Annotated in this window: 36 protein-coding genes (1 of these 36 running past the window's edge); 17 read left to right on the top strand and 19 right to left on the bottom strand. The window is 48.4% G+C overall.

Annotated elements, in window-relative coordinates; all coding sequences use genetic code 11:
- Positions 1–278: 278 nt before the first annotated feature.
- Genes E0L35_RS17580 through E0L35_RS17570 form a run of 3 tightly spaced genes read right to left on the bottom strand, consistent with a single transcriptional unit; the run spans position 279 to position 3,779 of the window.
- Positions 279–1,742: an AMP-binding protein gene (locus E0L35_RS17580; protein ID WP_171051186.1), complete on the bottom strand. Its 1,464-nt coding sequence runs from the start codon at positions 1,740–1,742 to the stop codon at positions 279–281.
- 1 nt (position 1,743) lies between these two features.
- On the bottom strand, positions 1,744–2,916 hold the full coding sequence (locus E0L35_RS17575; protein WP_138800994.1) for an MFS transporter: 1,173 nt from the start codon (positions 2,914–2,916) through the stop codon (positions 1,744–1,746).
- A 2-nt stretch (positions 2,917–2,918) separates the two neighbouring features.
- Positions 2,919–3,779 (bottom strand): polysaccharide deacetylase family protein, encoded by an 861-nt coding sequence (locus E0L35_RS17570; RefSeq protein ID WP_138800993.1) that lies wholly within the window; start codon positions 3,777–3,779, stop codon positions 2,919–2,921.
- A gap of 689 nt (positions 3,780–4,468) precedes the next feature.
- Here E0L35_RS17570 and E0L35_RS17565 point away from each other — a divergent pair.
- A complete protein-coding gene (locus tag E0L35_RS17565) occupies positions 4,469–6,127 on the top strand; it encodes a hypothetical protein (protein WP_138800992.1) in 1,659 nt (552 codons plus the stop codon).
- A 449-nt stretch (positions 6,128–6,576) separates the two neighbouring features.
- Here E0L35_RS17565 and E0L35_RS17555 read toward each other — a convergent pair whose 3' ends face one another.
- Entirely contained in the window at positions 6,577–7,527 is a 951-nt protein-coding gene (locus E0L35_RS17555) for a DUF808 domain-containing protein (RefSeq protein WP_138800990.1), read from the bottom strand.
- A gap of 1,168 nt (positions 7,528–8,695) precedes the next feature.
- Between E0L35_RS17555 and E0L35_RS17540 the strand changes: the two genes are divergently transcribed.
- The 6 genes from E0L35_RS17540 (at position 8,696) to E0L35_RS17515 (ending at position 13,711) form a co-directional block, all read left to right on the top strand.
- On the top strand, positions 8,696–9,358 hold the full coding sequence (locus E0L35_RS17540) for an AfsA-related hotdog domain-containing protein (protein WP_138800988.1): 663 nt from the start codon (positions 8,696–8,698) through the stop codon (positions 9,356–9,358).
- Positions 9,351–9,578, top strand: coding sequence for a phosphopantetheine-binding protein (locus tag E0L35_RS17535; RefSeq protein ID WP_171051185.1), 228 nt, complete (start codon positions 9,351–9,353; stop codon positions 9,576–9,578). The genes E0L35_RS17540 and E0L35_RS17535 overlap by 8 nt, the downstream gene beginning before the upstream one ends.
- Positions 9,568–10,791 carry a beta-ketoacyl-[acyl-carrier-protein] synthase family protein gene (locus E0L35_RS17530; protein ID WP_138800986.1) on the top strand — a complete coding sequence of 408 codons (1,224 nt, stop codon included), beginning with the start codon at positions 9,568–9,570 and terminating at the stop codon, positions 10,789–10,791. The genes E0L35_RS17535 and E0L35_RS17530 overlap by 11 nt, the downstream gene beginning before the upstream one ends.
- Positions 10,792–10,794: 3 nt before the next feature.
- Positions 10,795–11,487, top strand: a complete 693-nt coding sequence (locus tag E0L35_RS17525) for an HAD family hydrolase (protein WP_138800985.1) — start codon at positions 10,795–10,797, stop codon at positions 11,485–11,487.
- On the top strand, positions 11,484–12,629 hold the full coding sequence (locus E0L35_RS17520; RefSeq protein ID WP_138800984.1) for an MFS transporter: 1,146 nt from the start codon (positions 11,484–11,486) through the stop codon (positions 12,627–12,629). Before E0L35_RS17525 ends, E0L35_RS17520 begins: the two co-directional genes overlap by 4 nt.
- A gap of 446 nt (positions 12,630–13,075) precedes the next feature.
- Positions 13,076–13,711: a LuxR family transcriptional regulator gene (locus E0L35_RS17515; protein WP_138800983.1), complete on the top strand. Its 636-nt coding sequence runs from the start codon at positions 13,076–13,078 to the stop codon at positions 13,709–13,711.
- 27 nt (positions 13,712–13,738) lie between these two features.
- Here E0L35_RS17515 and E0L35_RS26880 read toward each other — a convergent pair whose 3' ends face one another.
- The 6 genes from E0L35_RS26880 to E0L35_RS17490 all read right to left on the bottom strand — a co-directional run bounded on the left by E0L35_RS26880 (position 13,739) and on the right by E0L35_RS17490 (position 22,247).
- On the bottom strand, positions 13,739–13,915 hold the full coding sequence (locus E0L35_RS26880; RefSeq protein ID WP_283241544.1) for a DUF808 family protein: 177 nt from the start codon (positions 13,913–13,915) through the stop codon (positions 13,739–13,741).
- 28 nt (positions 13,916–13,943) lie between these two features.
- Positions 13,944–14,330 carry a DUF808 family protein gene (locus E0L35_RS17510; RefSeq protein ID WP_283241543.1) on the bottom strand — a complete coding sequence of 129 codons (387 nt, stop codon included), beginning with the start codon at positions 14,328–14,330 and terminating at the stop codon, positions 13,944–13,946.
- Between the two features lie 190 nt (positions 14,331–14,520).
- Positions 14,521–15,408 (bottom strand): GIY-YIG nuclease family protein, encoded by an 888-nt coding sequence (locus E0L35_RS17505; RefSeq protein ID WP_138800982.1) that lies wholly within the window; start codon positions 15,406–15,408, stop codon positions 14,521–14,523.
- Positions 15,409–15,477: 69 nt separating this feature from the next.
- Positions 15,478–18,531, bottom strand: coding sequence for a DEAD/DEAH box helicase family protein (locus E0L35_RS17500; RefSeq protein WP_138800981.1), 3,054 nt, complete (start codon positions 18,529–18,531; stop codon positions 15,478–15,480).
- 9 nt (positions 18,532–18,540) lie between these two features.
- A complete protein-coding gene (locus tag E0L35_RS17495) occupies positions 18,541–19,851 on the bottom strand; it encodes a restriction endonuclease subunit S (protein WP_138800980.1) in 1,311 nt (436 codons plus the stop codon).
- On the bottom strand, positions 19,848–22,247 hold the full coding sequence (locus tag E0L35_RS17490; protein ID WP_138800979.1) for a class I SAM-dependent DNA methyltransferase: 2,400 nt from the start codon (positions 22,245–22,247) through the stop codon (positions 19,848–19,850). The genes E0L35_RS17495 and E0L35_RS17490 overlap by 4 nt, the downstream gene beginning before the upstream one ends.
- A gap of 294 nt (positions 22,248–22,541) precedes the next feature.
- Here E0L35_RS17490 and E0L35_RS26310 point away from each other — a divergent pair, with 294 nt between their 5' ends.
- The gene (locus E0L35_RS26310) at positions 22,542–22,706 is read left to right on the top strand and encodes a hypothetical protein (protein WP_171051183.1); all 165 of its coding nucleotides are present in this window, start codon (positions 22,542–22,544) and stop codon (positions 22,704–22,706) included.
- 16 nt (positions 22,707–22,722) lie between these two features.
- On the opposite strand, the gene E0L35_RS17485 is transcribed toward E0L35_RS26310, so the two are convergent.
- The 5 genes from E0L35_RS17485 to guaB all read right to left on the bottom strand — a co-directional run bounded on the left by E0L35_RS17485 (position 22,723) and on the right by guaB (position 28,895).
- Positions 22,723–23,334 (bottom strand): Fic family protein, encoded by a 612-nt coding sequence (locus E0L35_RS17485; protein ID WP_138800978.1) that lies wholly within the window; start codon positions 23,332–23,334, stop codon positions 22,723–22,725.
- Between the two features lie 185 nt (positions 23,335–23,519).
- Positions 23,520–24,986 (bottom strand): class I SAM-dependent DNA methyltransferase, encoded by a 1,467-nt coding sequence (locus E0L35_RS17480; protein WP_138800977.1) that lies wholly within the window; start codon positions 24,984–24,986, stop codon positions 23,520–23,522.
- A complete protein-coding gene (locus E0L35_RS17475; RefSeq protein ID WP_171051182.1) occupies positions 24,979–25,578 on the bottom strand; it encodes a restriction endonuclease subunit S in 600 nt (199 codons plus the stop codon). The genes E0L35_RS17480 and E0L35_RS17475 overlap by 8 nt, the downstream gene beginning before the upstream one ends.
- A 162-nt stretch (positions 25,579–25,740) precedes the next feature.
- Positions 25,741–27,318 (bottom strand): glutamine-hydrolyzing GMP synthase, encoded by a 1,578-nt coding sequence (guaA, locus tag E0L35_RS17470; RefSeq protein ID WP_138800975.1) that lies wholly within the window; start codon positions 27,316–27,318, stop codon positions 25,741–25,743.
- 107 nt (positions 27,319–27,425) lie between these two features.
- Positions 27,426–28,895, bottom strand: coding sequence for an IMP dehydrogenase (gene guaB, locus E0L35_RS17465; protein WP_022519926.1), 1,470 nt, complete (start codon positions 28,893–28,895; stop codon positions 27,426–27,428).
- 212 nt (positions 28,896–29,107) lie between these two features.
- Here guaB and E0L35_RS17460 point away from each other — a divergent pair, with 212 nt between their 5' ends.
- Positions 29,108–30,838 (top strand): hypothetical protein, encoded by a 1,731-nt coding sequence (locus E0L35_RS17460; protein WP_138800974.1) that lies wholly within the window; start codon positions 29,108–29,110, stop codon positions 30,836–30,838.
- Between the two features lie 69 nt (positions 30,839–30,907).
- On the opposite strand, the gene E0L35_RS17455 is transcribed toward E0L35_RS17460, so the two are convergent.
- Positions 30,908–31,825 (bottom strand): LysR family transcriptional regulator, encoded by a 918-nt coding sequence (locus E0L35_RS17455; RefSeq protein WP_138800973.1) that lies wholly within the window; start codon positions 31,823–31,825, stop codon positions 30,908–30,910.
- Between the two features lie 95 nt (positions 31,826–31,920).
- On the opposite strand from E0L35_RS17455, the gene E0L35_RS17450 reads away from it, so the two are divergent.
- From E0L35_RS17450 to pepE, 4 genes are read left to right on the top strand one after another with little or no spacing between them, the layout of a single operon-like run.
- Complete coding sequence (locus E0L35_RS17450) at positions 31,921–32,862, top strand: DUF1177 domain-containing protein (protein WP_138800972.1); 942 nt, start codon at positions 31,921–31,923, stop codon at positions 32,860–32,862.
- Positions 32,859–33,548 (top strand): AroM family protein, encoded by a 690-nt coding sequence (locus tag E0L35_RS17445; RefSeq protein WP_138800971.1) that lies wholly within the window; start codon positions 32,859–32,861, stop codon positions 33,546–33,548. Before E0L35_RS17450 ends, E0L35_RS17445 begins: the two co-directional genes overlap by 4 nt.
- Positions 33,549–33,597: 49 nt before the next feature.
- On the top strand, positions 33,598–35,223 hold the full coding sequence (locus tag E0L35_RS17440) for an OPT/YSL family transporter (RefSeq protein WP_171051181.1): 1,626 nt from the start codon (positions 33,598–33,600) through the stop codon (positions 35,221–35,223).
- A gap of 51 nt (positions 35,224–35,274) precedes the next feature.
- Positions 35,275–35,997 (top strand): dipeptidase PepE, encoded by a 723-nt coding sequence (pepE, locus tag E0L35_RS17435; protein WP_138800970.1) that lies wholly within the window; start codon positions 35,275–35,277, stop codon positions 35,995–35,997.
- 150 nt (positions 35,998–36,147) lie between these two features.
- Here pepE and E0L35_RS17430 read toward each other — a convergent pair whose 3' ends face one another.
- The 3 genes from E0L35_RS17430 to E0L35_RS17420 form a co-directional block, all read right to left on the bottom strand.
- Complete coding sequence (locus E0L35_RS17430) at positions 36,148–36,963, bottom strand: HNH endonuclease (protein ID WP_138800969.1); 816 nt, start codon at positions 36,961–36,963, stop codon at positions 36,148–36,150.
- A 48-nt stretch (positions 36,964–37,011) separates the two neighbouring features.
- Complete coding sequence (locus E0L35_RS17425; RefSeq protein ID WP_138800968.1) at positions 37,012–37,536, bottom strand: opioid growth factor receptor-related protein; 525 nt, start codon at positions 37,534–37,536, stop codon at positions 37,012–37,014.
- A 162-nt stretch (positions 37,537–37,698) separates the two neighbouring features.
- On the bottom strand, positions 37,699–38,475 hold the full coding sequence (locus E0L35_RS17420; RefSeq protein WP_138800967.1) for a DeoR/GlpR family DNA-binding transcription regulator: 777 nt from the start codon (positions 38,473–38,475) through the stop codon (positions 37,699–37,701).
- A gap of 111 nt (positions 38,476–38,586) precedes the next feature.
- On the opposite strand from E0L35_RS17420, the gene E0L35_RS17415 reads away from it, so the two are divergent.
- From E0L35_RS17415 to E0L35_RS17400, 4 genes are all read left to right on the top strand, one after another.
- Entirely contained in the window at positions 38,587–39,234 is a 648-nt protein-coding gene (locus E0L35_RS17415; protein WP_138800966.1) for a DNA-processing protein DprA, read from the top strand.
- 68 nt (positions 39,235–39,302) lie between these two features.
- Positions 39,303–40,094, top strand: coding sequence for an ABC transporter permease subunit (locus E0L35_RS17410; RefSeq protein ID WP_138800965.1), 792 nt, complete (start codon positions 39,303–39,305; stop codon positions 40,092–40,094).
- The gene (locus E0L35_RS17405; protein ID WP_138800964.1) at positions 40,091–41,119 is read left to right on the top strand and encodes an ABC transporter ATP-binding protein; all 1,029 of its coding nucleotides are present in this window, start codon (positions 40,091–40,093) and stop codon (positions 41,117–41,119) included. The genes E0L35_RS17410 and E0L35_RS17405 overlap by 4 nt, the downstream gene beginning before the upstream one ends.
- 9 nt (positions 41,120–41,128) lie before the next feature.
- Positions 41,129–42,174, top strand: partial view of an extracellular solute-binding protein gene (locus tag E0L35_RS17400; RefSeq protein ID WP_138800963.1) — the 5' portion only. Its footprint extends 19 nt past the window's final position; 1,046 of the gene's 1,065 nt are visible here — the first part of the coding sequence; it begins with the start codon at positions 41,129–41,131; the stop codon falls past the right edge of the window.

The following is a 42,174-nucleotide window of genomic DNA, read 5'->3' as shown; positions in this document are numbered from 1 at the left end:
CCTTTCCCGCTCAATGAGCGGGAAAGGAGCAAAAATACACAAAGAAAGGGAGAAGAGTGTCTGAATTTTCGATTTTTTGTCGGCTCAAGTAAGCGTTGATGAATATCGGCAGTTATTCAGACCTTCCCTAGGTCACCCGTCAAGTGATGGTGCCTATCGTTTATTTCATTAATTGTTGATCTTCCTATTGTAAAAACCTCCCAACCCTCTTTTAAGAGAACATCTCTTAAAGAAGCCCCAAGTCCGTAAGTTGCTCCAGTAATTAGAACCTTCTTCATTTATGTACCCTCAAAATATTTTGACATTTCAGATCGTTTTACTTTCCCACTAGTTGTAACTAGAAACATTTTATTTTCTACACTGATGATTTTACGGATAGTAACGCCTGCCTCCTCTTTAATCTTATTTACAATCTCTTTATCAACAACGTTATGCCTTTCTCCTTCTACAACGATCCCAATATCATTAGAGCCTTTAGAACTATTAAAAATAGGTACGCAGGCTGTTCTTAGCCCGTAAAAATTATTAATCATCTCTTCAATTATATGTGGGTATATTTTTTCTGCTTTAGCAATAATAACTTCTTTCTCTCTACCGCAGATATAAAGCTCTCCACTTTTCATGAAAGCTAGATCGCCAGTTTTAAACCAACCGTTTTCTCTATCGTATGATTCATGGTTACTATTTTCATTCAAGTAGTAACGCTCTCCATTAAGCAAATCTTTACTCTTAAAGTAAAGCTCACCTACTCCAAACATATCTTTGTTAGTGATTTTAACATCTAGACCATTAAGCAAAGATCCACAAGAAACAAAATTATCATGCCTATTACTGTAATACCATTGTGAATTACTTACTATAGTAGATAGCTCAGCCATTCCAAAAGAAGAAAATAACGATTGAGGGTTTAATGCATGCCGCTTCCCAGATTTAACCATATGCTTCATAGCTTCATGTGTTACTTGCTCACCAGCATTTAGATAAATATTTAAAGAGCTTAAATCAAAATCATAATTACTTCTTTCCAAAAATTTTGATAGCATTTTAACTCCAAAATTTGGAGACCATGTTCTTTTTACTTTATAGTACTCAATAGCCTTACATATTACTTCTGGATGTTTTAAAGCATGAGAAGTTTCTACAATTACTTGATCATTTCCTAAAGCGATATCGTAGATGTGCATTGTAACTATAGGTACAACATGATCAAGCCTTAGCCAGTTAAGAGATACACCTTGGATATCGATTCCAAGCTTAGAAAAATAATCTTTGTTTATTGCTATATTACTTTCTATGCTACTCCAATACATTTTAATTGCTTTAGGAGTCCCCGTGCTTCCAGAACTGAGCTGAATGAAATCGAAATCTAAATTTTTGTGCTGATATAAATCAGACTTAGAGTCTTTCAAGACAAAACTACCATTCAATAGTATTATATAATAATTAGACTTACAGCTTTTAATAGCAGATAAGAATTTTGTTGATGGACTGCTCAATAATTCATCCTCATATTGCACCAAAACAGGAACTCCTCCAGCAAGAATTGTTCCCCAAAATGCAACTAATTGACTAAATATATCACTTATATATATGCAACATACCTCGCCTTCTAAAATACTAAATTTTTGAGAAAACTCCTTTGCCATCTCAAGCAAAGTCCCATTACTAAATACCTTTTTATCATTTTTATCTATAACAATTATTATTTTTTCTCTTTTTACTGACTCAATAACTTTTTTCATATTACAGTACATATTCAGACCTCTTTTTTACTAAATATATAATAATCAACAATGCCAACAGAGAGCATAAAATCTGTATAACTAAGTATTCATCTAACATACTTATTCCTAACTTTGTATTGGCTACAATTAAAACAAGCGCCCCTTGAAAAACAGACAATAAAGAGCTTGCCACGCCAGAAAACTTTGCCACTTCCGATATGGCAAGAAGTGACGCATTAATATAAACTAACCCTGCACCAAGCATATACAGACTCATAGTGAAAAATATTACTATTGAAGTGTTTATTGGTATGGATTTATACCCAAAGCCTAAAACACTTGATAATAAACATATCAAAACCCCTGAATGTATTATTTTAATTATGTTTTTATTAGTTACTATCTTTTTTGATAACTGAGCCCCTATAAAAAATCCGAATATAGTAAAAGTAACAATACTTCCAGCCACAACTGGTGTTTCCAGCAATTCTTTTTGCAGTATTGTTTGCGATCTACTAATAAAGACTATTTCTCCAGAATAGATCAAGCCAGAAACAACAGTTAACCCTAAAAATGTCTTATTTTTAATTATTAAGAAATACTGACACCGTGTTTTATAGTTAGCTTCAAGCCTATCTTTCCTTTCTGTAAATAAAAACTCCCTCCTATTTACTAACAACAATAAAATCACCACCAATGCAATAAGAGAGAGTAAGTATGGTGCAGAATTAACACCAAAATAAACGTATATGAATGCTCCTATCACAGGTGATACTGCAGGTATTAAAGCATTATACGAATACAACTTAGATCCTGTCATCAAATACTGTTTACCCCTAAAAAAATCTTTCAGCAAAGCCCTTACTAAAACTGTAGAAGAACCCACGCCCACTCCCTGTATAGCTCTACCTAGTAGAAAAACATTTCCTGAGCAAGGAGATATTGTCAAAATTGATCCCAAAAGGAATATAGTCAAACCTAAAATAATTAATTTAAACTTACTGAGCCTTGAAAAAAGAAAACCAACAAACACTTGAGAAATAAAAATCCCGCATAAAAAATACAGCGTATAATTAGCTTCGTCTATTTCATTGAAATGCAAAAGTTCAGATATTTCAGGTAAAGAAGGTAGACTTAACCCTAAGCTAAGCTGAGCTATTGCTATTATTAAAAAAAACAGAAACGTAATCATAATTATTTTTTATAGCCTATTTCATTTATCAGCGACCTAGGCACTTGGGGATAACTCGACAAATCTTCTTCATGTATAAATGCTGTTTTCATTAGATGGTTTCGTCCTTTTTTACTAACAATTAAAGGAGAAATCATATAACAAGGATCTTGCATTGAATCTTGTACATTTACTATATTTACACCTTCATTCTTTATTTCATCAATCAAATCATTGAAAAAAATAGCTGTTGCTATTCCCGCATGTAACAACATAACATGGTTAATATTTCTTTTATAATATTTCAAGGATATCTCTTTAGCTGAATTGATTTTACATAATGCTGTTTTTATATAAAGTTCTTTCAACTTATCAATGTTAGAATATTTATTATTTTTGATACACCATGCAACTGGCTCATTCCAGAGAAAGTCAAGAAAATCAACTGAGATAGGACAAACTTTGTACCCATTACTATCCAAGTAATTTTTAATATAAACTAACTTCTCGTAACTATCCCCTTCAAGTAAATATGGATACCGAAAAAAATTTGTGTTGTTTTTTTTATCCACTATTAATTCTTGATTTTTTCTTATATCACAAACAAATTCTTGCGCACTTACCTCTCTTAAATCTAAGTGTGAATACGTATGATTCCCCAGCATGCCTCCTTGTGATACCCATTCGTCCACTACCTCCTCATGGTTTTTTTCTCCTTCTTTTAATTTACCCATATTCACGAATCCCACCATAGATGGCAAATCATGCTTTTTTGTGGCACTAAGTATAAAATCAACTATATCTTTTCTAGATATTTCTCCAGCGACTGAACCATGAACAGGAATATCATCAAATGTTATCGACATATTATAATTTTTATCCATATATCCCCCTTATTTAAGAGTGACTTAATTGTGGATTAAAAATCATTGACTACATGATAATTGCACCTAATTATTCCAAACAAATATCTCCCTAAATTGTCGAGCTGACAACCTGTCCTTTAGGACAGCCTCACAGTACAAGCACAGAGACCTCAGCTTCTGATATTATTTGCTTAATACTTATCTAAAAAATGAAGGAGAAAGTTATACGATTCTATTTAGATAGACGTCACTGTTCGCATCCGAAAGAAGTTCGAATGCCGCACGATGGCAATGAGCCTGACCGCGAATTAATTTCACCGCTAAAAAAACTTCTGGCTTAAATAAGTGTTTAATTCAATTACGTAAGTGTAGCCAAGAGATAGGCCAACTTTCCCAAGGGTAAGAGTCGGCCTTGAGCAGAAGGAATAAAGTGAGCTGACGATTTAAGACGTGGAGAGTAAGGAGCGGCTCCTTCGCCGCTCGGTGGATAAATTACCGCTATAGCCCGTGAATAGTGACTGACTGGGCTTCTGATATTTTTCAGTCAGCCCTCCATCACAGAGATAGGTTTTCTGTACCCTATCTGAGTGGCACTTTGGCTTGAATGTTGAAAGCACTTTTGTCAACTAATAATTATTAGCAATCATGCAAGTTAAATTTTGAACAATAAGCAGAGCATACCATCCATGGAAGCCCCAGAACGCAAAATGCTTAAAACTACCAGCCATAGACTCACATCATTTCTTGGTAGCGCCACCCAGAACCTCGAGCAAAAAATACGGGTGACTGAGCAAGTAATCCGCGAAATTGATAGCTTGACCTTACGTAAAGAGGCTCAAGAGCGCGAAGACAATCTCAAGCCTACTTATTCTCAAATGAAAATATGCAGAAAGCACTTCCTGAACGCCAAACGCAAGGATAGATTAGGTTGGCTTTTCAACCCAGCACGCACTTTTCACACTTGGCGCGAATGGAAGCATGCTCAAGAGGAGCATGCCTTAGCGGCCAGCAAGTTCGATGCTCCAACAAACCGAGTGCTGCGAGCTGCTGCTATTGATGCGCATAATCATAAGGTAGAAGTAGAACGCAGCAGGCGACCCGAACAGAGTGCGGCACTAAAGTCCTATCGCTCCCAATATAAAGCTCTCACTGATTTTCAAAAGGCCGCCGCATCAACGATAGCAGCCGCGGGCGGCGAAGGTTGGCTAGCTGGTGATTTTGCTGGGCATTTCGAAAAGATTACTGCATTGATACAAAAGGGCCACATCACAGATGCTACGAGACTGCTCCCAAAGCTCGTCTTCCAAGCGCGCCCCTCAAAGGATAGATACGCAGGTTGGCAGCAAGAAGCAGAAGACATACTTAATGCAGCATATCGTAGCCATAATGGCTTACTCGTCACAGGTGGCTTCAGCGACATTGCTAGGGCATCAGCCAAGCTCGCCATTACTAGTATGTGTAGCGCTTCCGCCGAGAAAATAGCTTCCTGCTCCCACCCTGCAGACCAGTGGCAATTGCTCCCTTTACAGGCTACATCGCCTCTGAACTTCAACATCGATGTGCTCTGGACTATTTACTGGGCTATGTTGCAGTGTGAGCAGCAGATGGCGGGGGTAACTGCACATGAGGACATGCTGAATGGGCGCTTCAGTGCCAATGTTGAAAACTGGCTTACGAGATGGGCTGCCAAGAGGATTCAGGCTTTCGGCTACCCATCATCTTACTCTTACTTGGGAACTCTTCAGCTAGCTAACACACGCGAAGAAGCCCGTACTGGCGCCGATATCGGTGTAATCATTACATTAAATGTGGGTGGATTGAGATGTCGAAAAGCAGTGCTCTTGCAAGCTAAGCGAGCGAAACAGGGTATTGCCAATATAGGTAGCACTAAGGGCCAGCTTCCTAAGCTTTCCAAACTTCCACGCGCTGGCTACTACTTGTTCTATCACGAGTCTCCGACTACACCGTTTTGTCCAGTACCAACTGTTAGTTCAGCGGAGCTTCTGCAGCAACGTGTACTTGATATGCAAAAATCACCTGAAGCCCACTACCTTCGGCTTGATGTTCGGACGTGCGGCTGGGACTGGGCTAGTTTTGTGAGTTTTGGCTTATGCAACGCGCAGTCTGACATAGGGGAGACATTCGATACGTTCGATGAAGCATTGAGCATTCTGGGCAGTGGCTCAACCGGTCATCTCCCCCAATATGTTTATGTGGTCGCTATTGAGAACGAACCCTATGTGCTTGAATTAAAAAAAATGCTACGGGAGCACTACCACAGCATGCCGGATAAGGAACGCCAGAAAACGATCAGCAAACGCCAGCGCAAACAGCGTAACTACGATGGGCCAGAGTTAGGTATGTAGCCTTAAATACAGTAGCAATGCCAAGTGATGACCACTAATTCAGAAATATTTCAGGTTCGGAATTCGAGATAGGGAGTTTGGCAGCAACAGATAACCTCACCTTCACAGCAACCGGGACTAGCACACTGAGATCTTCAGAAGCTGTCACTGCTCGCGCATATAGTCATGAGTAAATATCATTCCATCTGCGCGAGGGAGAGATCATTTAAACTCCACGAAGCCATCGGTCATATCTCTGTCGGCATCTCTAGTTCCACATTCATGTAGATAAAGCGTGAACGGTGGTGCTGTTGGTGCTGTTGGTGCTGTTGGTGCTGTTGGTGCTGTTGGTGCTGTTGGTGCTGTTGGTGCTGTTGGTGCTGTTGGCGCTGTTTGTGCGTTAGGGTCTTGACTGCACACAGATGCATCAATGTTCAGCAGGGAAAAATCATCAGCGTCTCAGCTAAAAATTATTCAGCATGCGCCTTCTTAGTGGGCATAAGGTGCAACACACCCACCACCACCGAGCCCACCAAAAAGCCAATCACAGCAGAACACAGCGTATTGAAGCTCCAGCCTAGCAAGCCGCCCAAAGCACCGGTTGCCTCGGCAATACCATGTTCGACATGGTGTACCCACTCATAGGGCGCGTTGAACCAACCCGTTCCATCAGCACCAAGATTGGCCATCAGGATATGCCCACCCACCCAGAGCATGGCGATGGTGCCCACCACAGAGATAGTCGCTAGCACCTTAGGCATGGCTGTCACCAGACCACGGCCCAGTGTCTGCATGCCCGAACTATCCCGCTGAGCGAGCCTTAGGCCGATATCATCCATCCTGACCAACAGCGCCACTACGCCATACACCAGAAGTGTGATGACAAACGCGACCACCACTAGGCTCGCCAGCTGTGACAAGAATCCTTGATGGGAGACCGTGGCAAGCGCAATCACCATGATTTCAGCGGACAGAATGAGGTCGGTTCGAATGGCACCACTCACGATCTTTTTCTCGGCTTCCGGCCCCTTTTCTACCGCTGGCTTGTCATCCTCATGCTTGCCGGAAAGCTTGTGCCAGACCTTCTCCGCGCCCTCAAAGGCCAGATAGGTGCCACCCACCATCAGGATGACCGGCAATAGCGCGGGCAAAAAGTGATTCAGCAGCAGCGCCACCGGCAGGATAAAAATCAGCTTATTGCGGATCGACCCCAGCGCGATCTGCTTCACAATCGCCAGTTCACGCTCCGCTGTCACCCCCTGCAAATATTGCGGCGTCACCGCTGTATCATCGACCACCACCCCGGCCGCCTTCGCCGTCGCACGCCCAGCGGCGGCACTCACATCGTCCAGTGATGCTGCGGTCAACTTCGCCAATGCGGCAATATCGTCCAGTAATCCTATCAAGCCGCCTATGGCCATGGATTTCCTCCGTGAATAACAGTTGCAGATAGTAAAGCACATAGCGGGTAGGACGGATGGCCTCTTTTGTCCACAGAACAGTGTTGTTTCAGTCTCCCTCTCAATTAACTGCCACCCGCTGAGTATGCTCAAAAGCGGCATCAGGTGGAGGATTGTATTGAGCCTTAGGGAAGCACGGTAAGCACATATTAAATACTCGCTAAGCGCTCATCCTGAATGGCTTTCAAGGTTTTACCGCTAGCTCCTTTCCAAGCCAGCCGACCATTGGCGCTGCCGACTACCAATATGCCAGCTGCTGTTGTGGGGGATAAAAAAGAAAGTCCTGAGTGAATACCAGTTTTCCATCTAGCGTCGCGAGCACGCCTCACTCTTTGAGCAGTTGGGACTGTTCGCTCATGTAGTCGTGTATAGAGTGCCTCTCCAGCGCGGGCCAGGGAACCTCTTAATACTTCAAAGCCATCGGCAACCTCTCAGCCGCCGGTGCCTTCAGTTTCTGCTCGTTTAGGTTAAAAATTAAATGCGTTTACCACTGCCTAACTCTACCCCATCCAACAACAGGCGGCACAACTACGCATTCTGCGTATCGATCCGTCAAGGCGATAAACAAGCGATTGGCCATAATACTGCTGCACTGGCGTAACAACGCTGGCACGAGATTTGGTCTCAGTGCTGCCAAGCACGCTCATAATACTTAAGCAAATGATTATAAAAAAACACGCAAAAAAATATTGCAATTGCCTGGTTTTAAATGTCTTTAAGCATAAGAAATTTATGTAAAGGCACTTAGCATATCAAAGGACCGCACTGTCACTTCTGACAGGTTACGTATAGAAGTTAATAAATTATCCTCAAATCAAGCATTCAGATATACAGATAAAGCCAGCTTCAGGCCAGGAGGCAATATGGAAACTGATAACACGACAGTGATATCAATGACCCACAAGGCTAATCCGCAAGCTGTTTACATCAATAAAATTTAATCAACAACAGCGTCAAGCATTTCTGCCTTGATATCTCCCCTGAACGACCAAGAACATTTTTCAGAAATATGTAGCAGCAAAAAATACATCAACCCCATGTATCTTATTGAGTGTGCGAGACAATTAGAAACACTTGCTTCGCACAAGATATTAAAAATAAATAGCAATACACGATTCATATTAAAGTCATGGCGACTAGAGCTTTATCAAGAAAAGCCCAAAACCATACCCTTATTGCAAGCGTAAGGATATTAGACACACATCTCTCACATACAAAAAAATTTATTGTAAATTTTAGATCTAGCGAAAGAATAATAGGTAAGGTTAGCATCATTGTATGTCACATAAGCGCCAGAGCGTATAAAACAATAAGAGGGGAAAATATTTCAAAATCAGTCAAATATGGCGGATTTGAGTTGCACATAGCATATGGCCTGCCTCAGGTGGAACCATACGAAGTAGGATGTAAATATCCAAAAGACGTTTGCATCAGAAATATAAGAAAAACAGGTCACAAAAGAGTTGCAAATATAGTAATACCATCCCAAAACCGCATACTCAATGACCACAAACAGGATCATATAACTGGATATAACCTTACGGAGTCAGCTAAACAATTCTGTTTCTATTGCACTATCAAAGAATCAAAGAAAAAAATAGAAAATCTTTACATCAAAAGAATTTTTGCAAAATTTTACAAATATGCAGAAAACAACCAAGAACTACTAGTCAGACTGATTCGGAAAGACTCTAGCAATGATACTACACGCTGCATTATAGAGATATTACAAGAAGACATAAGGCTATCCCTTTTCTTTATCTATATCAATGAGGTTGAATGCAATGAATGAGATAAAATCAATTTTGATCAATATGTTTGAAATGGAAGAAGACTCCATTTCAGAAAATAAAACTTTGGAGGAACTAGGTTTAGATTCCATTTCTATCGTGGAGTTACAGTCAGGTCTAGAAGCAACTCTAGGACTTCCAAGCGATTCGTTATCTTTGATGTCAGAAATGACATTAGCGGATATTGAAAATTCTATAGAGAGGCTAAAAAATGACAAATAAAGTTGTGGTAACGGGAATGGGAGTATTGTGCTCTGCAGGGGCAACTGTTAGTCAGTTTTGGGATAATATTGTCCAAAATAAAGTCTTGACGCAATATGATCATAGACTAGAGAACGCACCAGTTAAATATTCCTACCCCTTAAGTAATTGGAATCCAAAACCCAGATTTAACCAAGCAGCCTCTACACGGGTCGACCCATTTATACAGTACGCTGTTTATGCTGCCAAAGAGGCCTTAGACGATGCGAATATTCAACCAGGCTATAATTTTCCTTCAAATAGGATTGGAATTATCGTCGGAAATTCGCTTGCTGGAATCAGCACATTAGAGAAGATTATTAACAATGAAGCAGAAGTCGGCCCGGCAAGTGTTAGCGCATCATACATTCTGTCAACAATGACAAACATGGCAAGCGCTAACATCTCCGTTCACTTAGGTATCACTGGCCCTTCATATTTTTTAAGCACAGCGTGTGCCTCCGGCGCGGATGCGATAGGTCGTGGTAAAAGAATGATAGAAAGCGGCGAATGCGACACTGTAATCGTAGGAGGATCGGAGGCACCCATTACAAAGAACGTAGTGACTGCATTCGCCAAGTTGGGAGCTCTTTCTCGTAATAACATAGGAGAAGGAAGTATAAGACCATTTGACAAAGAAAGGAATGGCTTTGTTATATCTGAAGGCGCTGGATTCCTTGTTTTAGAACGCGAAAGCCAAGCTCAGAAAAGAAAAGCAAATATACATGCAAGATTACTCGGTTATGGCTCCTCGTCTGATGCTTATCACATGACCACACCTACACCCAGCGGTAAAGGTCTTACACAAGCAGTAGAAAAGGCACTTTCCGACGCAAATATAGAGCCAACTGAGATTGGATATATTAATGCTCATGGAACAGCTACCAGTCTGAATGATCGTTTAGAAAGTAAAGTATATGAAAACATATTTGGGTTAACAGCTCCTGTTGCCTCCACAAAAGGCGTAACAGGACATCCACTCGCCGCTTCAGGAGCAATTGAAGCAATAGCATCGATTCAAGCACTAAAGACAGATACGATTCCTGGCACAGCCGGTCTCCATATCATTGACGATGATATAAAGATAAACATTAATAGAGAAACTACTAAATCTTCAAACTCATTGCCAGTAATGAGTTCATCAATTGGTTTTGGTGGGCAAAATGCAGTACTTATATTTGGACAAGAGGAATAGATCATGCTTAAGAATATAAAATATATTGCGATCGATACAGATGGCGTATTATTAAACGACACATATAGCCCTGTTATAAAGAAGTTCGTAGAAAAATATGGAGTAGAATATACCTCTTCGATCGAACGTTCTGTCTGGGGTTCTCCTCAGATTACTGCTGGTCACAACCTTTCATTAGCATGTAAGTTACCACACCCAGGTGAAAAGGTAATTAGTGATTTCTTTAAGCTTCGTGAAGAGTATCTAGAAGAACACCCAGTTGAGATTATGCCTAAAATAGAAGTTCCTTTAAAGGTATTTAACAAACTTGGCATGAAAGTCATATCGTATGGTGGAAGGAATCGCGAATATAGTTTTGACCGATTTTTATCAAAATATAAAAATCTCTTCGACTCAGAAACCCCCTATATTGATATTAATGCTAAACGACCTGGCATGTTACAAATTATAGAAGAAGTTCTTTGTTGCAATCCAAGTGAGGTTATTTTCATTGATGACATTAATCGTGTTGCAGAAACTTGTAAATCTATTGGTTCAGGATTTATCGGTGTACCTGCATCAATGAATCATAACTATCAACTTATGGAGATGCAACGCACTGGCGTCAAGCATATGGTCAAATATTTTTCAGATATAGATGAAGATCATATCTTTTCCATCGATAAAATGTTAACTGGAGGTACGCTTTGGTCATGACAAAAGACAAATTAACTATTATTGCAATTCCCATTATTTGTGGCCTCACGGCCGCAAATATGTATTACATCCAGCCTTTATTTTTAAAGATATCTGAATCTCTAGGAATTACCTATGTACAAAGCACCAATCTATTCACAGCACAACTGATAGGAAATGTTCTATCATTAATCTTCTTTATTCCTGTTGCTGATGTAATAGATAGAAGAAAAATCATTGGTGCCCTCTATATATGTCTCTGCACAGGCTTGTTTTTGGTCTATTTCTCGACTAATTTCAACATACTCCTTGGAGGATATGCGCTCATAGGAGTGGGCGCATCTTCTGTTCCTTTGATAATTGCTTTTTATAACAGAGATAAAAAACATGAGAATATCATTGGATATATTATGGGAGGTGTTCTTCTTGGCATTATTGGATCTAGATTCGCATCAGGAATTTTATCAAACTTCTTAGGTTGGCGTGGCATTTATATAGTTTCTTTTTTTCTTATGCTTTTGGGGGCAACCTTTGTCCTTAAAAACATGAAGCCTAATAGTGAGGATAAAGAAAAAAATATTAGTTACTTGAATGTCATACGCAGCAATATTATGGCAACTTTAGAAGATAGAAGCGTCCGACTATATTGTTTCTATGGCTTTGCAACGATGTTTTCATTTACAGCCTTCTGGACTAATATTGCGACTTACCTTGACCAGTCACTCGACTTCTCTACAACAGAAATCGCCTTATTCTCTCTTTTGGGGGTATTAGGAGCACTTGTTGCTATTTACGCTCCGGTTATAACTGGATCGATATTCAAGACAAGTCTCCGGCTTTTCATGACTGGAATTGCACTATTGGCATGCGCTATAGCACTACCAAACAGTTTAATTTGGCTAGGAGGGTTCACTGCACTGTTTGATGCATTAATCCAGCTCATTCATGTATCAAACCAAAAGAAATTATATTCTAGAAGCAAGGAAAAGGAGGCGCAAGCAGCTAGTAATTATATGACATTCTTCATGTTGGGCGGTGCCGCAGGTGGATTCACCTCGTCGATTGTATACACAATTAGCAGTTGGAATGGCGTTTTGACAATGTGCTTAGGGCTATTTCTGCTGATGGTAATTATTGAAAGGAAAAAGTATGCCGAATATTAAACCCAACTGACTTATAAGATAGGCTTAAAAAAGGTGGATGGTAACCTCTTTTATAATCGATACATTTCTGCAAAAACATAATTTCAAGCAGCCATCCACTGTGGGTGAAAGCACCCGTGCTTCTACAAAGCTATTCAACAGCTCTGTCGATCAACCCCGACGAGAGCTACCTGAAGGAACAAACAGTAGAGTTAAGCACACTCGATGGCCTACCGTTTCCGGCATTTGCCGCGTCGGCGTGCGGCTTGATGCCGGTATTACCGAAGATATGACGATTTAGGCACTCGATGACCGCAATATCACTCACCTCGCGTTCTTGAATTTAGAATGTAGCTAGGTTTCCTTGAAAAACACCTAGGTTACCGGTATATTAATTTATGTTAGGCTTATATTAAAAGACATAGTCGGTACCATTAAATCAGCTAAGATATCTATGGTGAAACCTCATGGTAGATAGTTGCAGCAGGCTAGGCCTCATGCTCAAGTCGTATTTAATGAATTTTGGTGAGGATCGATACTCGTTATTAACTATCCGAAACGGGATGGAAATTGATTTAGAAACCAGCCTTCCAGAAGAGTGGAAGACTGAATTTCTAAATAGGAAAATGTATATTAAAAGCGAAATAGTTAAAGAAGCGAAGCATCACATAACGCCTTTCAAGTGGTCACCAGAAGAGTACTACGACTCAGACATTACCTATCTTACAAAAACATATAACATATCTCTCGGAATCTCTTGCTCTATAAACACCTGGAACTCCAAGACTATTTTAACTATCTATACTAACAACTCCACATCTCAATTCAATAAAAATTTTGATGATATGGCGAAGCTGCATTTATATAACCTTTTAAGTATTTTTGAAAAGCACCAAGAGACACCTGACTATAAAGAGCTGACTCTACGAGAACTAGAAGTCGCCAACCTTCTTAAGTTTGGAAAAACTTACAACGAAATCAGCATTATACTGGACTTATCTGAGCGAACAGTTAGATTCCATACCAATAATATAGTTGAAAAGATGAATGTCTATACCGTTAAGCACGCATTGTTTAAGGCCACATCGATGGGGCTGATATAAGGGGAATGCTCCAAGAATGGAGATCACTTAATGGGACTGCTTGCAGGCCTCAGCCACCACGCCATACACCAAAATAGTGATGAAAAACGCCACCACTACTAGGCTCGCCAGCTGTGACCAGAATCCCTGATGGTAGGCAGTGGCAAGCGCAATCACCATGATTTCGGCGGACAGAATCAGATCGGTTCGAATGGCACCACTCACGATCTCTTCTCGGCCACCGGCCCCTTCTCTACTGCTGGCTTGTCATCATCATGATTGCCTGAGAGCTTGTGCCAGACCTTCTCAGCACCCTCATAGGCCAAATAAGGCCGCCCACCATCAAGATGATCGGCAATAGCGCGGGCAAAAAGTGATTCAGCAGCAGCGCCATTGGCAAGATAAAAATCAGCTTGTTGCGGATCGATCCCAGCGCGATCTGCTTCACAAGCGACAGTTCACGCTCCGCTGCCACTCCCTGCAAATATTGCGGCGTCACCGCTGTATCATCGACCACCACCCCAGCCGCCTTCGCCGTCGCACGCCCAGCGGCGGCACTCACATCGTCCAGTGATGCTGCGGTCAACTTCGCCAATGCGGCAATGTCATCCAGTAATCCTATCAAGCCACCTATGGCCATGGGTGATTCCTCCGTGAATAACAAGTGCAGATAGTAAAGCACACAGCGACTTGGGCGCATCGCCTCTTTTGCCGCAAGTGCAGTGTTGTTTCAGTCTCCCACTCAATTAACTGCCACCTGCTGAGTATGCTCAAAAGCGGTATTAGGTAGAGAATCTTATTGAGCCTCGGGGAAGCTCAGTAAGCACATATTAAATACTCGCCAAGCGCTCATCCTGAATGGCCTTCAAAGTTTTTCCGCTGGCATCTTTCCAGGCCAGCCGACCATTGGCGCTGCCGCCTACCAATACGCCTGCCGCTGTTGAGGGGGATGAAAAGCGGAAATCTTGGGTAAACACCAGCTTTCCATCTAGCGGCGCGAGCACACCGCGTTCTTGCAGAAGTTGACGCTGTTCGCGCATGTAGTCGTGAATAGAGAGCGTCTCTTCAGCACGAGCCAATGAGCCTTTTATTACCACAAAGCCATCGGCTACTTCTCTACCAGCACCCTCGGCCCCACGTTCATTGAGATAGAGCGTAAGCGGCGGCTCGACTTGCTCTGAAGATGACGCAGCGGCTTGGCTGCTAGCTGCTTCAAACGCATCAATTCCCAACAGCGGAAAAATCACCAGCATTTCAGCTAAAAACCACTCAGCATCGGCACGGTCGGCTTCAGAAAGCGGGGGCGGTGCAGGAAAGGTGCCGTTATCTAGCGCCCACTGGTTAGCGGTCTTCGCCAGAGCCAGTAAACCTGCTTCCAGGTAACGCACGTTGGCTTTGTTCAAGCCCTCGTTGGTGCTGGTGAAGGCAACTGCCCGCGTCCAAAACTCCTTACCCGAGACATGCTGCTTAATACGCTCTCCTAGCGCATCGGCTTCACCCACATATAGCTTGGCAACACCCTCTTCCGTTAGCCCGCTGAGCACATAGACACCCGGTTGCGCCATTTCGCTTCTAGCCAGCGCACGCTCAAGCTGTGAACGGTTAGCCACCACCGCCCTGCCCGTCCAGTTGGATTTCTCCACGATTCGCAAACCCTCAGGAGTGCCATCAGCAAGGAAGATGCGAATGGAGGTTGGGCGGGCTTGGGGGAATGTCATTTTCACTCCATATTTATAAAAGGTGTAAATCGCTGAAAATCATATACGAGCCTTCAGACTGCCTTAAGCCTATAACAAGTTGCTCCCCAATCCCGGTTTTGGAAGGGCGTTCTTGAGGCTTTGGTAAAAAGATGCCTTAAACGTTGGGTCTTGGGCGTGCAGCTTGTACAGCTCCATCTCTTCTTTGCGTCTCTTCAGCATCACATCCCTCATGATCTTTTCAAACGCAAGGTCACGGGAATAGGGATCAGGATTTTCGCTAAATTTCTCTTCATAGTCCGGGTGTGCCTGAACGCTATCCAGAATATTCAGAAACTTCACGCGCTGTTCCTCTGGGGTTGCCCCCCAACCTTGAAACCAGCGCTCGTTAAAGCTGCGAATGATCTCTTCCAGCGGATCTTTTTGAGCTTCATCTTCTCGGTATCCGCGTGGATTAGGGTTCTGGGGATCGAGTGTTGCTTCCTCAGCATCCAGCGCAATCGAGTAATTTAGCCTAGTGCGCCCTAACCCGTATGACGACAGATCGACGGACTCAAGAAGCTCATCGAGCTCATCCTGATTTGGGTCTTTGATCTTCAGTTTCGGGATAAGAAACTTCAGGAACCAGAACAGCTGCTCCCAAGCCAGCACCTCGAAGGGCATGATCGACGCCATCTGCCCGTAGATCTTTACAAACTGCTTGGCCTTGATTTTGTAATCAATCTTCTCGGAATCTTCGAGCGCCAGGCTGTCATTAAAACGTTCAGCCGCCGTATCGATTAGCGGACTTAACTGCTGCGCGTCTTCTTGATCGAAAAAGCGTTTACAAAAATCCTCAACCTCAGCCCATTCGTAGACGCCCTCATCATCAAGGCTCTCTTTCAACTCATGCAGAACATTGACGTCGGTTGCCTGCGATAGCGAAGTAACGGTAAAGAAAGGGTCGAAAGCGGTCTTGATATCTTCGGTGGAGTTGAAGAAGTCGAGTACGAACAGATCCTCAGTGCGCTTATTCAACTTCGGCGCTGAGCGGTTCAAGCGGGATAGCGCCTGCACGGCAAGAACGAATTGCAGCTTTTTGTCGATATACATGGCGCAGAGCTTCGGCTGGTCGAAGCCCGTCAGGTATTTGTTTGCCACGACAAGCAGACGATATTCGTCCTTGTCGAATGCCTTCCGAGTTTTGTCTTCCGGCAAGCCGTTAATCTCGGCCTCTGTATACTTAATGCCATCGACCTCCTTCTCGCCCGAGAAGGCGATAAGCGCTTTGAATGGGTTTCCGCGCTTTTCCAATTCGGACTGGACGGCTTTGTAGTAGCGAATGGCCATCTCGATATTTTGGGTGATGATCATTCCCTTGCCCTTACCGCGCAGCTTCTTCTTATTCACCACGTTATCGACGAAGTCTTCCACCATGACTTCAGCCTTAATGTTGATCGTCTGCTGGCTGCGCTCAACATAGGCGCGCAGCTGCTTCTGCGCCTTGGCGGTGTCGAATAGCGGATTGCCTTCTATGGACTTCTGTATCTCGTAATAACCCTTGTAGGTGGTGTAGTTGGCTAGCACATCAAGGATGAAACCCTCCTCAATGGCCTGTTTCATACTGTAGAGGTGAAAGGGTTTGAAACTGCCATCCGCCTGCGGCACACCAAATTTTTCCAAGGTGCTGTTTTTCGGTGTAGCGGTGAAGGCAAAATAAGAGGCATTGCCGCGCATCTTTCTCGCCCGCATGGCTTGTAGCACCTTGTCCTGATTGTCTTCAGCATCAGCGTCTTCGCCCCCGCCCATGGCCTGGTTCATTTTGTCGTGGGCCAAGCCGCTCTGCCCGCTGTGGGCTTCATCGATAATCACCGCAAAACGCTTTTCGCTTAGATCTTCAATGCCGTCGATGATGAAGGGGAACTTCTGAATCGTCGTAATGATGATCTTCTTACCGTTCTCCAGCGCTGCCTTGAGATCCGCTGACCGCATTGCCGGGGCAACGATGTTTTTCACTTCGGAGAAGTCGCGGATGTTATCGCGCAGTTGCTTATCCAGCAGGCGACGATCCGTTACCACAATCACGCTATCGAATAGCGGTGCATCCAGTGCTTTTGCGCCTGGCAAGTCCAGCTGTTTGGGATAACTCTCGATCAACTGATAGGCCGCCCAGGTAATACTGTTGGACTTGCCCGACCCCGCGGAGTGCTGGATAAGATAGCTGTGCCCAACACCGTGTGTGGCGGTGTGATTGAGCAGACTTCGCACAACATCGAGCTGTTGATAACGCGGGAAGATAAGGTTCTTCTTTGCCAGCGGATCGCTGCTTTTGCCTTCCAGCAGCACAAAATGCTGGATAATTCCGGCGAGGCTTTTAGGCTGGAAAACCTCTTCCCACAGGTAAGAGGTCTTATGGCCGTTAGGGTTAGGCGGGTTGCCCGCCCCCTCATTATAGCCCTTATTGAAAGGCAGGAAGTAGGTCGAGCTGCCGGACAGTTTGGTGGCCATCCAGACCTCGTCGGTATCAGCGGTCATATGCACCAGCACGCGACCGAACTGCATCAGCGGTTGGCTGGCATCCCGGTCGCGGTATTGCTTCTGCCCATGGTAGCGGGCTGTTTGATTCGTCCAGGCGTTTTTCAGCTCCAGCGTGACGATAGGCAGCCCGTTGACGAACAGCACCATATCCACGGATTCATTCGGGTTGGCCAACGAGTGGTGAACCTGACGGGTTACGCTCCAGATATTGGCGGCAAAGTTGTCGTGCACCTTGGGCGAGGAGCTGGCCAGCGGCGCGGGATACATCAACGTAAAATGGGCATCCTCAACCGGGAGGCCCTTTTTTAACAGATGCAATATGCCCTTGCGCTTCACCAGCTTATCGAATTGACCAAGGATCTTAGCCTGCCAGTCAGCGGGGTTACGGGCTTTTAGCTTTTCGAGCGCCTTGGCTTGGGTCACCTCCAGAAATGCCCAGAACTTGACGCTATCCAGCGCCAGCGCAGGGTCAAAGTCGGCGGTATGGCCGATGCGGTAAGCGCCCACGCCATAGGCAATGCCCTCCGTTACGCCCTGCACCTGCGCTTCTGTCGTAGTACCGGCTAGTTGCCGCTCAATAGCCTGTTCCAGCGCCTTTTCCGTAGTATTGCTGACCGCATAGCTCATAACTGCCCCTTAAATCACCTTGATCTTGCCCGTTACCGCTGAATTGATCAGACTCGTTTTGTATTCCTTGAGCGTGGCGATCTGGTCTTGCTTGATTGAAATGGCTGTATCTATTCGTGAAGTTACGGATGCAAGCTTTCGCGCAATGGCCTTTTGTTCGCCAATTGGCGGTGTGAACACTGGTAGGTTTTTTAATAGCCCCTGCCCGAGTGAAGCTCTGGTGACAATATTTACCTCATGGGCAAAGAATACTCGTACGTAATTGCTACGAAATAGGAAGCGCGCAAAACTGGGGTCTATGAGACCCTCTGTAGGCCTAAAACGAATCAAAAATCCTGAAAATGTCGCCATCGAAATATCAGCCATACAAGCACAAGCAATCCCAATTTCAGACGCAACCTCTGATGTTCTTGTAAAAAATACATCGCCTTTTTTGACAGAATATAAATATTGAGCTCGCCTATCCGATGCAGCTAGGCCTGATGGCGTACCTGGAAGAATCTCGTTGTTAAAGACGTCACCGTAGGTCACAAAGGGAGCACCAGATCCAAAGTATTCAGCACCTTCGCTAATACCGTTTTGGAAACGCCCAATATTTCGTAGCTTGAGTATCTCCCAATGCGCAGGAACCTCCCCAATCCAGTCGATGCCGCTGTCCTGCATGGGGGCGTCAGGATTCAGGCCGCGAGTCACAGCCTGCTGAATCAGGATCTGCCGACGCTCACGCAACAACTTGATCTGTTCATCTTTGATCCGCACCGCCTCATCAATGGTTGCACATTTTTTATCCAGAAATGACACGATAGCGCGCTGTTCCCCAGCGGGCGGGATGGGCATCAGAGAATATGAAAGCTCTTCAAAGCTAATATTTTTGCCTTCCCTAATCCCAACGATAGATGTCTGAAGTTCAGAGATGAAAGCAGCACTCTTGAATAGATAGCGGTAATAGTCTGCGATTAGATTATTGCTTCGCCGTTTCAAGACCGTGTACGCAGGGGAGATGAGGCCATCATGATGGCAGAGTTCAAGGCCACCTTCGAAGGAGCGCAGGCTGATCGCGAAGTCTCCTTTCTCTATGAACTTGAAACTTTCAAGATTGCCCGACGGCATGACCATCCGGTTCTCGACCCAAGTTCGCGGGACAACTCCTTGACTTTGCGTCACTGACAGAAGCTCGGCTTCCGGTATGCCCTTCCGCGAATGCTCGCGGAACAAGAATTTCATTTTCTTGGCCATCCAATCAGAAGGAATTAAGCCTAGCCATTCAGTACCACTGTCTCGCGTGACTTTCGATTTTGGAAATGTCGCAATAATGTTCATTCCACCGGCTCCAACTTCGTCGCTACTTCGACTCCAAGTATATCCGCAATCAATCCGTCAGCTTTTTTCTCAAGCGCGAGGATATCCTGCGTCACCTCTTCTAGGCTGCGCAGCGGCTTGTGGCGGTAGAAATATTTATTAAAGCTGATCTCGTAGCCGATCTTGACTGAGTCAAGATTGATCCAGGCCTCCTCTACGTGAGGCTTTACCTCCGCCAGGAAGTAACCGTGGATGCTGTCCTTCAGCGGCACGCTTTCCGCATCGCGCAGGTCAGTGGCGCTTTCATAGGTCAGGTAGCTGCCATCGGGCTGGCGGTAGTAGCCAAAATCTGCCAGTTGCTCCACGTTGCATCCAAAGCGCTCGGCAAGGCCTGCCACCCCATCAGCAGAAAGTTGATAATGTTTGGCTATCACCTTCTCCGCTTTTTCGTCGTACCAGCTCACGGCATTCAGAATGGCGTTCTTCTCGGCTGCCGAGACCTTCATCTTGCGAGCTTTGATTGCTTTGCTGACATCGTCGCGGAAGGCATTGAAGTCGGCGGTTTCCTCAGTGCCGATATCGTCCATTAGCTGGTTAGCAATGTTCAGCAGATCGCGTAGCTTGATCCAATATTTGGTATCGATGAGCTTGCCGCGCTGCTTGGCATTTAGGGTAATACCCAGCTCCTCGCACCAGGCGGTGATGGCCTTGGCTTCACCTTTTAGAAAACCAGTTCCGTAGACTTTCTCGCCATACTCCGCCCAAAGCCACTCCATCGGTTCGCGCAGGGTTTTATCGAAACGCAGCGGCGCGATGCGTTCAATACTAAAACCGGCGCGGCGGCGGTCGGGGCGCTCGATGGTCACTTTGTGGTAGCCGAAATCTTCATTATCGAAGAGCTTCACGGCAATGCCCACCGGGTCATGGTTGGCATCAATCTCACGTTCAATGGGCGCAAAATTTAGATAGGCATCGGTAATCTGTTGGATGTGCTTGTCTTCATCAGAAAACTCGCAGTTCTTGTCGCCCAAATTCTTGCGCAGCTTACGGTAGAGCAGGTTAGCGTCGATCAGTTGAACACGCCCCTTGCGTGCTTCGGGTTTGGCGTTGGTCAGCAACCAGATATAGGTAGTGATACCGGTATTATAGAAGAGGTTATTCGGCAACTGGATGATGGTATCCAGCATATCGTTCTCGATGATATAACGACGAATATTGGACTCGCCGCTGCCCGCATCACCAGTAAACAGGCTGGAGCCGTTGTGGACACTGGCAATACGCGAGCCAAGCGGACTAGTGCCCGCAGGCTTCATCTTGTTGACCATCTCCATCAGGAACAGAAGCTGGCCATCGGAAGAGCGCGGTGTGGCGTCTACGGTCTCTTTGTTGCCCCAATAATCAGCCAGTTCGACCTGAAAGCGAGGATCAATGACGTCTTTGCCATCCTTGATATATTTGACCTCGCTGTTCCAGCTTTTCCCGTAGGGCGGGTTGGAGAGCATGAAGTCGAAGCGATGGGCCGAAAATTCATCGGTTGAGAGCGTGGAACCGACGCGAATGTTTTCAGGGTTGTTGCCCTTGATCATCATGTCCGATTTGCAGATCGCGTAGGTCTCGTCGTTGATCTCCTTACCGTAGAGATAGACGTCGCCTTTGGCTTGGATTTGGCCTTCGGGATCTTTGATGTAGTTCTGTGCTTCCGTCAGCATCCCGCCCGACCCGCAGGCGGGGTCGTAGATCGTCATGAGCGGGGGAAGCTGACCCTTGATCGGGTCGAACATCAGGTGGGTCATAAGGTGAATCACTTCGCGTGGGGTGAAGTGCTCCCCTGCCTCCTCATTGTTCTCCTCGTTGAACTTGCGGATCAGCTCTTCAAACACATAGCCCATGCCAAGGTTCGACAACCCCGGCAAGATATTGCCTTCAGGGTCTTCTATATCATGGGGGGTCAGATTGATACGAGGCGAAACAAAGTTCTCAATGACATCCAGCAGCACTTGCTTATTCGCCATATGGCGCATCTGCTCAAAGAGCTTGAAGCGGGTGATGATCTCTTTGACGTTGTCGCTGAAACCATCAAGGTAGTCCTCAATGTTCGCCAGCATAATTTGCTGGTTATTAGTCGCAGTGCTATGCAGCTTTTTCAGCGTCCACTGGCTGATATTGTAAAAGACATAGCCGGAGGCAGCTTTCAACGGGGCATCGTCAAGTTCGAGCTCCTCCATATCTTCTTTCTGGTAGCGAACTTCTTCGAGTACCGCTTCCTTAGTTGGCTCTAGCAGCGTGTCCAAGCGGCGCAGCACCACCATAGGCAGGATCACATCACGATATTTGCCACGGACATAGACGTCTCGGAGGCAGTCGTCGGCTATTTTCCAGATAAAAGAGACAAGGCTGTTATGGGACGAGTAATTCATGCAATCATTACAACCTATTGTTTATTAAATAATTTAAATAGTAGACAGTTCAGCATTTTAAGGCATGGCATCTTAACATGGGGGCATCGCATCGTTAGGAAAATCCACCCTTTGCCATGCTTACATCTAACATAAGCGAGTCAAAAGCACCTAACACGTCGAAATGCATTCGATGAGCTTTGATTGCATCACCTGACCACCTTTTTAACCACCTACAAGGCTAGGTAACAGGCACGACACACCAGCAAGGTTACTGCTATAATAATGACTATTGATCTGCCTAGGAGCGTTGTGATGGTTCGTAAGGCCCCAACTGATAAAGTCACTGTTTCCCGAGAGCGTATTTTGCGTGCTGTCGCCAGCTCAAGCGCGATCGAAACAGGTGAACGCACGACAGCTGTGGAGAAGCGTTTAAAATCTCGCTCGCGTCGCTTTGCCAAGTTAACCTTGGCTTTCTAAGGTTATCTGTTGACCTTCATTGCATCTCCAAAATATCTCGTACCAAGCGCTCCATAAACTGATAGTTACGGTTCAGCCCAGCCTGAATCGCCTTGAAGTAGTAACTCGTATGCTCATTCAACAGACTGTAATCTAGTGGTTGAGCACCTGCTTTGACGACCATCACATCCAACAGTAAGCGCGATATTCTCCCATTACCCTCTCGGAATGGGTGAATAAGTATGAACTCAACATGCATTTCGGCAAGAAAGGCCACGAGCTGTTCGTCGTCCATTTCCGGCAGCTTAGCAAAGCGTGATAGATAACGATCTTCGAACTCTTGTGCCAGCTTCTGGATCTGTATAGGCGACGCAAACCGAATATTCGGTTTGGACATATCAACGGTTCGATATTGCCCCGCCCAACGATAAACGTTGCCCAGCCAAGTTCTGTGCCACTGGCAAATTGTTTGGAAAGTGAGCGTTTCAGGGAAGTCGTCAAAAACCTGTATATAGAGATCTTCAAGCAGCTCCGTTTCTGCAATATTCATCTCTGTTGGATCAGTGATTTCAACTAGATTTACCAGCACCCTATCTTCCGAACCGGGTTGGTGCTCACCTTCGCTACCAGAAACAGTATAGCGACTCATAGGACTACCCTCCCCTCTGCCTTTTGTATATCACATACCTCAGTTCTCTAAGGTGCAATGTGATCTCTTCTTGCTAGCCAGTCTCCGCCAAGTAAGCTCCTCAGTGGATGGACACAATTGGGTAGACCGTAGCTTGCCCCCTCAAGAACAAATGGTTTCTAAGAAATCATCACTGGTGCCTCACTTTAATCCTTGGCATCAACAATGCCCGCCAGTAAGTTAGCCAGCTTATCTTCCAAATCTGCTAATTTAGCGTTGAGCTGAACTCGCTCTTCTCGAATTTCCAACAAATCAATTTTTTCTTCAACTTCATCCACATGGATATAACGTGTAACTGACAAGTTGCACTTATTTTTTAATACCTCTTCTTTACTTACCAAGCGAGCATACTGTTCAACATTTCTTCTCTCACGGTAGGTACTTTCAATCCTATCTAAATCCTCATCACGAAGAGTATTTATAAGTTTTCCATGCTCAAAAGAAGAGCTAGCATCAACAAACAAAATCTCTTCATCATTCCTTTTTTTGCGAAACACTAGGAGCGCTACTGCAATCCCTGTATGGGGAAATAGCTTCGTTGGTAAAGCAATCACAGCGTCAATCAAATTTTCTTGAATCAACGCTTTCCGGATATCTTGCTCTGAGGCGCCTCTAAATAGCACACCAAGAGATACCACCATAGCCATGCGTCCTTTGCTTGGATGTAGCGTCTCAATCATGTGACTCAGGAACGCGTAGTCACCAGCCGTTCGGGGCGGAACACCGCGCCAATAGCGTTTGTACGTATCACTCTCTGCCTGCTCATATCCCCATTCCCGCAGGGAAAACGGCGGACTGGACACAACAACCTCAAATTTTTGTAGGTCTCCTTGATCAAGTAGCTTTGGCTCACGCAGGGTATCTCCCCACTTCAGTTGGCTTTCAACTTCTCCATGAAGGATCATATTCAATTTAGCTAAAGCCCATGTATTACCATTTATCTCTTGACCAAATAGTCGGCACCCCATGCCATTAGAATTTATGCGGGCCCACTGGCTACAGGCGATCAGCAACGAACCAGAACCACAACACGGATCTGCAACCGCCTCGCCTTCCTCTGGCTGTACCAGTCTAGCTATCAACTGGCTAACTTCTGGCGGGGTAAAGAATTCCCCCCCTCGCTTACCTGCTAGTTCAGCGACATATTCGATAAACGACTCACAGGCATAAGCAACCATTTGTGCGGCCTGCTCTGGGCTTTTACGAAAATCAAATGCCTCAAAGGCACTTAATAGTTGGCCAAGCACACGATCTCTCTGTGCCGTGTTACCCATTAAAATTGAATCGAATTTAATTCCTTGGAATAGTCCATATAAGCAAGTATTGGCTTCTTCAAGTGCACTGAGCGCCACATCAATACGATGACCGATGCCTGAACCTTGTTTTTTAAATAACAAGTCGAAGCAAGATTCTGGAGGCACCACAAGCCCGATATCAGTCCGTTGTTCTGTACTTTGGCCAATTGGTTCTCGCCTGGTATCAGAGAGATATTTCAGCAATAACATCGCTAAAATTTCGCCCCTAAAGTCGCTAATATCACCTAAATTGACAAAAACATCGCAAGCTTTGCGCACTGCGGGAAGCATTTTGTTTTTGAATTGTTGCTCAAGCATGATGCCCCTCGCTTTGCAGTATTTGATTCGTCAAATAATCAATCTCGATCTTGTCTAATTCATTTAATCGATGCCGAATTGCACTAATCTGCTGGGTGGTGTGCTCCAGCTCTGCGATGTGCTTCTGTACGGCGAGTGGAGGCACTTCCACTTCCAATGTCATTAATGCAGTCTTCGTTAAAGCCTTGATACTGGTACCTGTAAGCATTTTGCTCATCTGGATCTGTGTTGATCGCTGGTTTAGATACCAAACCAAGTACTGAGCATCCAATTCACTCTTGGGAGTAATCACATTGAGTTGGCCTACAGGAAATATAGGGATCTTAGGGCCCTCAACATCTTCACCTACGAACACCCAAGCTTTGTAATAGTCACCACGTGATGGAATAACTACATCGCCAGGTTTAAGGCAATGACTTAGATATCGCTCTTCTACGAGCACCTTGGGCAATTCTTGCCAGTGCAGTGGTTTGCTCGCCACTAGATCCCTGATGGCTAAGGCTCGTACGTTCCCGTTGGCACTCTCCTGAAGAGCTTGCCCCCGGATAACGACAGCAGTTCGAATACTTGCTAGATCAGAAAGGTTTTTCATCATAGAGCTCTACTGTTATTTAGTTTTAGCAGAATAGCCTGCCCACCAGAGGAATGCAAGCAGTAGAACTCTATGCACATAGATAGTAGCACAAAAAAGCCGCTCGATATTTTGAGCGGCCTTGCGGGAACTAGCTAATCAACAACCTAAGTGATGCGAAACTCACTCCCACTCAATAGTAGCAGGCGGCTTGCTACTAACATCATAAGTCACCCGAGAAACCCCTTCCAACTCATTGATAATCCTATTGGAAACCTTCTCCAGCAGCTCGTAGGTCAGGTGCGCCCAGCGGGCGGTCATGAAGTCGATGGTTTCGACCGCGCGTAGCGCAATGACCCATTCGTAGCGGCGGCCGTCGCCGACCACGCCTACCGATTTCACCGGCAGGAATACAGCGAAGGCTTGGCTGGTTTTTTCGTACCAGCCAGAGGCGCGTAGCTCTTCGATAAAGATGGCGTCGGCATCGCGGAGGATGTCGGCGTACTCTTTCTTCACTTCGCCAAGGATGCGCACACCCAAGCCGGGGCCAGGGAACGGGTGGCGGTAGACCATGTCGTAGGGCAGGCCGAGTTCCAAGCCGAGTTTGCGCACTTCGTCTTTAAACAGTTCGCGCAGCGGCTCGACCAACTTGAGCTTCATGGTTTCCGGCAGGCCACCGACGTTGTGGTGGGATTTGATCACGTGCGCTTTGCCGGTTTTAGAGGCGGCGGATTCGATCACGTCCGGGTAGATAGTGCCCTGGGCCAGGAACTCGACGCCTTCAATTTTGCTGGCCTCTTCATCGAATACGTCGATGAAGGTGTTGCCGATGATTTTGCGCTTGGCTTCCGGGTCTTTCTCGCCTTTCAGCTTGCCGAGGAACAGGTCTTCGGCGTCTACGCGGATCACCTTCACGCCCATATGCTTGGCGAAGGTTTCCATGACTTGGTCGCCTTCCGCTTTACGCAGCAGGCCGTTGTCGACGAATACGCAGGTCAGCTGGGTGCCAATCGCCTTGTGCAGCAGCGCGGCCACCACAGAGGAATCCACACCGCCGGAGAGGCCAAGCAGTACGTGGCGGTCGCCCACTTGCTCGCGTACGCGCTGAACCTGGTCTTCGATGATTTGCGCAGGTGTCCACAGCTTTTCGGCTTTGCAGATATCCAGCACGAAGTGCTCGAGAATGCGCTGGCCCTGCAGGGTGTGGGTTACTTCCGGGTGGAACTGTACGCCGTAAAACTGTTTCTCTTCCCAGGCCATGGCGGCAATCGGGCAGCTTGGCGTGGAGGCGGTCACGGTGAACTCGGCTGGCGCTTCGGCCACCTTGTCGCCGTGGCTCATCCATACGTCCAGCAGGGTTTTGCCGCTTTTAGCGTCCACATGGTCTTTGATGTCTTTGAACAGCGCGTTATTTTCGTCGATCTGAATCTGCGCGTAGCCGAATTCGCGCTGGTTGGAGCCTTCTACCTTACCGCCTAGCTGCTCGGCCATGGTCTGCATGCCGTAGCAAATACCAAACACCGGCAGGCCCATCTCGAACACGCACTGGGGCGCACGCGGGGAGTCCAGTTCCGTCACGGATTCCGGGCCACCGGCCATGATAATGCCGTTGGGGTTGTACTCGCGGATCTCTTCTTCGGTGATATCAAACGCGCGGACTTCGGAATAGACGCCGATCTCGCGTACGCGGCGGGCGATCAGTTGGGTGTACTGCGAGCCGAAGTCGAGAATCAAAATCTTATGGGCGTGAATGTCACTCATGGCGGGGTCTCGGTTAAGCGGTGTGGGTGCCGCTGGTAAGGCCAAAAAGCAAGCGGCGAGCTTTGCCCGCCGCCGTTTTAACGTGGAAACCAAAAATCTTCTGCTGGTTAGCTCACCCGATAGTTGGGAGCTTCTTTGGTGATCTGCACGTTGTGGACGTGGGATTCGTTAAAGCCAGCGCCGGTAATCTGAACAAACTCCGGCTTGGTGCGCATTTCCTGAATATCGCGGCAGCCGGTGTAGCCCATGGAGGCACGCAGCCCGCCCATCAGCTGGTGAACGATGGCGCTCATCATGCCTTTATAGGGAACGCGGCCTTCAATGCCTTCCGGCACCAGCTTCTCGGCGCCTTCGCTCTTATCCTGGAAGTAGCGGTCGGCGCTGCCCTGGCTCTGCGACATGGCACCCATGGAGCCCATGCCCCGGTAGGCTTTGTAGGTACGGCCCTGGTAGAGCTCGACTTCGCCGGGGGCTTCTTCGGTACCAGCCAGCAGGCCGCCGACCATCACGGCGCTGGCGCCAGCGGCAATCGCCTTGGCCAAATCACCGGAGTAGCGCACGCCGCCATCGGCAATCAGCGGAATGTCGTACTCTTTAAGCGCTTCGGCCACGTTGGAAACCGCGGTAATTTGCGGTACGCCAACGCCGGCTACAATGCGCGTGGTGCAGATTGAGCCAGGGCCGATACCGACTTTAACGGCATCCGCACCCGCCTCGGCCAGCGCACGAGCAGCACCGGCGGTGGCGATGTTGCCGCCAATCACTTGAATCTGCGGGAAGTGCTCTTTGATCCAGCGAACGCGGTCGAGAACGCCTTGGGAGTGGCCGTGGGCGGTATCGACAATGATCACGTCTACGCCTGCTTCAGCCAGGGCGGCCACGCGATCCGGGGTTTCCGGGCCGGTGCCGACTGCCGCGCCAACTAACAAACGGCCGTCGCTGTCTTTGGCGGCCATTGGGTAGGTGCGGGCTTTTTCGATATCCTGGAAGGTGACCAGGCCGCGCAGATGGAACTCATCATCAACGATCAGCATTTTTTCGATGCGGTGTTCGCGCATCTTGGCTTTGCTGGTTTCGAGGTCGGTACCTTCTTTGACGGTAACCAGCCGGTCGCGCGGCGTCATGATCGCTTCAACGCTGTCACCGTGGTTAGGCTGGAAGCGCATGTCACGCTCGGTCACGATACCCACCAGGGTTTCGCCTTCTACCACGGGGAAACCGGAGAAGCCGTATTCACGGGCCATGGCGAGCAGGTCTTCGAGCTTGGCTTTCGGGCTAACGGTGACCGGGTCTTTCACAATCACGCTTTCGTGCTTTTTGACCTTGCGCACCTCAGCGGCTTGCTGGGTCATGGCCATGCTCTTATGGATGATGCCGATGCCGCCTTCCTGGGCCATCGCAATCGCCAGACGCGCTTCGGTAACGGTGTCCATCGCAGCAGAGAGTAGCGGAATATTGAGCGAGAGATTGCGGGTCAGGCGGGTTTTGAGGCTGACATCCTTGGGGAGGACATCGGAGAAGCCGGGAACGAGGAGTACGTCATCGAACGTTAGTGCTTCTTGGGCCATACGTAGCATAGCGGCAACACCCTGATTGAGAGGAAGTGGGGCGTGAAAGGTTAATCCCCTATTATAGCGTTTTGAGGGCCATCCCAGCAATGCCACTACCCCTACTCTCGCCACTGCTTCTGCTTGGCGCGCTGCTAGCGCATACCCCGTGACAGTCAGCACCCTGCGGTTAATGTTAGCCTATACGTCATTTAGCTCTACAGCAGTGTCAGGTGGCGACAATGGATGAGACGTTAATTTCAGACTCACAGCTGGTTATGTTGGCGGGTGATGCGGCTTTTGCCCGCGGGGTTCAATATTACCAACAGGGCATGGTGATCAACTGGGATAAAAGCGGTGCCACCATTAGCGCTGACGTCGAAGGCAGCGAGCTTTACCATGTAGCATTGAAGTTAACCAAACAAGGCTTGAGCGGCGGTTGTAATTGCCCCGCTTCCGAAGGCATTGATTTCTGCAAGCACTGCGTGGCCGTTGCCCTAGCGTACCGCACACAGCATGCCAAACAAGCACAGTTGGTAGAGGGCGATACTTCAGATCGCATTCACGCTTACTTAGAGACGTTAGACAAACCCTCGCTGGTCGAAATGCTGCTATCGCTTATTGAAAATGACCCGGTGCTGCACCAACAGTGGTCGTTGAAAGCGGATGCGGCATTTGGTGTTCTGGATCACAAGGCGCTGAAAAAACGTATCACTGCCGCGTTGCCCATTAATCGCGGGTTGTTCCGTTACTCTCAAGTGAGTCACTATTTCAGTAAGGCAGAAGCCGTTATTGAACAGTTGGCCGAGCAGGTGCCGCAACTCCCTCCAGAAAAAAGCTTGGCACTGGTGGATTACGCACTCGCGCGTATGGATAAAGCACTGGAAACCATTGATGACTCCGGCGGCTTTCGTTTCCACTGCGAACACCTCTTGCACACTTTGCATATTCAGACCGTAAAGCGGCTCGATTGGCCTGCCGACAAGCTAGCCGGATATCTGTATGAAAAATCGTTTGGCGGGGAAGAGGATCGATACCCTCCGATCCCTGATGCCTATTTGGACGTGCTGAGCCAAGCAAGCCAAGACGCCTACCATGAGCGCCTACAACAAGCCCTGGATGCGCTGCCGAACCAAGCGGCCACCATGGAATGGGATGAGCGCTACCGATTGATTCGCCTGCGCGATCCGTTACTCAAACGCGCTACAGCCGCCGGTGACCTGCCCGCGATACTGGCGCTGTATCAAAAAACCCTCAGCGATGAGAAGGATTGTTTAAAGGCCGCTGAGCTATGTATGGAGTATGAAGCCTGGGATCAGGTGGAAGCATGGCTAACTTATGCTGCTAAGTGCGAGACAAAAAACGACTATCGCTGGCGGCTTGAACGCAACCGGCTTGAGATACGCCTAAAGCTGCATCGCGGCGAAGTAGAGGCGGCTGCGGAGCAACAGTGGGGGATCTATCAGCACACCCAGCAGTTGGAGGATTACCTGCAGCTAGTAGCGCTAATGGAAGCACATCAGTTAGCCACCGATTATCGCCAGCGGGCCTGTGACTGGCTACTGGAACGCATCACCCACCCGCCGGAAAAGATGCCCTCTTTCTGGGCGCAGCAAGCAAAAGATAGCTTATTGGAAATTTATTTATTCGAAGGGCGCTTGGATGATGCCCATGCATTGTGCACTGAGCACCAGGTATCAGCGCACTTGCTGCACAACTTGGCCAAAGCCCTGCCCTCTCCCGATGCACGTATACCACTGTACCTGCGCTTGGTAAGGCTGTATGTAAAACAGACTAACAACCAAGGCTATCGACAGGGCATCGCGTTGCTTAAAGAGCTGAAAAAGAGCCTGGAAACGCCAGCTCAGTACACTGCTTTTGCGCACATGCTGACGCAGTTACGTAGCGAATTTAAGGCCAAGCGGAACTTCATTAAGTGGTTGGACGAAGCCTTTTCAGACACGCTCAAATAAGAAATACCAATAGGCTGATTCACCAATATTTTCCGAAAGGTACAGACTTCCTAAACGTGCCAGGCATTCTCATTCAGGACTTGGTAGCAGAGAGCGATTAGCTTCGACCAGTTCCATTAGCACATCGATAAACCCGGTGGCCGCGGGCGTAAGCTCCCGTCGACGAGATGTTAGTACACCTATATCACGATAAAGCCTTTCGCTGATGGGTATGAGACAGACATCATCGCGGCGAAACATGAGCTTAAGCGATGAAGGTAAGGCACTCACGCCAATATTATTAGCCACCATCCCTAGAATGGTCGACTGGTATCCCGCTACCTGTATTGGCTCCATCGGCTTGTTGGTCATCGCAAACCCTTGCTCGGTAAGCCTTCGCATGCTGGTGCGCGCTTTCATGGCGATAAACGGCCACTCCACGATTTGATGCCAACTCACCTCGTCTTCATCTGCTAAGGGGTGTTCCGGCGAACATACAAAATAGAGGTAGTCTTTGTAGAGCGGGTGGAAATTCACATCGTCCGAATTTACAGGAGCTACACTGACACCAAAATCGACATCCCCCGCCATCACCTGTTGATAGATAGGCTCATCACTCTCTTCCAGATACTCCAACCCTATAGTGGGGTACCTCTTTTGGAACTCAGCCATGGCCGCAGGAATCAAGCTGCCTCCGACGGTTAACAGTGCCGCGAAACTGATCTGGCCCTGCTGGCCCTTTGCAAAGGCACGCATGTTCTGCATGCCCCGCTCCAAACGCAAAAGCACCCGCTCTGCTACCGGTAAAAACGCCTGCCCTGCCGCCGACAAGCTTACTCTTCGCGTGGTGCGCTCGAATAAACGCACGCCCAGCGTTTCTTCAAGCTGGCGCACAAGCTGACTCAACGAGGGCTGGGAAAGATGAAGTTTTTCGGCAGCTTCCGTAAAGCTGCCTAAATCGGCAACGGCGATCATTGCCTCCAACTGCCTGGCTGTCACGTTATTCATCGGAAATTCCAATTAATCCATCTTTAATTCAAATTTATCCAATCAATTCTCAAGCGTACTCTACTTATGTCTATTACCCCAACGAGGTAGCGTTAATGCTTAAGCAAGTTATCGATCTTCATGAAATTCTGGATACCCCGAGTGCGTCAGGTGAGCGAGTTCGGGAATACTTGATAGGTTGCGGAGCAGCGCCGGAAAGTATTCAGGTCACTAACGTTACTTCCGATAAAGGCGCCAGCGATTTTCTGCACATCATCGTGGCTGGACACAGTGGCAAGCAAGCAGGCAAAGAGGCCCCCACCCTAGGGGTGATTGGCCGTTTGGGCGGTATCGGTGCCCGCCCGGAAATTATCGGTTATGTCTCGGACGGCGATGGTGCATTAGCGGCCCTGGCCGCTGCCGCCAAGCTGATTGGCATGGCTGCCAACGGCGACCGCTTGGCGGGCGACGTTATAATCACCACCCATATCTGCCCCGATGCCCCTACCCGTGAACACCATCCAGTACCGTTCATGGATTCACCGATCAGCTTTGAAGATACCTGGGAGCATGAAATCGATGCTCAGATGGATGCCATTGTCTCAATCGACACCACTAAAGGTAATCGCGTCATCAATGTACGCGGTGTGTCGATGTCACCAACCGTCAAGCAAGGCTATATCTTGCGCACCAGCGAAGATTTAATGGATGTAATGTCCCGGGTTACGGGCCGTTTGCCGCACATTTTTGCGCTGACTCAACAAGACATTACACCTTACGGTAATGGCCTCCATCACCTGAATAGTATTCTACAACCGGCGGTTGCCACCTCGGCTCCCGTGATTGGCGTGGCTTTGTCCACTGAAACCGCCGTAGCCGGTTGTGCGACGGGGGCAAGTCATGAAGTCGATATTGAACAGGCGGCACGTTTTGCAGTTGAGGTAGCGAAGGACTTTACCGCGGGTATCTGCCAATTCTACGACACTGAAGAGTTTAGCCGTTTGACCGCACTGTATGGAGAACACTCTCACTTCCAGCACGGGGGCGCTCGCAAATGAGTGCCGGTACCTCGCACTTGGGCATCGTGACGATTGGTCAAGCGCCGCGCACCGACCTCCATGAAGACCTCTCCACCCTGCTCGCCCAACACATAGACGTGGTCGAGCGCGGCGCACTAGATGCATTGACGCTTGAGGAGATAGAGCAACGCTATCCCACTGGTAAACAGTCTCAGGTGCTGGTTTCGCGCATGCGCGATGGACGCCAGGTCATCATTGCCGAACAAGACCTGGAACCACTACTCGATACGGCGGTGCGCGCCATGGCGAGGGAAGATGACGTCGACGCCATCGTGGTGCTCTGTACGGGTGAACTGCCCGACTATCGCGATCTTCCCATGCCGGTACTATCACCCAAAAGACTCGTGCGACACGGCATTCAGTCTCTGTTTCCCCAAGGGCGACTCCTCATCATGAGCCCTGAGCCACGTCAAATGCAGAATGCGCGTACCCGCTGGGAAACAGCCGGATTTCATGTTGAAACACTGAGTGCCTCGCCCTATGGAAATACGCAGGAGTTGGAGCGAGCCGCTCAGGAAGCTGTCCCACTCAAGGGTGATCTGCTCTATTTAGACTGCATGGGTTACACGCTGGCGCAACGCCAGCGCATTGCCAAGCTTTCCGGTCATCGCACTCTTACGCCTCGTCAAATCGTATTCAGCGCCGCCAACCTGCTGCTTGCGTGAATTGGCGAACCGATAAAACACTTTTCATAGTTACGCGGAGTGCTTTGAGATGAACAAGACAACTTTACTGGGAACGACCGGTACAGATAACGCTCAGGAAACGCATCGTCACCCTCGCTTCTTTGCTCCGGGGCAGATGGTGGTCAACGTGATCGTTTGTGTTCTAGGCGCCATTATCGGTATGGAACTGATCACCCGCGTTGGTATTACACCTAACACTTCAATCATCGGCGCGCTGATCGCCATTTTACTCTCCTATATTCCTCTGCAATTGTTCCGCCGTTACCGTTCGCTGGAGCGGCAAACATTAGTGCAGACGACTATATCTGGCGCTACCTTTTCAGCCGCTAATGGGCTGCTGTTACCGCTGGCGATCCCCTTTCTCATGGGCGAGTCTCAAATGCTGGTTCCCATGTTGATTGGTGCCTCACTGGCGGTGATTACCGATGCTTCGATTCTTTATTTTTCATTCGACAGCAAGGTGTTCTCGGCCCGGGCCGCTTGGCCGCCAGGACTAGCGACCGCAGAGGCACTTAAAGCAGCGGCCCAAAAAGGGCATAGTGCCTTACTGCTATTGGTAGGCATGATCGGTGGTGGCGTAGGCAAAGCATTCGGCATCCCTGCCGAAATGTTCGGAATCGCCTGGATCGCCAACGTGTTTGCCATGTGTGCGTTAGCACTGGGCTTAATCATTCGCGGCTATTCCGAATCACTTTTTGGCTTCGATATCAGCACCGCCTATATTCCTCATGGCATCATGATCGGCGCGGGCTTGATCGCGCTGCTGCAGATATTACGAGTGATGTACCTTGAGCGCCGTCAGGGCGAGCACGACACGTCACCACAACGCCCCACCCGATCTGCACTGCAGTTGCGCAGGGCGATGATTAGTGGCTTAACCGCCTATCTTATTGTGGCGTTGATACTCGCCTTGGGCACCGGCATATATACCGGCATGTCCTTGGGCATGTTAATCGGCTGGCTGGTGTTCGCCGCAATGGCTGCAATGGCATCTGAACTAATCGTGGGCATCGCGGCCATGCATTCTGGCTGGTTCCCTTCATTTGCTACCGCACTGATTTTTTTGGTTATCGGCATGTTGATTGGCTTCCCCACCACCGCTCTGGGTGTGCTGGTAGCCTTCACGGTAGCAACCGGACCAGCATTTGCTGACATGGCTTACGACCTAAAAGCGGGCTGGGTTATCCGTGGTGAGGGTAGCGACCGTGACTATGAGCTTGACGGCCGTCGCCAGCAATACTTCGCAGAGCTGTTCAGCTTTGGTGTAGCGATTGTGATCGTCGCCTTCGCATTCAATGCCTACTTTGCGGCTGACTTGGTACCACCGGTAGCGCGAGTCTACGTGGCGACCATTGATGCTGGCGCCAGCGCTGAAATCGCTAAACAGCTAGCGATCTGGGCAAGCGTTGGCGCTGTCGTTCAGGCGGTGGGGGGAATGTCGCGTCAAATTGGTGTGCTACTTGCCACCGGCCTCTTGATCACTTCACCGCTAGCGGGGATCGTGATTTACATTGCCTTGATTATTCGCTGGCTGGTAGTTAAGCGCTTCGGCGACAACGGTGGTCAGAAGCTTTACATCCTAGGTGCGGGATTCATTACAGGCTCGGCGCTTTATAGTTTCTTCTCATCTACCCTTAAACTGGGTTCTAAATAAAACCACGCGGAGGGCGTCATGTTGGCGCCCTTAACATTTGGGAGTTGCCTTATGTCACGGCTGTTACTGCTCAGCAGTTCTCGATCTGGTTCTACCGGTTACCTTGAGCACGCTCAACCTTTAATCGCTGATTTTCTGGGTGATAACCCAAACACGGTCAAGCGCGTGCTATTTATTCCCTTTGCGGGGGTCGGCAAGACCTACGATGACTACCTAGAACAGGTGCGACCCACATTTGCCGTACAGGGATTGGAGGTCGACGGCATTCATCAAGCCGCCGACCCGAAAGCAGCCGTCCGCGATGCGGACGCGATCGTCGTAGGGGGTGGCAACACCTTTGCCCTGGTCAAGCGTCTGTACGACGCTGACTTGTTAGACCCTATTCGCCAGTGCGTTGCCAAGGGCACCCCTTATATTGGCTGGAGTGCTGGTTCGAATATTGCTGGTCCTACTCTCTGCACCACAAACGACATGCCGATTGTAGAACCACCGAGTTTCAGCACGCTTGCTCTAGTACCGTTTCAGATTAACCCGCACTTTATTGCAGGCAAACCGGAGGGACATAACGGAGAAAGCCGCGAAGAGCGTTTGGAAGAGTATTTGGCCCTTACCCCTCACGCCTTGGTAGTGGCCTTACGCGAAGGGACCGCCCTTTCCCGTGAGGGACATTCATTACGCCTGTTAGGGGAATTAGATGGGTTAACATTCTCGGCAAACGGCCAGCAAGCACTCGCAGCCAACAGCCGGTTGGACCATCTGCTGACACCGTATTAATGCTAGAGTTAATATCTATCTCGACCTGAAGCCCGTTATAACCTCATCAACACCCCTGACCCTTTTCGTCAGCCATCTCAACCATCGCGCTAAGCAAACCCTTGAGCGCGATGTGGGAAAGACCATAGGTGCTGCACTCATGGTTTGAATTCAGGTTCCATTATCAGGAGACAAAACCCTCTTGGCCTCATCCAAAGATAGCGTTTCTCCACCAAAATGAATGACAGCATGGCAGTTCGGGCAAACCGGCACCAGATCTTTTTCAAAATTTACTTTATAATTTTTACCAATTTTGGAAATAGGAACGATATGATGAACATGAATAAAACTTGAATATACATTTCCATACCTCTCTCCAAAATCGAACTTACAGAAGAAGCAGCGAGCTCCATGTTTAGCAATACAGGCAGCTCTTGCCTTTCGACTTCTTTCATACTTATTAACAAACATCTTCAGCACTGCGCCTTCAACAAAATCTTCGACACAATCTGACTCACCAGCATTTTTAAAAAACTCTTGATAATCTATTGGTAAGTACCCACTCCCATTAGTCCGCCTTTCTACTATCTCAACAGATTTACCTAAATCTTTTAAAAACTTTTTAAATTCAGCCAAATTGTTTGGAAAATCTTTTAGATAGAATCTTCTTTCATTTAGCTCGTCCCAAGAGCAGCCTATATCACCTGCAAGCCTTGCTCTATCTTTCTTTGCATCTATCCTGATCTTTACGCAAGCTGGCTTATTCCGTCCAGGCCTTCTGATTGCAAATAGCGGCCTACCTTTAGATTTACTTTTCGATTTTCTTCCCGCACTTATCGCGGCGCCATTACCTAAAACAGACTTATAAATATCAATTTTTGGGTACATTTCTCGAAGGGTTCGCACGACTACTTCAAGCCCCTCTACCTCTTTACCAGAAAGCCGTAAATATAATTCCCTAACAACCTCATCATCCCAAATTCTCATTATCTAACTCCCAACAAAAAAGAATAACAGTAGAAGCGCAATCACGCTTCATACAGTGTGCTTGGTATCCGAGGCTACACGCCAGTAAGCCATCGACTGTGCGGAGACAATACCCTGAGTACTGCCAATCTCGATCACTGCCTGCTGGAACGCCGCTGCCAGTTTAGGTTGGTGACAAAGTGCCAACGAACGAATCATCCGCGAAATACGCAGGTGATTATGCCCGCCTGCTTTGAGCCAAATATGATCGCGGATATTGAGGCTCGGCTGGGCAGTAATGGTGAACCCATCACGAGTTAAACCCAAAAAACTCAACATGACATCCAGCGAGACTCGCTGTTGTTCACGTAACGCGCTATCGTCTTGAAATATGTCACGCTCGCCATCGGTCAGCCGCGGGGCAAAATGGTTAAAGCGGCCAACCTCAGGGATGGGAAAAAGCCATTGAATATAATCGTGGGTATGCTCTAACCAGAAGTGAGATAAGGCCCAGACGGCATCGATATAGCGCCCTTTATGATCCGGTGCCTCGCCACGGTAAAAAGCGATCAACGGTGTTGGGTGGTGGCCCATAGCATTTCCTCGTCATCTCCTGGGTAATACAATGATATTTCGTAACAACGACGCCATTTTACGCCACTAGCCGTAAAGATTCCCGGATTCCCTAAAGCAAGGGACAGCAATGAACGCACCAACGCCCACTGCCCTCTACGTCAGCCAACTCAACCAGCGAGCCTATAAAGCTTCTTGCCAACGCTCAGGGTAGGTCATGAGCGTTTGGATTTCTTCGGGTGCAGGTACATCACAAATCACTTGATCAAACTCATCAAGATGAGCAACACGCTGGATACCGCGCTGACATAATTTCGCTGACCCCATCAGCAGAACTTTACGGCCAGCGTGGCGCATCATGGTTTGTTTTACTTCTATTTTTTCACTATCGAAGTCGAGCAGGTAACCCTCTGCATCTATGCCTGAAACGGAAATCATCGCCACATCCAGCCGATAGCTGGTCAGTTCTTTGATGGTGCGCGACCCAGTCAGCGCCCCATCCCGTCCCGCCACCTTTCCGCCCACCACATGGATATCCAACAACTGATGCTGGGCAGCGAGCGTCAGCGCGGCCGTTAGGTTATGAGTGACCACGTGCAGCCTTTTACGGTAGTTCAACAGCTCGCGGGCAACGTGATCGCAGGTTGTGCCCGTATCCAGAAATAGCGCTTCACCTTCCTGCAATTGCGACACCGCTAATGCCGCCATACGTCCCTTCTCTACTTGCTGCACATCCTGCTTGGTGGCGTAGCCAAGCCTAACCTGGGGTTTTTCGATCCGGGCCCCGCCCCGAAAACGCTGCAGCACATTAGCGTCACACAGTTTACGAATATCGCGCCGCACGGTTTGAGCGGAGCAGTTGAGTCGCTGGGCAAGAAATTCGATCGAGGCATGCCCATGCAATTCAACCAAGGCAATTAGCTCGCGATGGCGTGGGTTCAAATGCGCTAGGTCAGTCATCGGTAACAAACAATCCTCTGATAAAAAAATCCGGCCTTGCGACCGTCCGTCATCAAATTGACACAGCGGGGCGCGACCATAACGATCAAATTCTTACATTTTGATCAAAACATGACTCAGACATTACAAATTTATCTTGATAAACGCCAGCGTATCACGACCCAAGCAGGTGAGCCGCTACTGCCCAAAATGCGTCCGCTTGGCGAGGCCGACTGGCCAGCCGTGCTGCAATCCCCCTGTTTGCCCCGCGAAGCGCTGATTGCATTAAAGCGCAGTAACACGCCGATGCAGCGCCCCCCGGTTGGCGTTATTGGCCCCCGCGAGGCCACTCAGCAACAGCTTGAAATAGCCTATGCCTTAGGCTCGGGGCTAGCCGAGCTGGGCATTCCGCTGTTATGCGGTGGCCGGGGCGGCGTTATGGAAGCGGCCAGCAAGGGAGCCGCACTTCAAGGAGGCGAGGTCATCGGCCTGCTTCCCGATACCCACGCAGAGGTTGCCAACCCTTGGGTCACCCTACCTATTGCCAGCGGCTTGGGCGAGGCACGCAACGTGCTTATCGCCCGAGCCAGTGTGCTGCTGATCGCCGTTGGCGGAAGCTTGGGCACCCACACCGAGGTGGCCTTTGGCCGCCATTTTGATAAGCCTGTACTCACCTTCCCGGACGCACCCACTGCTGAAGGCATTACACCTGTCAGCAGCGTAGAGGAAGCCCTGCGCTTCACGGCTGCTCACCTATGGGGAGTCACACAACCGTCATGAATATATCAACAAACGATCAAAATCTTACATTATGGTCATTTATATTTAATCGTGGTTAGGGGTCAGACATGCGATTGATCACTTATGGTTACTTGGTTTACCTGTTGGCCCCTATCGTACTCCTACTTATAGGCGCTTTCGGTGACCATTGGAGCAACACGCTGCTACCTGAGGGACTAACTTGGCGTTGGTTTATCACGGTATGGGAAGACGCCACCTATCGAAATGCGATGGTAACGACATTCAAGCTGGCCTTAACCACCTGCCTGATCAATATATTACTCGTCGTACCACTGGTGTATGGCGTCATGCTCAAGTTCCCTGCCGTGGCTCAGAGCATCACGCGTCTTCTGGTCATGCTGCCAGTAGCCGTTCCCCAATTGGTCATAGGCTTTGCTTTTATTTTGGCCTTTAGTACCGCCATGCTGCCCTGGCTGGGTAGCCCCTGGCTGCTGGTAGCAGGCCATGTGGTGGTTACCTTCCCCTACCTTTTCTACACCGTATATGCCGATATCGAGGCCTCTCCCCTCAAGGCGTATGAACGCATGGCCCAGTCCCTTGGGGCAGCCGAGTGGCAACGTTTTGTGCACCTCTATTTGCCACTGGTATATCGCTCGGTATTTACCGGCAGCTTAACGGTTGCAGCGCTGTCGATTGGCGAGTTTGAGCTGAGCAACCTGATTTCAGGTTTTATGACCCAGCCCTACCCAGTGGTGTTGATCCAAGCGTTTTACCGCACGACGGGCTTCGCCTGCGCCGCAACGCTTTTCCTGCTTTCACTCGCACTGCTGTTCTCGCTGTTTTCCACCCTGGTGCAGTGGCGGCTGGGCCGATCCTCTTCCCGGAAGTTACCGCAATGATTGCGCTAGAAAACATCCAGTTCCACTACCCCCATAGCAGCGTGGGTGTTCACGACATCAACCTGCAGGTAGAAACGGGCGAATTTCTTGTGGTGGTGGGTGCCAGCGGATCGGGAAAAAGTACGCTTTTACAGCTTATCGCGGGCTTCCTCACCCCGCTTCAAGGGCGCGTTCTACTTGATCATCAGGATGTTACCCAGCTCTCATGCGGCGAGCGCGGGCTGGGAATCGTGCTGCAGGATTATGTGCTTTTCAACCATATGACAGTGCTTGGCAACGTCGCCTACCCGCTTAAGGTTAAAGGTGTTCGCCAGGGAGAGCGCCACCGACGCGCCCGCAAGATCCTCCATGATGTAGGCCTTGAGGCGTTGGAACATTGCTATCCATCCCAGCTTTCCGGTGGCCAGCAGCAGCGAGTGGCCATTGCACGCGCGCTGGTATTCGAGCCCCGTGCCCTTCTGCTCGACGAACCGTTTTCGGCGCTCGACGCTTCCCGGCGGGAGTCGATGCGCCAGGAGCTCAAGCATATACAGCGTCAATTCGGCGTCACCACGCTGATGATCACCCATGATCAAGAAGAGGCGCTGATGCTGGGCGATCACGTTGCCGTGCTTGAACAGGGCAAGCTCCTTCAACACAGCGCGCCCCACCAGCTTTACACGCAGCCTGTGAGTGAAGCCGTGGCACGTTTCATTGGTCGCACCAACTTTATCGACGCTCAGGTACTTGATTCGCAGCGGATTGAAACCGCCGACCTGGGCATCCTGGAAGTGGCACCACACGCCTTTACAGTGGGGCAAACCGTGCGCGCCATGATTCGTCCCGAAGCCATTATTGCCAACCCAGCTAGCGATATCGCTAACCAGGCACCTGCCACGGTGATAGAGAGGCAGTTTCTGGGCGCCCAGCAACGTCAGTACCTTCTCTGCGGCACTACCACGTTGTCGCTTGAGTCGGCTTCACCGCCGGAAATCATCACTCACGTGGCGCTTCCTCCCACACATATCCACCTGTTCAATCGCTGAGGTACTACCATGAAACGCTCTTTTGCTTACGGCCTACTCTCCGCCCTTAGCCTGCTGCCTTTATCGGCGTATGCGGCTAACACGCTTGACGCTGAGCTCTACGACGGCGAACAAGCACTCTACGATGCCGCCCAGGAAGAAGGGCTGGTTGTATCGTTCGATACCGGCCCAACCTGGGCCAACTGGCAAAGCCAATTCAATCGTTTCACGGAGCGCTACCCCGGCGTTCAGATTGTCTTTAACGACCTGGGCTCGGGTGCCACCGTGGTCGCTTTGGAGCAGGCCCGCAACCGCCCCCAGGCCGATACCGCCTACTACTACGCTTCTTCAGCAATTAATGCGCATGAGAAAGAGCTGTTAAGCCCCTTTACCCCCATCAATTTCGACAGCATTCCCGATGTCTTCAAAGCTGACGCGGGTGAGTGGTTCACGATCCACTCCTTGAACGTGGCCTTTATCGTTAATACGCAGTTAGTCGATGAAGTGCCGCAAAGCTGGGAAGACCTGCTCGATGAGCAGTACCGTAACAGCATTGTGTACCTTGACCCGCGCTCGACCGGGCAAGGCCAAGTCCTCACTCTGGCGGCCAACTATGCAATGGGGGGCGATCTCGATAATTTAACGCCGGGCATCGATTATCTTGCGGAGTTGAGCCGCATCGGTAATGTTGCCCGAGTGGTTGGTACCACGCCCTATGCGCAGTTCGTGCGCGGTGAAATTCCTATCTGGATCGGCTATGAAAACGACGGTCTAAAAGCCAGCATTACCGATGGCATGGGCGACAACGCAGCGGTGGTGATCCCCGAAGAAGCGTCGGTCGCAGCGCCATACGCTATTTCACTGGTCAAAAACGGGCCAAACCCAAATGCCGGACGCCTATGGCTCAACTATGTCATGTCGGACGAGGGGCAACGTACCTTTGCGGAAGGATTTGTTCGCCCTGTCAACGGAGATATCGAGCTGCCCGACACGCTGGTAGAGGCGCCGCAGATTCGCCCGCTGGATGTGCAAAAAGCGTCGAGCATTAGCGCTGACCTCAGCCACCAGTGGACTCA

Origin of the sequence: Halomonas sp. ATBC28 (genome assembly GCF_005937175.1) — a bacterium.
Taxonomy (GTDB): domain Bacteria; phylum Pseudomonadota; class Gammaproteobacteria; order Pseudomonadales; family Halomonadaceae; genus Vreelandella; species Vreelandella titanicae.
The sequence above is the reverse complement of the archived record's forward strand: the minus strand, read 5'-3'. Positions and strand labels throughout refer to the sequence as shown.

Excerpts from the sequence above, each read along its gene's own strand:
- E0L35_RS17580 (WP_171051186.1), bottom strand. The coding sequence starts at position 1,742 with ATGAAAAAAGTTATTGAGTCAGTAAAAAGAGAAAAAATAATAATTGTT.
- E0L35_RS17575 (WP_138800994.1), bottom strand. The coding sequence starts at position 2,916 with ATGATTACGTTTCTGTTTTTTTTAATAATAGCAATAGCTCAGCTTAGC.
- E0L35_RS17570 (WP_138800993.1), bottom strand. The coding sequence starts at position 3,779 with ATGGATAAAAATTATAATATGTCGATAACATTTGATGATATTCCTGTT.
- E0L35_RS17565 (WP_138800992.1), top strand. The coding sequence starts at position 4,469 with ATGCTTAAAACTACCAGCCATAGACTCACATCATTTCTTGGTAGCGCC.
- E0L35_RS17555 (WP_138800990.1), bottom strand. The coding sequence starts at position 7,527 with ATGGCCATAGGCGGCTTGATAGGATTACTGGACGATATTGCCGCATTG.
- E0L35_RS17540 (WP_138800988.1), top strand. The coding sequence starts at position 8,696 with ATGGCGACTAGAGCTTTATCAAGAAAAGCCCAAAACCATACCCTTATT.
- E0L35_RS17535 (WP_171051185.1), top strand. The coding sequence starts at position 9,351 with ATGAATGAGATAAAATCAATTTTGATCAATATGTTTGAAATGGAAGAA.
- E0L35_RS17530 (WP_138800986.1), top strand. The coding sequence starts at position 9,568 with ATGACAAATAAAGTTGTGGTAACGGGAATGGGAGTATTGTGCTCTGCA.
- E0L35_RS17525 (WP_138800985.1), top strand. The coding sequence starts at position 10,795 with ATGCTTAAGAATATAAAATATATTGCGATCGATACAGATGGCGTATTA.
- E0L35_RS17520 (WP_138800984.1), top strand. The coding sequence starts at position 11,484 with ATGACAAAAGACAAATTAACTATTATTGCAATTCCCATTATTTGTGGC.
- E0L35_RS17515 (WP_138800983.1), top strand. The coding sequence starts at position 13,076 with ATGGTAGATAGTTGCAGCAGGCTAGGCCTCATGCTCAAGTCGTATTTA.
- E0L35_RS17510 (WP_283241543.1), bottom strand. The coding sequence starts at position 14,330 with ATGGCCATAGGTGGCTTGATAGGATTACTGGATGACATTGCCGCATTG.
- E0L35_RS17505 (WP_138800982.1), bottom strand. The coding sequence starts at position 15,408 with ATGACATTCCCCCAAGCCCGCCCAACCTCCATTCGCATCTTCCTTGCT.
- E0L35_RS17500 (WP_138800981.1), bottom strand. The coding sequence starts at position 18,531 with ATGAGCTATGCGGTCAGCAATACTACGGAAAAGGCGCTGGAACAGGCT.
- E0L35_RS17495 (WP_138800980.1), bottom strand. The coding sequence starts at position 19,851 with ATGAACATTATTGCGACATTTCCAAAATCGAAAGTCACGCGAGACAGT.
- E0L35_RS17490 (WP_138800979.1), bottom strand. The coding sequence starts at position 22,247 with ATGAATTACTCGTCCCATAACAGCCTTGTCTCTTTTATCTGGAAAATA.
- E0L35_RS26310 (WP_171051183.1), top strand. The coding sequence starts at position 22,542 with ATGGTTCGTAAGGCCCCAACTGATAAAGTCACTGTTTCCCGAGAGCGT.
- E0L35_RS17485 (WP_138800978.1), bottom strand. The coding sequence starts at position 23,334 with ATGAGTCGCTATACTGTTTCTGGTAGCGAAGGTGAGCACCAACCCGGT.
- E0L35_RS17480 (WP_138800977.1), bottom strand. The coding sequence starts at position 24,986 with ATGCTTGAGCAACAATTCAAAAACAAAATGCTTCCCGCAGTGCGCAAA.
- E0L35_RS17475 (WP_171051182.1), bottom strand. The coding sequence starts at position 25,578 with ATGAAAAACCTTTCTGATCTAGCAAGTATTCGAACTGCTGTCGTTATC.
- guaA (WP_138800975.1), bottom strand. The coding sequence starts at position 27,318 with ATGAGTGACATTCACGCCCATAAGATTTTGATTCTCGACTTCGGCTCG.
- guaB (WP_022519926.1), bottom strand. The coding sequence starts at position 28,895 with ATGCTACGTATGGCCCAAGAAGCACTAACGTTCGATGACGTACTCCTC.
- E0L35_RS17460 (WP_138800974.1), top strand. The coding sequence starts at position 29,108 with ATGGATGAGACGTTAATTTCAGACTCACAGCTGGTTATGTTGGCGGGT.
- E0L35_RS17455 (WP_138800973.1), bottom strand. The coding sequence starts at position 31,825 with ATGAATAACGTGACAGCCAGGCAGTTGGAGGCAATGATCGCCGTTGCC.
- E0L35_RS17450 (WP_138800972.1), top strand. The coding sequence starts at position 31,921 with ATGCTTAAGCAAGTTATCGATCTTCATGAAATTCTGGATACCCCGAGT.
- E0L35_RS17445 (WP_138800971.1), top strand. The coding sequence starts at position 32,859 with ATGAGTGCCGGTACCTCGCACTTGGGCATCGTGACGATTGGTCAAGCG.
- E0L35_RS17440 (WP_171051181.1), top strand. The coding sequence starts at position 33,598 with ATGAACAAGACAACTTTACTGGGAACGACCGGTACAGATAACGCTCAG.
- pepE (WP_138800970.1), top strand. The coding sequence starts at position 35,275 with ATGTCACGGCTGTTACTGCTCAGCAGTTCTCGATCTGGTTCTACCGGT.
- E0L35_RS17430 (WP_138800969.1), bottom strand. The coding sequence starts at position 36,963 with ATGAGAATTTGGGATGATGAGGTTGTTAGGGAATTATATTTACGGCTT.
- E0L35_RS17425 (WP_138800968.1), bottom strand. The coding sequence starts at position 37,536 with ATGGGCCACCACCCAACACCGTTGATCGCTTTTTACCGTGGCGAGGCA.
- E0L35_RS17420 (WP_138800967.1), bottom strand. The coding sequence starts at position 38,475 with ATGACTGACCTAGCGCATTTGAACCCACGCCATCGCGAGCTAATTGCC.
- E0L35_RS17415 (WP_138800966.1), top strand. The coding sequence starts at position 38,587 with ATGACTCAGACATTACAAATTTATCTTGATAAACGCCAGCGTATCACG.
- E0L35_RS17410 (WP_138800965.1), top strand. The coding sequence starts at position 39,303 with ATGCGATTGATCACTTATGGTTACTTGGTTTACCTGTTGGCCCCTATC.
- E0L35_RS17405 (WP_138800964.1), top strand. The coding sequence starts at position 40,091 with ATGATTGCGCTAGAAAACATCCAGTTCCACTACCCCCATAGCAGCGTG.